The following is a 56699-nucleotide window of genomic DNA, read 5'->3' on the forward strand; positions in this document are numbered from 1 at the left end:
TGGGACCAGCTGGGTCAGCGCCTGCTGGTCCACCAGCTCTACGACCAGCAGGCCAACCTCCCCGCCGGCCAGGTCCCCCTCGTCATGCTCGACATGTGGGAGCACGCCTTCTACCTGCAGTACAAGAACGTGAAGCCCGACTACGTCAAGGCCTGGTGGAACGTCGTCAACTGGGCGGACGCGGCCGACCGCTTCGCCAAGGCCCGCGCCTGAGCACACCGGCTCACGTCACGTCCGACCCGAGGGCGGCCCGCACGTCGCGGGCGCCCTCGGCCGTTCTGCTGCACGCGAATCCCGGCGACTGACCGAGGGATGGGGCCGATCATGCTGCAGGCCGCGACCCCGGAAGCCCGTCCAGGATCCGCCCGGCCGAGGCGTGCTCGTCGCGGGCCCGGTCCAGACAGTCCGCCCGCACATCGGGATCGGCCTTCGTGCCGTGCACATATGCGGACAGCGCTGCGTAGGCGGCGTCGAGCATCGCCGACGCGGCGGCCAACTCCGGCGCCGCCTCCCCGTGCAGCATCACGCCCACCCGAGCCCGGGTGCGGCGCAGGTTCCAGATCGCCCACAACGCGCTGGTCGGCCGCACGCCCGAACCGGGGCGCCCGCTCGCCCGGAACGCCACCTCATCCACCAGCGGCACCGGGTCGTGCGGGCTGAGCGCCGCGAGCGTGCTCGCCGCGCGCATCGCGGCCGCGTCACCCGCGCCGGCGACTGCAGCCGCCAGCTGCAGATGGCGGACCAGGTCCGAGCTCGCCGGCTCGACGTCCACCAGGCCGGTCACCTCCAGCGCAGCGGCCGCCCGCTCCACCGCGCCGGCACCGACCCGCTGCCGTGGATCCCGCTCCGCCATAACGCATGGTATTGCAAATCTGTGGCAGGTGCCACACTGTTCCAATAGAAGCCCGGCCCCGCGGCCTGAGCTGAGGCGGGTAACCGTGGCAGGAGCCTCAGCAGTGCTCCAGGATTCCGGACATCAGTGTCGACGCGGTGAGGTGCTTGTAGCCGACGCTGGCGAAGTACACCAGCAGCTCGTGGTCGTCGCGGCTCAACATCCGTCCCTCGCCCCAGAGCCGGTGACGCACCGCAGTGCCCCCGATGGTCGTCGGGTGCGGCTGCTGGGCGGCTTTCGGCGCGTGGTCGTTGTCGCAGTTGCCGCAGGGTGGTGGGTAGGTCTCGCCGAAGTAGGCGAGCAGTTCCGCGCGCCGGCAGCGGGTGGTCTCCGCGTAGGTGCGGGCGGCGTCCAGGCGGCTCGCCAGCACTGCCTGGCGCCGCTTGTCCTCCACCACCAGCTGCTCGGTGAGGTCCGCCGGGCGGGGGAGGCCGCGCGCCGGCTCGACGACCCTGTTGCGGCCGGTTCCGCTCAGGGCGAGGAAGCCCAGCTCGGCCAGCTCGTTGACCACACGCTCCACGGAGCGCGCAGCGACCCCGGCCGCCTGCACCAGGTCCGGGAACGTGATGTGGCAGCCGGCGTTCTCGATGGCGTCGACCACCTGGTGCAGCGTCGCCCCGTCCAGGTGCGTGCGGGCGGCGAGGCTGCGCGGGATGCGGATGGTACGCGGGTCGTGCACCAGGACTGCGCTGGCCGCGTCTCCGTTCCGGCCCGCCCGGCCGATCTCCTGGTAGTAGTCGTCGATGCTCGCGGGCACGCCCGCGTGCACGACGGTACGGATGTCGGGCTTGTCGATGCCCAGGCCGAAAGCGCTGGTTGCCACCACGATGTCGAGGCGTCCGGAGAAGAAGTCGTCCTGCACCTCGGACCGCGTGCGGGCGGGCATGCCACCGTGGTAGGCGGCTGCCCGGAAGGTGTCACGACCGAGTCGTTCGGCGAGCGACTCGGCCCTGGCACGCGTGAGCACGTAGACGAGGGCAGGGGTCTCCTGCCCCATCAGCACGTCGACACAAGCGTCGTCGACCGCCTGCGCCTCCGGCTTGTCCGACCGGGTGTGCCGCATGGTCAGCGAGATGTTGGGGCGGTCGAAGTCGGCGACCACCACCTCCGGGTCCCGCATGCCCAGGCGGCGTGTGATGTCGGCCTGGACAGGCGGGGAAGCCGTAGCGGTCAGCGCGAGCACGGGCGGCCTGCCGAGCTCGGCCAGGGCGTCCACCAGCCGCAGGTACTCGGGACGGAACTCCTGGCCCCACTGGCTGACGAGATGCGCCTCGTCGACGGCGAACAACCCCACGGCGCGGGCTCCGGAGCGGATCGCATCCCAGGTCTCCGGATTCGCCAGCTGCTCGGGACCGACGAACAGGAAGTCGAGGTCGCCCCGCACTATCCGGTCCAGCGCGTCCTGCCGCTCGTGGGCGTGCTGCGTGGAGTTCAGCAGTGCTGCACCCACCGGCCGACCGCCGTGGCGACGCCTGGTGAGCGACCGGAGCTGGTCGCGCTGGAGCGCGATGAGCGGCGAGACGACGAGCGTCAGACCACCGATCGCGATCCCCGCGACCTGATAGATGGCACTCTTGCCGCTCCCCGTCGGCAAGACGGCCAGCGTGTCCCTCCCGCCGAGGACGGCGAGGACGGCCTGCTCCTGGCAGGGGCGCAGGGTGAAGCCGAGCAGCGTGCGTGACACCGCGGACACGGACCCCACCGGTTCGGCCGAGCCCACCGATCCTGGCGAGCCCGCCGATTCCTGAGATCCAGTCACACTGAGAAACATACTTTTGGCTGCCCCGCGCGTCGTCGTCGGACGGGCGTGACGTTGGATGCACGTCACGCCGGACGGCGAGCGACCCGGAGGAGGACCTGAGCCGTGCCGATCCGGTGTTGGGTGTCGTCATCGACGACGTCGAGCGCCGAGACCGCCTCCGAACGACGCCTCCCGAGCTCGCGTCGTCGGGCGACCCGAACATTCCGACGGACTGCTACGGGTACTCCCCCCTGGTAGACGGGCGATTGCTGAGATCAAACCGTCCAACCAGGAGCTTCGAGGTGCTGTCCTACCCGTCCGGGATGACCATGTCCGGCCGCGCGCTCGCTGTGCTGTCCGATGCGGGCGTTCTGGTCGGGCCACGACGGCGGCAGCTACCGGCCCGGGTACGGGCGGAGAAAGGAGTGCGGGCGGCGGTCCGAGTCCTGGGGTCGCTCGGCAACAGTTCGTGAGCGAACGACCTTCAGGCTGCGCTCGACGGGCCGCTCCTCGATCGCAATCGTCACGGCCGGAGAAGTCCCACCTGCACGAAGAGCGCCTGGAGATAGCGACGCATCTCGGTGGCATCCAGGGTGCCGGGCTGGGCGAGCCGGTACATCAGAGCGCCGACCATCATGTCCATGACGACGTCCAGGTCGGCGTGTTCAGGTAGCAAGCCGTCCGAACGCGCGCGGTCGAGCAGCGCTCGGATCGCGGCACGCCGCGGCCGGCCGTAGTGCTCCCAGTACGCGGCCATGATCGCTGGATGGCTGCTGCTCGTGCCGAGCACCCGGGCGACCATGGCGCGGAATCGCGGATCGACGACCCTCTCGGCGAGCACGGGGATGGCCGCCCGAACGAGCTCGACGAGCGAACCGTCCGCGGGCATCCGAGGGTCGGGATGGTCGTCGCGGGCCGACTCGATCGCCGCCGCGATGAGCTCCTCCTTGTTGCTCCATCGGCGGTAGACCGTCAGCTTGCCGACCCCGGCGCGCTTCGCGACCTGCTCGATGCTGGTGCCCTCCACGCCGCGCTCGATGAACAGGTCGAGCGCGGCGGCCAGGATGGCGGCATCCGCGTCGGGGTCGCGGGGACGGCCGCGGGGCCGCCCGGTCGGTGCCTCGGTCAACGGACCGTCCCTCGGCTCAGCGCCCCGTCGAGCCAACGGTGCAGGCCGGGCGCGAAGGCCGCTCCGCGCCACGCGAGGTGCGCGTCGGGCCGGACGAGCCAGACCTCGCCCGCCCGCGTCGGCACGCAGGTCAGCGTGGCGACCTCACCGACCCGGGCGCGCACGGCCCCGACCACGGCAGCCGGGACCGACCCGCCGATGAGCGCCCACCGGCCACCCAGCTCGGCGTGCAGGCGCGTGCCGCTGCCGTCGGGCCGGTTGCAGGGCAGGTCGGGCACCCGGTCACCCTGGCGCGGCCTGCGCCCGAACCGGGCGGTCGCGCCGGCGAGCGGGCCGCGGCGATAGCTGACCCACAGCTGGGAGGCCACCGCCGTGGCCCACCGCTGCACGGCCGGACGGCTGAGCAGCGGGGTGGCGACCCGTTCGCGCAGCAGCCGCACGACCGGCCCGGTACCGGTCTGGAATCGGGTGTTCGCGCTGGTGTTGCGCACGACACCGGCGGCGAGCGGGCGGCGCTCGGCCTGGTAGGTGTCGAGCAGGGCGTCGCTCGCCATCCCCCGCACGACGAGGGCGAGTTTCCAGCCGAGGTTCTCCGCGTCTCCGATGCCGGTGAGCATGCCCTGCCCCCCGATCGGACTGTGGACGTGCGCGGCGTCCCCGGCGAGCAGCACCCGACCCGACCGGTAGGAGTCGACGAGCCGGCGGTGGATCCGGAACAGCGACAGCCACGCGCCGTCGTGGATCACCGCCTCAGGATGCCCGGTGCGTTGCGGGACGAGCTTGCGCAACCGCTCCAGGATCTCCTGGTCGTCGAGCTCCCCCTCGGTCTCCCCCGGGAGGTAGACCAGCAGCCGCCACAGGTCGTCGCGGTCCTGTTCGTACATCGGCATCGCACCCACCAGCCCGTCGGGGTGCATCCAGCCGTGCGAGCCCGAGCGGTCCGGCACCCAGCTCATGTGCACGTCGCCGAGCAGGAACTGATCGGCGACCGGTGCGCCCGGAAACCCGATGCCGGTGAGGCGGCGCACCGTGCTGTGCGCCCCGTCGCAACCGACCACCCAGCCCGCCTGCACCGATTGCCGGCCCTCGACCGTCGCGGTGACGCCATCCGCCGCCGGACGCAACCCGCTCACGCGCGCCGCCCACTCGATCTCGACACCGAGGGCGGCGAGCCGGCTCCGCAGCCGATCTTCCACCGCGGCCTGCGAGACCAGCAGCGCCGGCCGTGACGTCCCGAGGCCGACGTCGCCGAAGCGCAGCCTGCTGACCGGCCTGCCCCCGACGTACGCGGTGATCGACAGCGCGGTGACCGCGTTCTCGGCCAGGTCGCCCAGCGCGCCCAGCCGGTCCAGGACCTCCACGCCCCGCGCGTGCAGGATGTTGGCCCGCGACGTCGTCGCCGGCCCGCTCGCCCCGTCCAGCACGCGCACCGAAACGCCGTGCGCCCGAAGCGCGCACGCCAGGCTCAGACCCGCAGGGCCTGCCCCCACCACCAGGACGTCAACCTCGGGCATCACGACCTCGATTTCTTTAACGGTACTGGACCGTTAACAAAGTACCCCTTCGAGGAACATTACAGTTGTGCTGCTTCTGATACGTTTGTATTGTCTCCTCGTGGACACGTCACCGACCGATCGACCACCAGAGGATCTGACCGCGCGGGCCCGTATCCGCGACGCCGCACTGCTCTTGTTCGCCGAGCACGGGCCGGCCGGTACCACGATCCGCGGTGTCGCCGACGCCGCCGGGGTGTCCACGGGATCGGTGCAGCACCACTTCGGCTCGAAGGCGGGGTTGCGGCAGGCATGTGACGACCACGCCATCGGGACACTGCTGGCGCACGCGAAGAACGCGATGTCGGGAACAGCGCTGCCGGCAGGGCAGCGGCCGGGGCAGCTGCCGGCGTTCCCGTCCACGATGTTCGCGGACAGCGAGCGCAGTACGAGGTATCTGGCCCGGGCGCTGGTGGACGGCTCACCCGCGGCGGCGGCCCTCTTCGACGCCGGCGCCGAGTTGGCCGAGACCTGGCTGTCCGCGATCTGGCCCGAGCGGCGCCCGGAGCCGTCGGAGCGCGTACGGGACGCGGCTGCGGTAATGGCGGCGATGCATCTGGGCACCGTCGTACTGCACGAGCACCTGTCCCGGCGGATGGGCACCGACGTGCTGGACCGGCAGCAGGCGCACCGCATCGGGGCGGGCATAGCCGACCTGTATGCGGCGATGGCGCGCTTTCTCGACTCCCCCGACGAGCCCGTGGCGGGCGCGGAGGACCGCGATGACGCGTGACGCGATCGCCATCCGGGGCCTGGTGAAGACGTTCGGGCGCCACCGCGCCCTGGACGGGCTGGATCTCGCCGTGCCGACCGGGACGGTGCACGGCTTCCTCGGCCCGAACGGGGCAGGCAAGTCCACGACGATCCGCATCGTGCTGGGCCTCGTACGCCCGGACGCGGGAACCGTCCGGCTCCTGGGCGGTGACCCGTGGGCCGACCCGACCAGGCTGCACCGCCGGCTGGCGTACGTCCCCGGCGACGTCACGCTCTGGCCGAACCTGACCGGCGGCGAGGTGATCGACGTGCTCACCCGGATGCGCGGTGGCGCCGACCCGCAACACCGCGCCGACCTGATCGAGAGGTTCGAGCTCGACCCGACGAAGAAGTCCCGCACCTACTCCACAGGCAACCGGCAGAAGGTCGCCCTCGTCGCCGCCCTGGCCGCCGACGTCGACCTCCTGATCCTCGACGAACCCACCTCCGGCCTCGACCCGCTGATGGAGGCGGTCTTCCAGGCCTGCATCACCGAGGCGGCCGACGCAGGTCGCACGGTGCTGCTGTCCAGCCACGTCCTCGCCGAGGTCGAGGCGCTCTGCGACCGGGTCACGATCGTCCGCCGCGGCCGGACGGTGGAGTCGGGATCACTCGCCGAGCTACGCCATCTGACGCGAACATCGGTCCAGGCCGAGCTCGCCGCCGGGCCCACCGGGCTGGCCGAGCTACCCGGCGTCCACGACCTGCAGGTCACCGGCACCCGCGTGCGATGTGAGGTCGACACCGACCGGCTCGACCCGGTGCTGGCGCGGCTCGCCGCCATCGGCACCCGCAGCCTGACCGCGTCGCCACCCACCCTCGAAGCGCTCTTCCTGCGCCACTACACCGACGACGCCAACAACGCCCCGGGGACTACCACCGTCGGCCCGCTGGGGGTTCGGTGAGCGGCGCCGCCGTCCGTGCAACCGATTCGCCACGGCCGGCCAGCGTGCTGGCGGGAACGGCAGGTCTCGTCCGGCTGGTCCTGCGCCACGACCGCGTCCCCATCGGCGTCTGGGTGCTGGTGGTGGCGGGCATCGTCATCGGCTCAATGGCGGCCACCGAATCCACCTACCCCACCGAGCAGGCCCGCCAGGATCGATACGACCAGATCCTCGCCGTGCCGATGTTCATGTTCTTCCAGAGCCGCGCCTACGACACCAGCGTCGGTGCACTCACCGCCCAGCAGGCATTCGGCGGCGCGACGATCGCCGCCGCCCTGGGCGCGGTACTGATCATGGTTCGCCATACCCGCGGCGAGGAACAAGCCGGCCGCCGTGAACTGCTCGGCTCCACGGTCGTCGGCCGGCACGCCTCGCTCACCGCGCCGCTCGTGGTGACGCTCGGCGCCGGGCTCGTGATCGCCGCCATCGCAGCGCTAGGCCTGGTCGGCGCCGGCCTACCGATCGCCGGATCGATCGCGCTGGGCCTGGTGGCCGGCGCCGCAGCCTGGGTCGCGGCCGGACTGGCCGCGGTCACCGCACAGCTGACACAGCAGCCCGTCGTTGCCGTCGCCGGCGCGTTCGGAGCCTTCGCCGGGCTGCACTACGTCCGCGGGATCGCGCACCTCGGTGGTGACGAGCTGGCCTGGCTGGCATGGCTCACGCCGAACGGATGGCTGGAGTTCCTCCGCCCGTTCGCCGGCAACAGCTGGCCGACCCTGCTGCCGGTCACCGCCCTCACGGCGGCGCTCATCTGGCTCGCCGGCACACTCTCGTCGCGCCGCGACCTCGGCGCCGCACTCCTCACCCCCCGGCCCGGCCCGGCGACCGCGACCCCCGGGCTGCGCGATCCGCTGCGACTGGCCTGGCGACAGCACCGCACCACCCTCCTGACCTGGGCGGCCGGGCTGTTCGGGATCGGCGCAGGCATCGGCTCCGTCGGATCACGAGCGATGACCGAGTACGCGCAGACCGAATGGGTCCGCGCATGGGCCTCCGCGATGCGCCTCGACGACCCCGCCGACGCATTCCTCGTCTACACCGTGTTCGTGTTCGTGTTCGCCACCACCGCACACGCGGTGACCGCGGTCCTGCGGCTACGGACCGAGGAGGTGTCCGGGCTGGCCGAGGCGATCCTCAGCACCACACAGAGCAGGAACCGGTGGATCGCCGGTCACCTGAGTGTCGCGCTGGCCGCACCGGTGCTGCTGCAGGCATCCCTGGGACTCGGGCTCGGCACCGGCAGGGGCGACCCATCCCACGCGCTGGGGATCACCCTCCCGCTGGTGCCCGCAATCTGGGTCGTCGTGGGCGTCACGGTCGCCGCGTTCGGGCTCACCCCACGGTGGGCACCGGCGGTCGGCTGGTTCACCGTGGTCGTCGGCATCGCAGGCGAGCTCGCGGTGAAGGCAGGGCTACCCGAGGCGCTGTACCGCGCAACCTCACCATTCGCCCACGTCAGCCCCTACTACCAACCCACCTCAGCCACATACCTGCTACTCACCCTTGTCGCCGGGGCGCTCGTGGCGATCGGCGCCGTCACGCTGAGGCGTCGCGACATCACGACGGTCTGACCCGACAGTTCTGACCCGACAGTGTCGTGCGGGTCTTCACGGTGGCATGGCTGACGGTAAGGGTGGTGCCGATGTCAGGAGATGTTCTCGAAGTGCCGTTGCGGTTGCGTGAACAGTTCGCCAGGACGGCGCGGTGTCCGGGTGAAGCGGGCCCCGCGTCGTACGACACGGCCATCCGATCCGCGTAACCGCGCCCGAGCAGTGCGAGTAGACGATCAATGCCAGCTGACGCCGATCACGTCGGGACGATCACCACCGCTGCATTCCCCGCAACACCAGCAGAAGCACCACGAACCCGCCGATCAGCAACAGGGCATTACCGATGTCGGCCATCACGAACCTCCTCGGGACGCCGACCACCCCGGCCGCGCCTCCCAGCAGGGTGAGAATAACCGTGAACCGCATGTCACAGGCCTTGACGCGGTCCTCATGCCGCTGCCGTGGCTCATTCCAGCCCTCTCATCCTGGCCGGTCGTTGTCCCGATCGCCGTCGCCCCGCGCCGCCGTCGAGTCGGTGGGCAGGCCGGCGAGCTCCTCGACGTCGAAGGCCTTGGCCACCGGAACGTCCGACATGCTGTGCACCACCATGGATACCGCGATCGTCAGTGCGACGAGTTCGAAGACCGTGCCGGCTTCCGGGATTCCGGACTGGACGACGAGCAGCCCGTAGACGACCGATGCGAAGCCTTTGGGGCCGAACCATGCGGCGGCGTAGCGCTCGCGCCTGGGCAGGTCGGTTCGCCAGAGCGACACGAGCACCGACGCGGGACGGACGACCAGCAGCGCCAACAGCGCCACCGCCCATTCGCCGAGGGTCAGGTCGAGGAGGAACATCGGCGTGAGCAACGCACCGAACACCAGTACGGCCGCGAACTTGGTCAGCTCGGACACCAGCTCACCGAACTGTTCGAACGAATGGGTGGCGCGGGGAGCGACCGTGGCCAGGGTGATCCCGGCGGAGAACGCGGCGAGGTAGGCGTTCGCGTGGGTGAGGTGGCACAGGCCGTACAGCATGATCGCCAGCGCGAGCGGGCCCAGGGGCTGCAGCTTGGCTTCCACGCCCAGCACCGGCAACCGCAGTAGCGCGGTGGCCACGAGCGGCAGCCCGATGCCGAACACCAACCCGAGCAGAAGCTCGATCGCGATGTCGCCCAGATGCGCCGGGGCGTCCGTGGCGAGCGCGAGGAAGACCAGGACGAACGGCAGCGCCAACCCGTCGTTGACCCCGGATTCGATGTTCAGCAGCTTGCGCAGCCGCAGCGGCACCTCGCTCCGGCTCACGATCGCGGAGGCGAACACCGGGTCGGTCGGCGCCAGGATCGCCCCGACCAGCAAGGAGGTGGTCCAGTCCAGGCCCACCAGGAAATGCGCCCCGACCGCGATGAGCACCAGCGTGAGCGGCATGCCCAGGCCGAGCGCGCGCCCGGACAATCGCCAACCGGTGCGCAGCTGGCGCATCGGCAGCCGCCCGCCGTCGACGAACAGGACCGTGAACAGGGCGAGATCGGCCAGAGCGCTGACGGCACCGCCTTGCGGGGTCACCTCGATCAGCCCGAGCGCCCCCGGGCCGACGAGCGCCCCCGCCAGGAGGAACACCAGCGCCGTGGACAACACCGATCGCGCCGCCAGGCCGGACAGCGCGATCGTCACGAAGAGGACCACGCCGAACGTCAGAACCAGAACCACAGCTGCTCCTCGTCGAAACGGGCCGGTCTGCCGCGTGCCGCCCTGGTCACAGGAACGAGATCAGCAGCAGGATTCCGAGCAGTAGCACCACCCATCGGACCATCCCGCTGGTCGACCAGGGCGAGCCCAGCCCACCATCTGCCCGCAACGGTCGCGTGACACGCGTTGCCACGACTTCCCAGCTCGCCTCGACATGTGGCCGCAACCGATCGCGCAGCTGCGTCATCCCCTGCTGTCCCCGCACCCAGACCACCGGAAGCAGGCGGCGGTAGACCACGTCCGCGTCGAGGTTCACCGACCGCAGCTCGGGTGGGTAGAGACCGGTGCGCATCAGGACCGTGAACGCCATCGCCGCCAGCGTGAGGAGCTGGACCTGGTTGATGACGTGCGACGCCGTGTAGGGCACGTAGTCGACCGGGAAGGGCAGCAACCCGTACATCAGCCCTGGTGCGACACCGATCGTGATCGATATCGCGGCCGCGAGAACCATCGCGATCCGCATGTTCAGCGGTGCCTCGCGAACCCGATGTCCGGCGTCGTGGGCGAAGAACGCGAAGAACGGGATCTTGATGCCGGCGTGGTGGAACACGCCCGCCGAGGCGAACAGCAACAGCAGCCAGACCACGGTGCGGTGCTCGTCCGCGACGGCCTCGAGGATCAGCGACTTCGTCACGAAGCCGGAGAACAGCGGGAAAGCGGAGATCGACGCAGCGCCGACCATGCAGAGCGCGGTGGTCTGCGGCATCGACTTGTAGAGCCCCCCGAGCTCCGTGGCCTTGACCGTGCCCACCCGGGTCAGCACGGCGCCCATGCTCATGAAGAGCAGACCCTTGAAGAAGATGTCCGCGAACGCGTGCGCCGCGGCTCCGTTGATGCCGAGCGCACCACCGATACCGACCCCCACCACCATGAACCCGAGCTGGTTGATCATGCTGTAGGAGAGGACCCGGCGCAGATCGTTCTCGATCACCGCGTAGAAGATCGGGAAACAGGCCATGACGACCCCGACCCACACGAGGATCTCCGTGCCCGGGTAGCCGCGGGCGAGTGCGTAGACCGCGAGCTTCGTGGTGAACCCGGACAGCACGACGGTGCCGACCGCGGTCGCCTCCGGGTAGGTGTCCTGGAGCCACGCGTGCAGGACCGGGAACGCGCACTTGATCCCGATGGCGATCAGGATGAGCATGCCGCCCGGGCCGGTGGCGCCGAGGTAGTCGAACCTGATGCCCGCGCCGCTCTGGATCTGCAGCGCGATCCCGGCGAGCATCAGCAGGCCCGAGACGACCTGCGCCGTGAGGTATCGGATCCCGGCCCGGTTGCCGCGTTCGGTGCGCCTGGCCCAGATCAGGAACACCGACGACAGGCCGGTGAGCTCCCAGAACACGAACAGCGTCACCAGGTCCCCGGCGAGCGACCCGCCGACGGCGGAGCCGGCATAGACGAGGATCGCGGTCTGCTGCGCCGGGTCCCGCAGATGCAGCCCGTAGATCACGCCCAGCAGCGCCGCGATGCAGAAGGCGGTCGCGAAGACGCGGGCGAGGGAGTCGACGCGGACGGGCTCCAGCGTCAGACCGAGCAACTCGAAGCTGCCCGCGACGCCGTCCGGCGCCGACCACAGGAGAACGAGGGCCGCGATGGGAAGGGCCAGCATCCAGGCGCTTCGGAGGTGGCCGCGCAACAGCCGTACCGGTATTGCGCCGAGGAGCAGCAGCAGCGCGGGACTAGTCACCATCCGGCGCTCGCTCCCGTGGCTCGTAGTAGTCCTCGGGGCGGCACAGCACCTTTCGCAGCTGTTTCGCGGCCAGGACCAGGGAGAAGCTGACCACGAAGCCGAACACCGGGTAGAAACCGAACCAGCTCTCGAACGAGAAGTGCGGGCTCTTGACGTACAGCAGGTCGGCGAGCAGCAGCAGCCCACACACCACGGAGAGGGCGACGACGATCCGCGTGACGTTGCGGGGTTCGTCCAGCCAGCGACGATCGCCGTTCATGGCAGCTCCAATGCACGGCTGACGGGACCGATGATCATGTCGGGGACGAGGAAGAGCGCGGCACAGGCAGCGGCGGTGAGTACCGGCGGCACGACCAGGGCCGGGGGCTCCTCGGCGTGGACCGGGCCCAGCGGTGGCGGACGGAGGAACGCGCGGACGGCGATCGGGATCAGGTACGCGAACGACAGGAGCGATCCGACCAGCAGCACCGCCGTCATCACGGGCTCTCCGGCATCGGCCGTGCCTTGCAGCAGGAGGAACTTGCTCCAGGTGCCGCCCAGCGGCGGCAGGCCGATGACCGACATCGAGGCGACGAGGAACGCGCCGAAGGTCCAGGGCATGGTTCGACCGAGCCCGTCGAGCTCGCTCACCCGGGTCTTGTGCGTCGCGGTGTAGATCGCGCCCGCGCAGAAGAACAGGGTGATCTTGCCGGCGGCGTGGGTGGCGAGGTGCAGCGCTCCGCCGGCCGCGGCGACCCGGTTGGCGAGCGTTGCGGCGAGAACGATGTAGGCGAGTTGGCTGATCGTCGAGTAGGCCAGCCGTGCCTTGAGGTTGTCCTTCGTGGCCGCGACGAGCGAGGCGAGCAGCAGCGTGACGGCGGCGACCCACATCATCGGTTCGCTCGCGCCGCTGACGTCGAGGGTGTCCAGCCCGAACGTGTAGATCGAGACCTTGAGCGCGGTGAACACTCCGGCCTTCACGACGGCCACGGCATGCAGCAACGCCGACACCGGGGTGGGCGCGACCATCGCCGACGGCAACCAGCGGTGGAACGGCATCAGCGCGGCCTTGCCGATGCCGAACATGAACAGCGCGAAGAGGACCCCGAGCACACCGTTGCCCGCAGCGCCGGCGAGCAGGCCACCCGCGACGAACTCGGTGCTGCCCGCAAGCAGCCAGGTCCACACGATGGCGGGCAGCAGCAGACAGATCGACGTCGCGAGCAGCAGACCCAGGTAGACGCGGCCGCCCCGCCTCGCTTCGGGGGTGCGGTCGTGCATGACGAGCGGCACGGTCGCCAGCGTCAGGATCTCGTAGCCGATGAACAGCGTGACGAGGTTCGCGGAGAAGGCGACCCACAGCGCCGCCGCGATGGACACCGCGAAGTAGACGAAGAAACTCGTCTGGCGCGCCACGCTGTTGCCCCGCAGGTAGCCGACCGCGAACACCGTGGTGACCGGCCAGAGGACTGCGGCGACGCTCGCGAACAGCAGGCCGACCGGCTCGAGCGCGAAGGCGAGCGTCAGGCCGGGCAACCAGGACCACAGCTCGACCCGCAGCCCGGCATTCGCCACCGGCCACAAGCTCACGACGGTCACCGCCGAGGCGATGCCAGCCGCCAGTGACGCCGTCTCCCGCAGGTTCGGACGGTGCCGCGCCACCAGGACACCGATGCCGCCGAGTAGCGGCAATGCCACCGCCAGCGGAAGCGCGAGGGGCTGCCAGGTCGTCACGGCGCCCCACCCAGCAACGCAGCGGCCGCTCCGTCGGCGAATGCAGCCGGAAGGACCGGGCTCGCGCCGAAGTACAGCGACATCAGGGTGAGCAGCCAGGTCATGGCGATCATCGATGGCGCCGCTCTGTCCAGCTGCGGGGCCTCGACGGGTTCGCGGAACCAGGCGATCTCGACGATCCGGCCGACGTAGACCACCGCCAGCAGGGAGCTGACCAGCACCGCGGCGAGGACGAACCACTGGCCCTGCTCCACGAGGGCCTGCACCAGCACCCATTTGCTGGCGAAGCCCGCCGTCGGTGGCAGGCCGACCAGGCCGAGGCCGGCCAGCACGATCGCGGTGAACGTCCAGGGCATCCGTCGGCCCAGCCCGGCCAGCGCATCGAGGTCGACCGAACCGCGGCGCATCAGGACCACACCGGCCGCGGCGAACAACGCGGCCTTCGTCACCCCGTGATTGATCATATGTAGGTAGCCGGCCGATACGCCATCGGACGTGGCGAGGCTGAACCCGGCGACGATGTACCCGACCTGAGCGACGCTCGACCAGCCCAGCAGGTACTTGAGATCCCGCTGGAAGCACGCCACCGCGGAGGCGACCAGCATCGCCGCACAGGCCACCACGAGCCCGATGACACCGACCGGAAGCATCCCGAACACGAGCGCCCCGCCGAACACCGTGAAGGTGAACCGCAGGAACGCGTACATCGCGACCTTGGTGCTGACGCCCGCGAGGAGGGTGCTCACGACGGACGGCGCCTCCCCGTAGGCGCCCGGAAGCCAGGAGTGCAGCGGGAAGACCGCCATCTTGACGGCCAGCCCGACGACGACGAACGCGACGGCGGCGGTCAGCGCCCGGTTTCCGTAGGCGTCCGGTAGGCGCTGCGCCAGATCGGCCATGTTGAGCGTGCCGGTGACGGCGTAGGCGAGGCCGATGCCGATCAGCAGGAACGTCGCTCCGATCGTGCCGATGATCAGGTACCGGAATGCCGCCAACAGGGCGCGCCGCCGCTTGCCCATCGCGATCAAGGCGTACGACGACAGGGACGTGATCTCGAGGAACACGAAGGCGTTGAAGGCGTCACCGGTCGCGGTGACACCGAGCATCCCGGCCAGGCAGAGGCACATGCAGGCGTAGAACAGCGGGATCCGGCCGGACTCGATCTCCCGCTCGACGCTCGCCCTCGCGTAGATCGCGACGATGAGCGCGACGGCCGAGACCAGCACCAGCACCGGCGCGTTCACCGGATCGATCACGTACTCGATCCCGGCAGGCGCCGGCCAACCGCCCAGCGCGTACCGCGGCACCTCGCCCCGGGAGACCCGCCACGTCAGCAGCACCGCACAGCTGAACGCCGCGGCAGCGGCCGCCAGGAACAGCAGCCACGCCACTCGACGCTGCCGCAGCAGAGCGCACAGCGGCGCGCACAGCAGCGGCACCAGGACCTGCAGGATCGGTAGTTGGCTCATGAGACGGCGTGCTCAGCCCTCTCGGCGGCCTTCGCCTCGTCCTCTTCGAGGGTCCCGTACTCGCGGAAGATCCGGACGGCGAGGGCCAGTCCGAGCGCGGTCGTCGCCACCCCGACGACGATGGCCGTGAGGATCAACACGGAGGGGAGCGGATGCGAGTACGTCTCCAACCCCTGGTCGACGATCGGCGCCGTTCCGCCCGCGACCTTGCCGAGGCTGATGTAGAGCAGGAACACCGACGCCTGGAAGACGTTGAGCCCGATCAGCTTCTTCACCAGGTGGCCGTGGCACAGCACGGTGTACAGCCCGCACATCATCAGGACGATGACCAGCCAGTAGATGTAGTGCGTCCCGATCATCTGGCCACCTCCCGGTCGGCGAAGGTGAAGAAGATCGCTGTCATGACCCCGGCGACGGTGATGCCGACGCCGAGCTCGACGAGCAGGATCCCCAGGTGCTGCCCTTCCTCGGGATGGCCCGGGTTCAGCGTGCCGTAGTCCAGGAACGCGCCACCGAGCAGCATGTTCGCCACACCGACACCCGCGTAGAGGAGCAGGCCGGAGGAGATCAGCACCTGCAGGAGCCGGCGCGGCATCACCCTGCGTGCGTTGTCGATCCCGAAGACGAGCCCGTAGAGCACGAACGCGGAGGCGAAGATGACCCCGGCCTGGAAGCCGCCGCCGGGCCCGTAGTCGCCGTGGAACTGGACGTAGAGCGCGAAGAGGAAGACGAACGGAAACAGGATCTTGCTGACGATGCGCAGGACCCGGTAGTCGGCGAGGAGCAGCTTCTCGCGCTCGAACCCGGGGTCGTGCCGTGGCACGTGCGAGAGGATCAGCAGGACGGCCGTGCCGGCGGTGAAGATGACGGCGAGCTCGCCCAGCGTGTCGTAGCCGCGGTAGCTCGCCAGCACCGAGGTCACGGTGTTCGGTACCCCGATGTCGTCCTGTGAGGCCTGCAGGTACGTCTCGGTGATCGGATGGCTCTGCACGGGCGTGTCGCTGCGGCCGAACGCCGGCAGGTCCTGGGTGGCGTAGATCAGCATGCCGCCCGCGAGGACGGACCCGATTCCGGCCGGCCAGAGGCGCCTCCTGGGGGTGACGGCCTCGCGGGAACGGGTCAGGGCGAGGACCGTGAGCATCAGCACCGTGCTGACCCCGGCGCCGACCGCCGCCTCGGTGAACGCGACGTCGACCGCGTCGAGCAACACGAACAGGCAGGCGATCACCAGGCTGAACAGGGCCGCCAGCATCACGGCGCCGTAGAGGCCGCGCAGCCGGGTGATCGAGACGGCTGTCGCGACGAGGATGGCGAACAGCACAAGGTTGATCAACTCGAACTCGGGGGTCACCGCCGCGGGTCACCCGCTCTCCAGACATGAACCCCGTCCCTGCGCGCCGCCTGCGCCAGCGCGTGCGTGGCCGTGGGACTCGTCAGCACCAGGAAGAGCAGGATCAGCAACAGCCGCACCCCGACGCCCCAGTCGGGCGCCCGCACGAGCAACCCGAGGCAGATCAGCGCCACACCGGCCGTGTCGGTGAGGCCCACGGCATGCGCTCGGGTGAAGAAGTCCGGCAACCGCAGCAGACCGACCCCACTGGACAGCGCGACCACCGTGCCGACCACAACCAGCACACCGCTCGTCAGGTCCACGACCCCGGATGCGGTCACCGAACATCCTCCTCGCTCTGCACCGCGTCCAGGGCCCGGTAGTGGCTCAGTTTCAGCACGGCGATGGTGCCCACGAAGTTGACCAGCGCATAGAAGAGGGCGATGTCGAGGAACTGGGGACGCCCCATCAGGAAACCGATCAGGGCCACGAAGATGACGGTCTTCGTCCCGAACATGTTGATCGCAAGAATGCGGTCGTAGAGGGTAGGCCCGAGGAACGCCCGGGCGAGCGCGAGGACCATGGTCGTGAGGACGCCGATCATGGCGGCGAAGAGCAGCGTCATCGCCCCTCCAGCTGCCGCACACGATCGAGCATCACGCCGGCCTGCAGCCCGTCGAGGTCCGACCGCCTGAGGGCGTGCACCTCGATACCCGCGTCATCGATCTGGAGCGAGAGCGTCCCGGGCGTGAGCGTGATCGAGTTCGCGTAGACGACCGTTCCGACCTCGGAGAGATCATCCACGGGCGTCACACCGACGACCGGGCGCGGAGCCAGGCGAGGTGACCACACCTGACGCAGGACAGCGAGCGACGACATCACGACCTGCCCGGCCAGCCACCCGGCATACCGCGGTGCACGCGGCGACATCCGTACGCGAACGCGGGTGCCGTCAGCGCGGTCCATCCGCCCGACGAGCACGACCACGACGAGGACGGACAACGCACCGAACACCAGCAGCAACACCGTGTAATGACCGGAAAGCAGCAACCAGAAGGCCACCAGCGGGAACGCGATACGCATCCCTGACGCGGCCGGCGTCACGTCGCGAACATCCGTTTCAGCAGGGACTCGAGCGTGACGACCCCGAGCAGGTTCACCGATTGATCGACAACGGCCACCAGCGGGCAGTACGAGCCGACCATCAAGGCGGCGATCTCTACAACGGTTGCGTCCGCGCTGACAACCGACGGCTCAAGCCCTCGATAAGGGAGGCACTGCCCTACCGTGCGGTAGCTGACTTCTTCCGGAAACACGTCCGCATGGGCTTCGTCGATCACCTGAGCGATGACCGCGCTGTCCTCGACATACGCGGGAACGACGAGCCGCAATACCTCGACACCGGGCAACACCGCCACCGGACACCCGGCGTCATCGACCACGATCAGGCCCGGCAGGCACTGGTCGGCCAGGATCCGGGCCGCGTCGAGGACAGGCAGGTCCATCTCCACGATCGGGACCTGACCGACGAGATCTCGCGCGCGCACGGGACACCTCCGTCACACCACCCCGAGGCCGCTCGACCTCGGGAGCCGACCAGGCTTCCCGGCACACCGCGTATCACTGTAGACGGCAGTGGTGCGCGTGCTGGACACGACTCGCGGCGCGACCCACCGGTGCGGGAGGCGGCGAACCCGATCGAGATGTGGCCACGGGTGGTCGGCGGGCGGATTGGACCGTACGATCAGGTCAGGGCGCGCCGGGAAGACTGGTCGGCACCAGTCGACGCACGTGCGAAAGGCCCCGGCGATGACCACATCGCACCACCCCGGCCCGATGATCACGACGCGCTGCCGCCGTGGGAGCGCGAGTTCCTTGCCGGCATCGAGCACGACCTGGCTGCGAGCGACCCCGACCTCGCCCGACGAGATGGGCCGTTCTCGGAGCTGTCACCACACTCGGCGTAGTCCCGTGGCTGCTACTCGCCGCCACCGAGAAGCGTCACCCGGCATGAGCCGGATCGGTCCGGACGACCGGGCCGGCGTCGAACGAAGGATGTGGAATCTGTGGTCACGACGCTTCTGATCGTGGTCATCGCCCTCGTCGTGTTGCTGGCGGGAAGCGGTGTCCGGATGGTGCAGCAGTACCAGCGGGGTGTGGTGCTGCGGTTCGGGCGGTTGCTGCCCGAGGTGCGGCAGCCGGGGCTGCGGTTGATGATCCCGGTGGCCGACCGGATGGTGAAGGTGCCGGTCCAGACGATCGTGCTGGACGTGCCGCCGCAAGGCGCGATCACCAGGGACAACGTGACCCTCAGCGTCGACGCCGTCGTCTACTTCCGGGTCACGGATCCGGTGAAGGCTGTGGTCAACGTGGAGAACTACCTGGGGGCGATCTCGCAGGTGGCGCGCACGTCGCTGCGTTCGGTGATCGGCCGCGCCGACCTGGACACGATGCTGTCGGACCGGGAGCAGGTCAACTCCGAGCTCCGGGCGGTGATCGACACCCCGACCGACGACTGGGGGATCACGATCGACCGGGTGGAGATCAAGGACATCGCGCTGCCCGAGACCATGCGCCGCGCCATGGCCCACCAGGCCGAGGCCGAGCGGGACCGCCGGGCGCGGGTCATCTCCGCCGACGGCGAGTTCCAGGCCTCGGCCCGGCTCGCCGACGCCGCCCGGGTCATGGCCGACACGCCCGGTGCGATGCAGCTGCGGTTGCTGCAGACCGTCAGCGACGTGACGTCGGAGCAGAACAGCACTCTCGTGATGCCACTGCCGGTGGAGCTCCTGCGCTTCTTCGAGAACGCCACCGGCAGCTCGAGCGGCGATCGGATCAACCCGGCGTCTGCCGCCGCAGCCATCCATCCGCCGCCTCCCGCCGGTTCCGCTGCACCCCGGCCAGAGCGCCCGCACACCGACGGAGACGACGGCAGGAGGCCTGCGGTCGCCACAGATCCGGAAGCAGGTCGCTCGTGAGAGCGTCCAGCTCACCGCGGGTCCGGGCCGCAGTGTCCGATCGAGACCGGACGGCGCCGTGCCGAGTGCGCCGGCCGGCGGAGGAGGCCGGCACCATGGCCCTGCACCGCAGCCGCACCGCTCCCCTGCGGGCCGATCACGTCGACGGTGAGGCCGCGTATCGGATCGCGGCGGTCCCGTCCGTGTCGATGTCGACGCCGCGTCGCACCAGCTTCAACGTGTAGATCGTCCGGTCCGAGACCAGGTGACTGACCCCGGCGGCGAGGGCGACCGCGGCCATCAGCGGCAGGATGATCGAGTACTGCTGCGTCAGTTCGAAGACGATCACGAGCGCGGCGATCGGGGCGTGGCTCGCTCCTGCGAACGCGGCGGCCATGCCGACCAGCCCGTACGCGCCCGGCGAGATCCCCAACGCCGGGAACAGCTCGGCCACGACCGTCCCGAACGCGGTGCCCGCCATCGCCCCGACGAACAGCGACGGCGCGAACACTCCACCGGAGCCGCCGATCCCGATGGTGAGGCTGGTGGCGACCATCTTCCCGACCATCAGCAGGAGCAACATCCACACCGCGTACCGCCCCGTGACACCAGCTTCGAGAACGGGATATCCCACGCCGTACATCTGCGGCAGCACAAGAAGCACGGCACCGAGCAGGAGCCCTCCCGCCGCGGGACGAAGCCACTCCGGCCACCGCCACAGCCAGTCGCACGCGTCCTCGACCACGTAGAGCACCCTCGCGAACGCCCAGCCGACGAGCCCCGCCGCAATGCCCAATCCGGCGTAGAGCAGGTACTCCACCGGGGAGTGCAGCGTGAACGGCGGCAACCGCAGGAAAGGCTCGTCACCCAGGAACGACCGCCCGATCACCGACGCCGTCACCGACGAGAGGACGACGACGCCGAACGCCTGAGCGCTGAACGCCCGCAGCACGATCTCCAGGGCGAAGAAGACGCCGGCGATCGGGGCGTTGAACGTTGCCGCGATTCCTCCGGCCGCGCCGCAGGCCACGAGCATCCGCAGGCGCTGCGGTGGGACCCGCAGCAGTTGTCCGAGCGCCGACCCGAGCGCCGAGCCGATCTGGACGATCGGCCCTTCCCGCCCGACCGAACCGCCTGAGCCGATGCACAGTGCCGAGGCCAGCGACTTCACGACCGCCACCCTCGGCGGGATCCGCCCGTCGTTGCGGGCCACCGCGTACATCACTTCGGGGACACCGTGCCCACGCGCCTCGCGAGCGAACCGGTACACGAGCGGCCCGTACAGCAGGCCGCCGAGGACGGGCGCTACGAGCAGGAACCACGGGCCCAGCGACGGGACCCACGGATGCGGCGGCATGCCGGCATCGCTGTAGTCGGCCGTCCCGCTGAACAGCAGGGTGAACCAGAGGATCAGATACCGGAACGCGACGGCGCCCACACCGGCACCCACACCGACCAGCACCGCGCACACCACGAGACCCGCAGGCCGTGAGCGCATCAGGTCCCGCACCGCCCGGAGCACCCGACCCGAGCCGAATCCATCGATCACCGCGGCGACCAAGTTCGTTGCATGGGAACACCTTTGCATCAGGCAATGATCATCCGACACCCTGAATGGGGCATCTCACCCGCGTGAGAGGCTCAACTCGTGGACCCGGACCGCGCAGGGCCCGAGCTGGGCGACGGCGAGCTCGTCGACGCCGTCATGCGGGCCAGCCGGGTCCTGGTCGCGGTCGCGGCGCGGTCGCTCGCCGCAGCGGGAGACGTCAGCCTGCCGCAGTACCGGGTGCTCGTCCTGCTCGCCGGACGGGGCCCGCTGCGCGCCGTCGACCTGGCCGCCGCCCTCGCGATCAACCCCTCGTCGGCGACCCGGCTGATCGACCGGCTGGTGCGGGCCGGTCTCGTGCGCAGGCACCGGATGCCGTCCGACCGCCGCTCCTACCGGATCGGCCTGTCGCAACCGGGCCGTGCGCTCGTCGCCGAGGTGACCCGCCGCCGGCGCCAGGAGTTCGAGCAGCTGCTCGCCGCCGTCCCCGCCGACCGCCACCGGCTCGTCGTCGCCGCGCTGCAGGCCGTCGCGGACGCCGCGGGCGAGTCGCCGGAGCGCGACCTCGCCGTCGGGCTCGGGATGGAGGGCTGACGGCGCGTTCGACCTGGCCACCCCGACGGCCCCGCTCGCCGATGAGGAGCGGTCCGCCCTCGGTGCGTGCCCGGCCGCGGACGCGCACTACGGCGGGCACGGTCGGCAGCCCGCCGAGCAGCCACGCCCGCACGGCGTGGACCGGTCACGGCATCGGTGGTCATCGGCCCGGCCGGAACCGGCCGAGCTGCAGGCTGTGGGAGACGACGAACACCGACGACAGGGCCATCGCCGCGCCCGCCACCAGCGGGCCGAGCAGGCCGGTCATCGCGAGCGGCAGGGCCGCGACGTTGTAGCAGAACGCCCACGCCACGTTGGCCCGGATGGTGGTGTCGGTGCGCCGTGCGAGCCGGACTGCGTCGGCCACCACGGAGAGGTCGTCGCGGCCGAGCACGATGTCGGCCGCCTCGATCGCGGCGTCGCTGCCGCGGCCGAGCGCCATGCCCAGATCCGCGCAGGCCAGGGCCGCGGCGTCGTTGACGCCGTCGCCGACCACCGCGACCTTTCGCCCGTCGGCCTGCAGCGCGCGCACCACCTCCGCCTTGTCCTCCGGAAGCACCTCGGCACGGACGTCGTCGATCCCGACCTCGGCCGCGACGGCGGCTGCGGTCGTCGCGTTGTCGCCGGTGAGCAGCACTGGATGCAGGCCGAGCCCACGGAGCTCGGCGACCGCCGCCGCGCTGGTGGGCCGCACCCGGTCGGCCACGGCGAGCAGGCCGCGCGCCGTCCCGTCCCAGCCGACGACGACCACGGTCCTGCCGCGGGACTCCCACTCGCGCCGCCGCTCCGTGACCTCGGCGGGCACCGTCCAGCCCTGGTTGCGCACCAGCTGCTCACGGCCGACGACGACGGTGCGGCCGTCGACCTCGGCGTACGCACCGAGCCCCGGGACGGCGTGGAACCCCGGGACGGCACCCGTCCCGCTCGAGCCCGTCGCGAGCCCGGACGTGACGGCAGCGGACGTGACGGCGGCGGCGATCGGATGTTCCGAACCGCACTCGACGGCCGCCCCGCACGCCAGCACCCGGTCGGCGTCGACGCCCGGCGCCGCCCCCACCTCGACGAGGCTCATCACGCCGGTGGTGAGCGTCCCGGTCTTGTCGAACACCACGGTGTCGACGCGCCGGGCGGACTCGAGCGCCTCCGGCCCCTTGAGGAATACACCCAGCTGGGCGCCCCGGCCGGTCCCGACGAGGATCGCGGTCGGGGTGGCCAGCCCGAGCGCGCAGGGACAGGCCACGACCAGCACCGCGATCGCGGCCGTCACCGCGGACTCCGCCGGGCGGCCGAGCACCACCCACCCCACCACGGTCACCACGGCGAGCAGCAGCACGATCGGCACGAAGACCGCCGCGACGCGATCGGCGAACCGCTGCGCGGCCGCCTTGCCCTCCTGCGCGCGCTGGACGAGCCGGCTCAGTCGCGCCAGCTGCGTGTCGGCCCCGACGCGGGTGGCCCGCAACACGATGTGGCCTCCGCGGTTCACGGTGCCCCCGACCACGGCGTCCCCGACCGTCACCTCCCGGGGCACCGGCTCGCCGGTCATCATCGCCGTGTCCAGCGCGGAAGCGCCCTCCACCACCACAGCGTCGGTCGCGACCGTCTCGCCCGGCCGGGCCACGAACCGGTCGCCGACCATCAGGTCGGCGACCGGGATCCGGGCCCGCCCGCCGTCCCGGACCACCTCGACGTCCTTGGCGCCCATCGCCAGCAGAGCCCGCATCGCCGCGGACGCCGAGCGTTTCGCCCGCGCCTCGAAGTAGCGCCCCGCCAGCAGGAACGTCGTCACGCCCGCCGCGACGTCCAGGTACAGCGCGTGGTCCCCACCGGACAGCGCCGCGAAGCTGCGCCCCAGACCTGGCTCGACCGGACCGCCCCGGACCATCACCCACAGCGACCAGCCCGTCGCCGCGAGGACGCCCATCGAGACCAACGTGTCCATCGTGGACGTGCCCCGCAGCAGCCCGCGCGCCGCGGCGCGGTGGAACGGCAGCGCGCACCACCCGACGACCGGTGCGGCGAGGACGAGGCACACCCACTGCCATCCCGGGAAGCGCAACTCCGGGAACAGGGACAGGGCCAGCGACAGGTCGCACAGGGGCACCGCGAGCACGGCCGCGACCCCCAGCCGCCGGCGCAGGTCGACGACGCGGTCCCGCCCGTCCCGCCGGCCCGGCACGGCGACGTCGTCCACCCGCCGGGCCGTGTACCCGGCCCGCTCGACCTCATCGATCAGCAGCCGCGGGTCGAGGCCGGCGGCGGCGTGCACCCGGGCCCGCTCGGTCGCGTAGTTGACCGTCGCGCTGACGCCGTCGAGCTCGTTCAGCTTCCGCTCCACCCGGCTCGCGCACGCCGCGCAGGTCATCCCGCCGAGGACGATCTCGAACGTACGCCCGTCCCGCTCGTCCGACCGCCGCACCGCCGTGTGCCCGAGCGTGCTCATCGACCGTCCCTCCGGTGCAGCTCCGCGAGGGCCGCGTTGTAGCGCCGCAGGGCATCGTCGTCGGCGTCGACGTCGGCTGCCGCGCCAGACTCGTCGTCCACACCGAGCAACGCCCGGCGGCGCACCCCGTCGAGCCAGTCCCCGAACCCGTCCTGCGCCCGGGACGTCGTGCCCCACGCCATACCCACTGCAATGATCACCAGCACCATCAGCACGTCGCCGCCGAACCACATCACGGCCCCCGCGGTCTCCTGGTCGGCGAGCACCGCAGGGCCCCACCCGGGACGCGAGGCGCCGTAGGCCGGCGCGAGCGCGAACGGGGTGAGCATCAGCACGACACCGGTCATCGTGTCGACCCCCATGCTCAGGGCCAGCAACGCGATCCGCAGCAGCGACGGCAGGCGCCACGGCCCGAGCTCCCCACCGGCGAGCGGGAGGAACAGCAGCCACCCGCTCGCCACGTAGCCGACCAGCTCGAGAGCGCGCACCTCCGGCCGGACCATCGACACCTGCTGGAACCCCGTGAGGTGGGTCAGGACGACGACAGCGGCGTACTGGCCGATGCCGATGACGGGGTGGGTGAGCAGCCGAAACTGCCGCGACCCCGCAAGCCGCTCCACCGGCCGGCTCACCGTCGCGAGCAACCGCAGCGGTGCGGCGCAGAGCAAGGCCACCGGCACGACCATGATCAACATGAGGTGCTGGACCATGTGGACCCAGAACAGCACGTCCGAGTAGCCGCCGACCGGCCCGTCGACGGCGACCAGGGCGACGGCCACGAGAACGAACCAGGCCGCGGACCGGCACCGGGGCCACCGCGCACCCCGCCACCGCAGGCGGAACACGCCGATCAGGTAGCCGAGCGTCATCAGGACGAGCAGCGCGTCCAGCACGGCATGCGGACGCCAGGTGGCCAGAACCTGGCCCCAGCCGGAGGGCTCCCCCACCGCATCGCCTCCTCATCGGGCACGGCCAACGGTTGCCGGTGACTAGTGGTCGCTTCGCCGGCACCGCGAGTTCCCCGGGAGCGGAGATCGGGTAGCCACGCACCCGGTCGCCCCCCCGAGCCGGGCAACCTCGCACGACCAATGGTTAGACTAGTGGTCGAACTGCCGGTTCAGACTCTGGAGGTCGCCTCGTGAAGGTGCTCATCGTCGGCGCAGGAATCGCCGGTCCCACGCTGGCCTACTGGCTGCTGCGCACCGGACACCAGCCCACGCTCGTCGAACGCGCTCCCGAGCCACGGCGCGGGGGATACCTGGTGGACTTCTGGGGCGCCGGCTTCGACGTCGCCGAGCGGATGGGCATCGTGCCCCAACTCGAGCGCAGCGGGTACCGGCTCACGGGAGCGCGAAGTGTCGGGACCGATGGGCGGCGCATCGGCTCGTTGGATCCCTCCACGTTCATCGGGTCGACCGACCGGTACGTCAGCATCGCGCGCTCCGATCTGGCGGCGGCGATCCGCTCGACGCTCGACGGGCAGGTCGAGACCGTCTTCGGCGACACCGTGGAAGCTCTCGACGACGACGGTGAACGCGTTCGCGCCACCTTCCGCAGCGGCGGCGAACGCGATTTCGACCTCGTCGTGGGGGCCGACGGTCTGCACTCACAGGTCCGCGCGCTCGCCTTCGGCGCCCAGGAACGGTTCGAGAACTACCTCGGCATCGTCGTCGCCGCCTTCGAGGTGGCCGGCTACCGCCCGCGCGACGAGCTCACGGCCGTGATGCACGCCGGCGTCGGCTTCCAGCTGATCCGGGTGGCCCTACGCGACGACGTCACGCTGTTCCTGGCCACCCTGCGCCACGACGGCGGCACACCGGCGGACGACCCGGCCGCGCAGCAGGCGCTGCTCCGCTCCCGGCTCGCGGACACCGGCTGGGAGGCCCCGGCGATCCTCGACGCGATGCCGTCGGCCACGACGTTCTACTTCGACCGCGTGAGCCAGATCCGCATGCCGTCCTGGACGCGTGGCCGGGTGGCCCTCGTCGGCGACGCCGCTGCGTGCCCCTCGCTGCTGGCCGGTCAGGGCTCCGCCCTCGCCATGGCGGAGGCATACGTGCTGGCGGCCGAGCTGGCCCGCTCGAACGGCGACCACGTCACGGCCTTCACCCGCTACGGCGAGCGCCTCGCGCCGTTCCTCCGCTCCAAGCAGGACGCGGCCGTCGGGCTCGGGCTGGCGTTCGCCCCGCGAGGTAGGCTCCAGCTCCTCGTACGGAACACGGTGATGAGGCTCATGGGACTGCCGCACGTCGGGAACCTCGTCATGGGCAGGAGCCTGCGCGACGCCGTCGAACTCCCGGCCCTGCCGGCCAACTGACGCTGCGTCCGATCACATGGTCCGGCCCCGCTTCGCACGGCTCCCACCGGAGCAACAGCAGGTGATCCTGCACGCCGCCCTCGACGAGTTCTCCGCCCACGGCTTCCACGACGCCTCCCTCAACCGGGTGATCGACGCGGCCGGGATCTCCAAGGGCTCGATGTACTACTACTTCGACAGCAAGGAAGACCTGTACGCCCACGTCGCGCGCGTCGAGTTCGAGCGCTTCTTCACCGACCTCGGACCGCTGGTCGTCCCGCCGGAGACCGATCCGGACACCTTCTGGTCAACGCTGGAGCGCTACTACCTCGACGCGATCACCCGGCTGGGCGGCTCCCCCCAGCTGACCACCCTCATCCGAGGCTGGCTCGCGGCGCTGGGCAACCCCACCCTGCAACAGGCACAGCACGAGCTCGAACGCGCCGTCCTACCCTGGGTCGAGCGGGCCGTCACCACCGGCCAGAGCATCGGCGCGGTCCGCACCGACCTCCCCGCCGACCTCCTGATCGCCGTCCTACTCGGCATGGGCCAGGCGATGGACACCTGGCTCATCGCGCAACAGCCCGGCGAGACGGACCTGCCGCGTCTCGTCAGCATCCTCGTCGGGATGATCCGCCGGACGCTGGAGCCGTGAGCAGCCGCCTCCGCCTGCAACCGGCCACGTAGCGACGACGAGCACGGTCAGGCGCGCAGCCACGTCCACGCATCGGTCAACTCGCCACGTTCGAAGGTCTTGATCTCGCCGGCGATGACCAGGTTGGCCAGCCTGGCGCACCACTTCTCCCAGATGGGTGCCCCGACGATCGCGACCTTCTCGAAGTGCCGACGGTGGCGCAGGTCGAGGCGGGTGTTGAACCAGGCGGCACGCGCGTCCCAGCCCTGGAAGGTCTCCTCGATCAGGAACAACACCCGGATTCGAGCGGTGGTCTCCAACGCCGACTCCAGCCGCGGGACGAGGACGCCCCGGTAGTCGTCCTCGGTGAGCACGCCACGTGCGCGGACAGCGATCACATCGCGTTCACTCCCGGCCATTATCTCGAGCATCGTCACATTCCCTCGCGCCGCACGACAGGCCCGGCGGGCCCGACGTCCAGGCTAGGTCCGTACCCATGTACCGGATTCAAGCGCGAGACGACATCTCGCAGGCCACGCCCTGCGCCCAGTTGCCCGGTGCGTCAGCCGGCAGTGGCGCGGCCGTGTCGATGCCTCCGGCACCGCGCTGGACCGGTGAGACCGTCAACCCCCACGGGATGGCTCGTGGTTCGTCCGGCCCGCGGAGGTCCTCACCCCCGCGGCCGGCGATTCGACCGCTGCTTCAACCGGCTCGAGCAGTTCCGCGGCCCGGCCACCCGCTACGCGAAACGCGCCGCCTACCTCCGCGCCAAGATCATCATCGCCTCGGTCGTGTCCTGGCTGCGCACGGACTTACCGGACACAGCCTAGTTGCCCTGAGCTAACGTTGTCGCAGTGACCTCTGCCAACTCGTCCACTTCGGTGCGGAGGTCGCTCACCGGGCGGCTCGACTCGGGGCCGGTGCTCGCCATCGCGTCCGGCTCGTTCGCGGCCAGCTGCGCGATGAACTTCTGGTTCCCGTTCCTTCCGCTCTACATGCGCGAGCTCGGCGCGACGAGCGACGCGAACGCCCTGTTCTGGGTCAGCATCGCGATGACGGGACAAGGGATCGCGCGGCTGGTCGCGGGGCCGGTCTGGGGCGTGCTGTCGGACCGGCACGGCCGGAAACTCATGTACATCCGGGCCCTGTTCTTCGCGACGGTGACCACGCTGATCATGGTCGCGGCGACCCAGCCCTGGCACATCGCGGTCGCCCTGACCTGCCAGGGCCTGTTCTCCGGATTCATCCCGGCCGCGGTGGCGCTGACCAGCGTGACCGTGCCCGAATCGAAGCTGAGCAAGGGCCTCGGGACCGTCACCGCCGCCCAGTACCTGGGGAACACGGTCGGCCCGTCGATCGGGGCCATCCTGGCCGTCGGGTTCGGGATGTGGGGGGCCATCCTGGCCTCGGCGCTGCTGCCCGCGCTCGGGGCCGCGCTGGTGTGGTTCATCGTCCCCCGCGACAGCATCGCGCCGGCACCGAAGGCCGCGACGGCGGCCCAGGACCAGCAGACGAGCTACCGGAGCCTGATCACGGTCCAGTTCGCCGTCGCGATCCTGATCTGCTTCGTCGTCTACGCCACCGGGTCGATGGTGCGGCTGATGGCGCCGCTCTCGCTGGCCGGCTTCACCGGCGAGGCGGCCACCGGCGCCGTCGGGGTGGCGTTCACCGTCGCCGGGGTGGCCAGCGTCCTGGGTGTGGTCGCGGTCCGACGGTTGTCCAAGCCCGGCTGGTTCAGGTGGCTGATCGCCGGCGGCATGGCGGTGTCGGCGCTCGTGCACGTGCTGCTCGCAGTGTCCCCCGACGTCGCCGCCTACGTGGCGTTCTTCGCGCTGACCTCGCTCCTGCAGGCGGCGTTGCTCCCAGCGAGCAACACGCTGATCGCCACGAGCGTCTCGCGCGACCAGCGCGGCACGGCGTTCGGCATCGCCGCCAGCGCCCAGGCGATCTCGTTCATGGTCGGCCCGGCGGCCGCAGCCGCCTTCGCCGCGGTCTCGCTCACCCTCGGCTACCTCATCCTGGCCGCACTGTTCGTCGTCGTCGCGGTGTTCACCCTGCTGACGCTCCGCGACAACCACACCGAATAGCTGCACGAAACGACTGGCGCGAGCAGCGACGCCATTCGATTGTTGATCGCGATCTGCTCGAGCGGGGCCTCCAGCGCCACCTCGACGATGTTCGCGCCGGTGGCCTCGTCACCGTCCAGCCCGAGGCCTTCGAACAGCAAGCGTTTGGACACCCGCACTGGGCAGGTGTGCTGCATCACCGCTGGGTAGCTAAACGCTCACACCCCGGAATTGGCCACGGCGCTGCTGCTCGCGCGTGCTGTAGGCCACCCTCCGGACGGTGGCGTCGTCCTCGAGACCGGAGCCGACGGCGCCGGCGACCAGACCGAGCACGGAGGCCATCAGGGCGATCCTGAGGAACTCGACCGGCCCGGCCGGGCGGCCCAACGTCGCGGTGACGTGGTCCGGGGGGAGCAACGTCGCGGCCGCGGCGAGGTTGAGCACGACGAGCGTGACGTAGAACAGCAGCACACCGCATACGACGGTGAGGACGGTCCCCGTGTTCGCCAGCCGGACGAGGCGCCGGGCCCGCGGCTGCCGGTCCCACAGGTCGTGCCCCACGACCAGCCACACCACGAAGATGGCGAGCGCACCGGCCGTCGCCGCGACCAGCCGCCATGGCTGCATCGCAACTGCGAGCGCCCACACGTTCGAGTAGATGATGCCGAACACGCTGCCCGTGGCCGCGGCGGCAAGCGCCGTCGAGAGCCCGAGCGTCAGTTGCCACGGCTGGTTCGTGCGGACTATCCCGGCGAGCAGGCGCGCGTGGCCCCGGCCGGGACGCATCACGAGTTCGCCGTCGATGTCGTCGGTGCTGGGTATCGCGCGCTGGGCGTAAGGGCCGGGCACGGGGACGGTCGCGTTGCCGACCAGCTCCGCGACGACGGCGACGACGATGTCCCGGGTACGGGTACGCAGGCGCAGGCCACCGAGGGCCGGCAACGAGACCAGCGCGACGCGGTCGGATGTGCTGATGTCGGCGACCACGACACCCGACCCGGACAGCAGCGGGATGTCGGTCAAGCACACGGCGACGTCCCAGCGTGAGCCCTGCACCCGCCGACGGGCTTTGTCGATCACCCGCTCTGCGTCCGGGGCGACCTCGAACGGCTCCTGCGTGCTGTGCACCGTCCATTCCACAGAACCGTCGACCTCCCGCCCGAGGTGCTCGGGCAGGAGGTCGACGAGGTCGCGAGCAATGGCGGAGGGCAGGCCCGGATCGGCGAGCAGACCGACGATGCACCGGTTCATCCTGCCGGCAGTGGGAGTCGGCCCGTCGTGGTCGGCTCCTCTCCTGGTGGCCTCGTTCATCGCTCTTTCGGTGCTTCCCGATCGGCGAGGTCAGAACCACGCCTTTCGGCCGCCGACCGGCCGGCCGACCCTGCCGAGAATCAAGAAGACGACGCCGACGACCAGCACGATCCCGCCCACCGTATAGAGCAGGCCAATGCCGGTGAGGTAGCCGACGACAAGGAGAATCAGTCCGAGAATTATCATGCAGGTACCCCTTCAGTTCCAGTAATCGGTTGAGTGGTTCGCGGCCGCGTGTCTGTCAGACCGAGAGCAGCCGGTCGAAGAAGCTGCGATAGCGGCGCAGCGCAACTCGAAGGTCCTCGGTGGAGGACTCGTCGGCAGCCAGACCCTGCTCGATGTCGTGGCGCTGGTTGCGGAACAGCTCCTGCAGTTCTTCGAGCAGTTCGCTCACGAGTTGGTCGGCCGCGGCGACGGCCTGCCGGGGCTCGTCGACGAAACCACCCTTCACCTCGTCCCAGCGCGCGCTGTACGCCGCGGACCGCGGTCCGGGGACGAGGGCCTCGCGGGTGCCGCTGTCGGGTTCGTGTCGCCCGCCACTCGGCGTGGCGGTACCGGTTGCGTGGGTGTCGGTTGCGTGCGAATCGGCCGCACTGTTCCTGCGCGCAGCGTCGGTGCGGGTGCGGGCTTCGGCGGGATCGCCGACCCGCTGCCCGGTGCCCGCGCGGCTCTGCTCCGGGTAGCCGGTGGAGGCGCGAGTCGGGTTGAGATCGGCGTGTCGGTCAGAGGTTGTCACGGCGTTCGCTCCTCGCTGGGCCGGTTCGTGTCGGCTCGGTGGCCGGTGTCTCTTCCATTCGTCCCCGGCGCGTTCGTCCTTGGCGCGTTCGTCACGGGCCCCACTCCCTGCCGCGTCGTGCGCGAGCCGAGCAGGGCCTCGATCAGCGAGCGGTATGACGTGAGGGCGCGGCGCTGCTGTTCGGTGCTCACTGCGCCGCCGGACGAGGCATCGCGAACGGCGCGTGCCTCACGGTAATGGCGCACGACGTCGGGATGGTCGACAGAGATGTCCTCGGCCCGCCGGTCGAAGTCGTCCACCGGGTACCCGCGAACGCGCATGATCTCGATGACAAGTCCGTCGGCGTCCTCCAACGCCCGCACCGGAACGTCGACGAAACCACGTTGGACGGAGTTCCAGGACTCCTGGAATCGATCGTGTTCCTCGGGGCGGAGGTCGCGGATCTCCAGAGTGCTGTGCCGACGCTGACGTTCCCTCAGGTCGGTCTCCGCCGCCTTGCGGTCGCCCGTCTCGGAGACGCTTCGCTCGTACTCCGGTCCGAACTGTTCCTCCAGGCGTTCGGAGCGCTTGCGTCGCGCGAAGGGGATGCCGATAGCGAGGCCCGCGACGAGCAGTACCACGACTACTATGATCAGAATGAGAACGGCGGTGTTCACCGCTGTGCCTCCCTACAGGTCATGAACCACTCGTGCGAGTGACCCATGATCGGGGTCTACCCGATCCGTCGAAGGCACCAAACCTCGAGGAAAGTACCGGATTCGAGTTTAGTGTGCAGCTCCTCGGGAATAGTGGGCCTTTTCCCGCCGGTGAGGGCGGCCGGCGAGTTGACGTGCGCAGGCCGTCAGCGGGTATGCCACGGACGAGCACGACGAGGGAGGCGCGATGGCGACCACCGAACGACGCCCGCCTGCGCCTGTTCCAGCGGATCCGGCCGCGGCCGTTCAGCCGGCCGGGGACGGGCGAGCCCGGCCCGACCCACCGGACGACAGCCGAGCGTTCGTCCCCAGAAGCTTGCTGATCGGTGCGGCCCTGGGCTGGCGGCTGCTCGTCGTCGTCGCCGCGCTGGCCGTGATCGGCGTAGTGGTGGCCTACCTGGCGGCGATCGTCGTCCCCGTCGCGATCGCCCTGCTCCTCGCCGCCCTGCTGGCACCAGCCGTCACCTGGCTCACCCGGCACCACGTTCCCCGGGCCCTGGCGACCGCGCTGGTGATGATCGGCGGACTGGCCGGACTCGGCGGCGTGCTCACGTTCGTGATCATCACCTTCATCCGCGGCCTTCCCGATCTGGGTAACCAGCTCTCCTCCAGCATCGACGCCATCGTCAGCTGGCTGACCACGGGCCCGCTGCAGCTCAGCGACCAGCAGCTGCGCAGCGTCCAGGACGAAATGCTGACGACGCTGAGCGCCAACCAATCGTCCATCACCGCCGGGGCGCTCACCACCGCCGCGACGATCGGGGGGATCCTCACCGAGCTACTGCTCGTGGTGTTCACCCTCATCTTCTTCCTGCACGGCGGGCGAGGCATCTGGCAGTTCCTCCTGCACGCGGCGCCGGCCGAAGCCCGCACCCGGGTGGACGTGGCCGGACGGCGCGGCCTGGCCGCACTCGTGAGCTACATCCGGGCGACCGCGGTCGTCGCGGTCGTCGACGCCGTCGCCATCGGGATCGGGCTGGCCGCGCTCCGCGTCCCGCTCGCCGTCCCGCTGGCCGCGCTGGTCTTCCTCGGCGCATTCGTGCCGATCATCGGCGCCGTGGTCACCGGCGGCGTCGCGGTACTCGTCGCACTCGTCGCGCAAGGCCCTGTATCCGCTCTGATCGTGCTGGCCATCATCGTCGGGATCATGCAGCTCGAGGGCCACGTCCTGCAGCCCTTGCTGCTCGGCCGGGCCGTGAAGCTCCACCCCCTCGCCGTGATCCTCGCCATCGCCGCAGGGCTGCTCACCGCCGGCATCGCCGGAGCACTGCTCGCCGTGCCGCTCCTCGCAGTCCTGAACTCCGGGATCCGCTCACTCCTCAGCGACGCCGACCGGGACACCCGGCCCCAGGACGTACACACGAGCGAGCCCGAGGCCACCGGCCCCGACGAACCCGACATGGACCGGCAACCGACGCTCAACCCGGCGTCCGGCGGTTCGCCCTGACATGCACCGCACGTCGGCTCGGCCGGTTCAGGGCGACGGATCCGGAACCAGGCGCAATGCCACCGGGTTCCGAGACGTCCGGTCGCTGGTGGAATTCATGGTCCGGCGGCGGGTCAGGATCTCGTCGAGCGCCTCGATATCTGCCTGATCGGCCGGATCGGTCGGATCGAGACGGAGCAGCACCGCCAGGTCGTCGAACTCGAAAGCGCTGAGATTCTTCACGACCGGCTCGTTCCGGCCGGCGTCCGGCGGCTCCGGGAACGTCGGACGAGGCGATCATGGCGCCGCCACAACCGACCCTTCAGCTTGCCGACCGCGTCGTCGAACACCGCGGGCAGATCCACTCCGACGGCTTCGGCGCGCACGGCCGGGCCCCTGCCACGGCCTGTGATCACGACCCGCTGGGCCGACTTCGCCCGGCGCGGGTTCGGCTCGTGGTTCAGCTCGACGTCATAACGGACGACGTTGCGGTCCAGGTGATCGAGTCTGTCGAGTTTCGCGGTGACCAACGATCGGTAGTGGTCGGGCCGGGCGATGTGGTGGCCTGTGACGACGATTTCGATTGCCGCGTCCATTTCGGCCTTCCTGAGGTTGTCGAGCTCGAGTTCATCCGGCCGATGTGTTCGAACGTCCTCGACAACCTGACCCTACTCCTGTTTCCGCCCGTCGCAGCCGGAGTTCTCCGCCGCCGCCGGCCAGATCGTCGGCGCCGAGGGACAGGTTCCGTCGCTCGGATCTCGGATGATCCGCTCGCCCGCCCGGGGGTCCGAGGCCAACCACCCGAGTGAGACATCGGCCGCGATCTCGCCGATCCAGGGGTGATCCCGCGCGAGATGGGTAGGGGTCGTCCATGCAGCAGAAGCGCCGGATCGAGGACTACGACGAGTCGGGCCTCCGGATCCACGAGCCGGAGGACTGGGCGGCCGGGGTGCCCGGCGTCGCGGTCGCGTTGAAGCGGTCGCTGGAGCGCATGGGCCCGACCCGCACCGCACAGACGCTGCTCCGGCTCAACCAGGCCGAGGGCTTCGACTGCATGAGCTGCGCATGGCCCGATCCCGATCCTGGGCACCGGGCCAGTGCGGAGTTCTGCGAGAACGGCGCCAAGGCCGTGGCCGAGGAGGCCACCACCGTCCGCGCGACGCCGGAGTTCTTCGCCCGCCACAGCATCGCCGACCTCGACGCGCACTCGGAGATGTGGTTGGGCCAGCAGGGCCGGATCACGCACCCGATGGTCCGCTGGCCCGGTGGCACGCACTACGAGCCGATCGCGTGGGACGACGCGTTCGCCCTGGTCGGACACGAGCTGGGTGCCCTCGACAGCCCGGACGAGGCCACCTTCTACACCTCGGGCCGGGCGTCGAACGAGGCCGCGTTCGCCTACCAGCTCTTCGTGCGCGCGTTCGGCACCAACAACCTGCCGGACTGCTCGAACATGTGCCACGAGTCGACGTCGATCGCGCTGCAGGAGTCGATCGGCATCGGCAAGGCCAGCGTGGTGATGAGCGACCTGGAGACCGCCGAGCTGATCGTCATCGCCGGTCAGAACCCCGGCACCAACCACCCGCGGATGCTCACCCACCTGGAGACGGCCAAGCGCAGAGGCGCGAAGATCCTCACGATCAACCCGTTGCGCGAGGCCGGGCTCACCCGGTTCAAGAACCCGCAGCGGCCGCGGGGCGTCATCGGGCGCGGCACGCCGCTGTCGGACCTCCACCTGCCGGTCAAGGTCAACGGCGATCTCGCGCTGTTCCAGGCGATCGGCTCGCTCCTGGTCGAATGGGGCGCGCTCGACCACGACTTCATCGCGCGGCACACCACCGGGTTCGACGCTTGGAAGGAGCACGTCACCGCGATCGACTGGGCCGACGTGGAGGCGTCGACGGGGCTGAGCAGGCACCAGATCACGCGGGCCGCGCAGATGCTGAAGGACTCGGGTGGGACCGTGTTCTCCTGGGCGATGGGGATCACGCAGCACCGCAACGGTGTTGCGACGATCAAGGAGATCACCAACCTCGCGCTCGCCCAGGGCAACATCGGCAGGCCCGGCGCCGGGCTCTTCCCCGTCCGTGGGCACTCCAACGTCCAGGGCGACCGCACGATGGGGATCTGGGAGCGCGTGCCGGACGCCTTCCTGGACTCGCTCCAGCGGGAGTTCGGGTTCGACCCGCCGCGCGAGCACGGCATCGACACCGTCGACTCGGTGCGGGCGATGCGCGACGGTGTGGTGAAGGTCTTCGTCGGGCTGGGTGGCAACTTCGCGCAGGCCGCGCCGGACACCGACGTCACCGCGACGGCGCTGCGCGGCACCCGGTTGACCGTGCAGATCTCCACCAAGATCAACCGAAGCCACCTGGTCTGCGGGGAGACCGCCCTGATCCTGCCGACACTCGGGCGCACCGAGAAGGACGTGCAGGCCACGGGGCCGCAATGGATCTCGGTCGAGGACTCGACGTGCTCGGTGCACTCCTCGCGCGGCCCGCTGCCCCCGGCGAGCCCGCACCTGCGCTCGGAGGTCGCGATCGTGACCGGGATCGCGGAGGCCACGATCGGTCACCGGCACGGCATCGACTGGACGGGGATGCGGGACGACTACCGCCGCATCCGCGAGCACATCTCCCGGGTGGTGCCCGGATGCGAGAGCTACGAGGTCAACGTCCGGCGTCCGGGCGGCTTCCTGCTGCCACACCCGCCGCGGGACTCGCGGACGTTCCCGACGGAGTCCGGGCGCGCGGAGTTCGTCGTCTCCCCGGTCGAGGTCCTGCAGGTGCCCGAGGGCCATCTGCTCCTGCAGACGCTGCGCAGCCACGACCAGTTCAACACCACGATCTACGGGCTGTCGGACCGCTACCGCGGCGTCGAGGGCGGGCGGCGGGTGGTGTTCGTGCATCGCGACGACATCGCCGCGCTGGGCCTCGACGACGGCGAGCACGTCGACATCACGACGTCGTGGGACGACGACGTCGAGCGGTGCGCACGCGAGTTCCGGATCGTCGCCTACGACATCCCCCGCGGAACCGCCGCGGCCTACTACCCGGAGACCAACCCGCTGGTGCCGCTGGACCACACGGCCGAGGGCAGCCACCAGCCGGCGTCCAAGTCGGTGATCGTGGGGCTCACCCGGGCGGCCCCACCGGCAGAGGGCCAGAACGGAACCCAGCGCAGGGTGGGAGCGGACGAGAAGCACAGCCCCCAGCCCGAGCACCTCTCCTGACCTCTGCTCTGCGGAGACCTACTGCGCTCGAGCGGGTGCCGGACCTGCCCCAAGCCGCTACTCCTCGACATTGCCCCAGACCCCGGTGACCACGTCCGCGACGTCCACCGGAGGACCTTGACATGTCGGTACTTCAGATTGGCATCCGGCGAGAGGGACGAAGAGGGCCGGCTGCGCCTCGCGTCCAGGACGCCCAGCCCACTCGAGTCGACCCTGCTGCGTCGTGCTTCTGCACGACGACGTCCATCACGGTGGCGCTGCGATCGGGGGTGGCAGCGCCGTGCACAGGTGCACGGTCGTGCCGGTCGAGCCGAGCTCGAGGTACACCTCGTTCACGAGTAGCCGGATCAGCTCCAGGCCCCGGCCGCGGAAGGTCTCGGTGGCCGGAGCGTCGAGCCAGACGCCCCGGTCGGCGATGGTGATGTGGATCGCCTCGTGAGAGCGGCGAGCTGTCAGCTCGACGGGTCCCGTGCCGATCCCGGTAGTGACGTAGGCATGGTCGACGGTGTTGGCCAGAGCTTCGTATACGACCAGGACGAGGTCGTCGAACAGATCGCCCGCAGCGACGTCCACGGCGAGCCAGCCCGCGAACTCGCGGCGAGCCCAGGTGGCGGAACTCGCAGCGGCGGTTGCGCTGATCTGCAGCGGCGCCCGAGCATCCAGGATCTGATCATGGATCCAGCCCGGTGGTGGATGCGGGACCGGCGGATTCCAGCCCGGCCGGGCACTCGGCTCGCCGAATCCGTCCGGGTTGTCATCCATCGAGTTACCAGGTACCCGGCCTGCACGACCCCAACCCGTTCCCGCCTTCGGGGAGGTCGCTCAGGTGTCGCGGTAGGTCTGGTCGATGCGGATGGCAGCCACGGCGGCAGCGACGCTGCGGATCCGGACGCAGAGCTGCTCGGGCCACAGCATGCTCGCGACGCGGTCCAAATGGGGGCGCATGCCGCTGACGGCGCAGCAGATCCCGCTGCTCTGTGCATCGTGGGCGGTCGCGGCGAGCAGGGCGAATCCCCGGACGCAGCAGAAGCTGACCGCGGCCAGGTCGATCACGAGATCGGCTGGTCGCTGGGCCACCGCCTCCACGAGGGCTGCGCGGACCGTGGGGATGGTGAGCAGGTCGATCTCCCCGGCCAGTCGCAGCACCACGATGTTCCCGGCCGGGCCGGACTCGACGGCCGGTTCGCATTCGAACGGCATCGCGCTGTCGCGGGATCGGAGGTCGACGACGTGAGGTGATGCGAGGTTCTCGGGTTCGTCGCGGATCGGCGGCGTGCGGGCCACGGACACAGCAGGCCCCTTCCGGTTGACAGGACGAAACCGTCACCGGGGGCTGGGGCAACGCCGTCGAGCGTACGCGGCGGATCAGCGACCGCTCAACCCCGCGTCGTGGGTTCAGGCCGATCCGAGGCGGAGGAGGACAGGACGTTCAGATCCAGCCTGCTGTCGACGACGCGGCGAGCCACCTCGGCCAGGCGCCAGCTGTTGCTGCGCGAGTAGCGGCGCAGCCGGTCGAACGCCGCGTCCATCGACAACCCGAGGCTCTGGGCGATGACGCCCTTGGCCTGCTCGATGATGATACGGCTGTTCAGGGCGGACTGAAGTTGTTCGTTGAGGACTTCGCCGCGGCGGATGGCGCGCTCTTGCAGGATGCCGATGGTGGCGACGTCGGCCAGTGCCTGGCCCAGTGCGAGATCGGCCTCGGGCAGCGGGCCAGGGGTGTGGTGGAACAGGTTCAGCGCGCCGATGGACTGGCCGCGCAACCGCAGCGGGATGGCGTGTACCGAGGCGAACGCACCGGCCTGCGCGACGGCCGCGGCGAACCGGGGCCACCGGTCCGCCACCTGTGTCAGATCGGCAATCCGGACCAGGGAGGCGGTCTGGTAGGCCTGCAGGCAGGGGCCCTCATCGGACTGCAGCTGCAGCAGCTCCATGGTCTGGGCGTCCTCGCTCGAGGCGGCGACCGGACGTAGCTGCTGGCGGGCGTCGGCGAGCATGATCCCGGCGGCATCGGCAGCCAGCAGCGAGACGCAGTGCGCCACGAGCTGATCGAGCAGGTCGATCATGTCGTAGTCGTCGACCAAGGTGTCCGCGAGGGCGACGAACGCCGCGCTGACCCGCTGTTCACGGTCGGGTTGGCTCACAACAGGTCCCTCCGGATCGGGTGACGGCATCGGCATCGGTCTAGGTCATCTCCTCGGTGAACACCAGGCGCCGGTCCACGACGTCGCGGGCGACGTCGATGAGTAGCCGCTGGTGCACGAACGCATGCGCTCGCAGGCGGGCAAGAGCGTCGGTGGCACTGATCCCGAGCTGGGCCAGGACCATCCCGGTGGCCTGGTGGATCTCCGCCCGGTGCCCCAGCGCATGGTCCAACCACCCGCCGGCACTGTCACGATGGCCGTTGCTGCCGGGGGCGGCGGGACCGTGCGGCTGGGGGTCGGTGCGCTGCCCGAGCAACATCACCGCCGCGGTGTCGGCGGCGGCGACCGCGTCGCGCCACTGGTCCGCACCGAGCTCCCCCGGGGTGGACCGGTGGAGGTCGAGGACCCCGAGGTTGACCGTGCCCCACTGCAGAGGCAACGCGAACAGCGCACCCACCGGGGTTTGCTGAGCGACTTCGGCGGCGAAGATCGGCCATCGTGCGGTCTCGGTGTCGTGGTGCAGATCCGGCACCAACACCGGGTTCCCCGTGGTCGCGGCCTCCATACACGGGCCCTCGTTGAGTGTGAACTGCAGGTCCTCCAGCAGCTCGGCGGTGGCGTCGGTGGCCCACAACGTCTCGCGGGACACACTGGCGGTCAGCAGCGAGAGCGCCGCCCCGTCGACGTCGAGTCCGTCCACACACGCCTCGCAGATCCGCTGTGCCAGCCCGCGACCGTCGGTGCCGTCCCGGGCAATGGTCAACAACGCACGGGTCACCGCGCCGAGCTCAGTCGCCACGACCGCTACCCGGCAACTGGAGGCGCCACAGCTGCCACGAAAGCCGTTGGCCAGCAAGTTTCGCCATGATCGAACGCCTGTCGGGTCGTGGGTAGCCCGCCGCGGGCTCGACGGGGACCTGGTCGGCACCGGCGATGGGAACACCGTACCCGCCCGAGTCGGATTCGCACGATGGCCGTGTCCCGTGGGTCGGCACCAGTCACAGACCCCGAACGGGCATGACCTCGCGCGCCTTCGACATCACGGCCAAGGACCTCGGCGAGAACTCCCAGCCCGGCCAGGACTTCTACGGCAGAACCACCGCACCTGCATCTGACGACGACACGGGGTCGAGGTTACGGTCCGGTGTGGCCTCTTTCGACCGGATCGTCGTGATCTTCAATCCGCAGAGCACGGGGGAAGCTCCACGCCTGGCCGAGGAGCTGCGAGCGGACCTGGCGGACCGGCTACCGAGCACGGCGGTGAGCCTCAGCCCGACCGAACACGCCGGGCACGCCCGCGAACTCGCCAGAGAGGCGGCCGGGACCGGCCATCCGCTGATCATCTCGGTCAGCGGCGACGGCGGGTACAACGAAGTGGTCGACGGAGCGATGCAGGCGGGCAACAAGAACGCGGCCTGCGCGGTGATGGCTGCGGGCAACGCGAACGACCACCGGCGGACCACGCGCGAGCGCCCACTGGCCGATGCCGTGGTGGCCGGTGAGGTGCGCCGAATCGACCTGCTGCGCCTGACGGTGGGGAACGCACCGGACGCACGGTCACGGTTCGCCCACTCCTACATCGGGATCGGCTTGACCCCGGTTGTCGCGATCGACCTCGAGAAGGGCGGCAAAGGCTCGATCCGGGAAATCGCATCGGTGGTGCGGACCTTCGCCCGCTTCCGCCCGTTCGTGATCGAACTGGAGGACGGAAGTCGACGTCGTTTCGACAGCCTGCTGTTCGCCAACATCATGCACATGGCCAAGCACGCCACCCTCAGCGAGGCCGGACGGCCCGACGACGGGCGGTTCGAGGTGATCACCCTGCCGCACACCACGAAGTGGCAGACCCTGGGGGTGGCGATCAAGGCCGCGACCCAAGGGTTGGGTCCGCAGCCGACCGCCGAACACTACGGATTCACCACGCTCAAGCCGACCCCGCTCCAACTCGACGGGGAAGTGCTCGCGCTCGACGCCGGCACCCGGGTGCAGATCGACATCGCGCCCGGGGCGCTGGTGACCGTCGGCTGATCCGGCCGTTCGTTCTCGGCTTGTCCAGTGTGCAGCGGTCCTCGGTCACATCCGGCGGTACCGCGCCTGGAGCATCGCGAACACGCCGAATTCCGCAAATCCGATTGCCTCTCCGGTGAGCATGAATCTCCCGAACGGCTGCGCCTGAATCTGTTGCAATGCGCCGTCGAGTCCCTGCCCCTGCTGCCGGTCGCCCCAGATGGCCTGGTCATCGGGTGCCGCCTTCGTTGTCGTGGCGTTCGTCCAGGACCTTGTCGGGGACTTGCAGCAGTCGGAAGAGGGTGACCAGCGTGAGCCCCCCGATCATGTTGCCGATAACAGCAAGTACGAACAGTCCCAGCCAGTCGAGGTAGCCGAACGGAGCGCCGACATGCAGGGCCGCGAAGCAGACCAACGAGGCCACGATCGCGTGGTTAACCTGGCCCGCGCCGAGCAGGAACCCCATCACGGTCGCCGGCACGAGCCGCACTCCGTCGGACCGGGTGGAATGTTGAAGATGCGTCATGACCGTGATCAGCATGCCCCCGATCAGCGCCAACGCGAACGCCCGCCAGGTGAAGCCGAGCTCGATGTAGAACGTGGCCGCGTCGATGGCGGTCTGGTGCAGCGCGGGGAATCCGAGCATCACGATCGCGGTGACGGCCCAGCCGCCGGCGAGGTTCGTGACTATCGTCATCACCCACAGCCGGACCAATGAAAGCACCGGCGAACGCTTCCCGACGACGGCGGCGACAGGCACGAGGAAGTCCTCGGTGAACAGCTCGCTGCGGGCCAAGGTCAGCGCGATGAACCCGATCGAGAAGGCCAGCCCGCCGAGTAGCTTGCTGCCGGTCTCGTGCTCGACGAGCAACAACGCGAGCACGCCGATCCCGACGTCGAGGCCGCCGAGGAAACCGGTCGACAACAGCCCCGACCACGACCGGCCCAACCGCTGTTCGCCCTCGTCCACCAGCCGGTCGAAGGTTCGCTCCGAGTCCTGCTGCGCCACATCCGGATCAGCCGCATCATCGCCCTTCATGGACCGAAGCCACCGGGCTCAGCGCCCACGTCCGCGCGTGCTGGACGTACCCGGGGCCGACGGGTGGATGCCGCGCCGGCCCCGGAGCTCGGAGGAGCGGGTCCGACCGCGCCTGGACCACGGTGCAGAACTGGCCGCGGCCGACGTCCGCGCGCTCGGACGCCGAGAACGCGCCCCGCATGCCACCGGGCTCGGGCCGGACCGCGTTCGCGTTGGACGACCACGCCGCTGTCCCAGTTGCCGCTTGTCGGGGCCGCGAATCCGCGGATGCCTGCCACGTGCGTCACCCACCCCGTCCTGGGATTCTCCGAAGGGGCCGCCGGGGTCCGGAGCGACCGTGAACCATCAGGGTCGCAGCCAGGACGGCCGACGTCCAACGCGGCAAGGGGGCACCGGCAACCTGCCGAGGGCAGCTGGCGACGTGCAGGGATTCAACATCCACGCCTGCATACCGGAACCCTCAGTAACGGCTGTGCCTGCCGCGCTGCAACCGGGGGATCACGGCGTGCGGCACCGGGGCCACAGCGGATCACGGGGACACGGGCGGAGCCCGGATCGTCGCGTGTGGCGACGCGGCCGCGCACGGCAGGGGCCCGCCTCCAGACGGAGGCGGGCCCCTGAGCCGAGTGGCGGGTCAGACGACGCGGACCCCGGTGGCCTGCGGGCCCTTCGCGCCCTGGCCGATCGTGAACTCCACGCGCTGCCCCTCGTCGAGGCTGCGGAAGCCGCCTGCGTCGATCTCGGAGTAGTGCACGAAGACGTCAGCGCCTCCGCCCTCCTGGCTGATGAAGCCGAAGCCCTTCTCGCCGTTGAACCACTTCACGGTTCCCTGTGCCATGGATCTGCTCCTCGCAGGTCTGGTGGTACCCGCATCGTGCGGGGACCGGCCGGCCACGATGGCCGCGGCGACGTCCTGATGACGCCGGCGCGATGATCACCGACTGTTCCTGCGGGCGTGCGAAACACGATCACGAAACTGAACGACCTGACACCTACAACTCCCGACCGCCTCGATCTGTTCCCGAGCTGCCAGTGATGTCATCCGACGTGCGGGGCGCGTCGGATTTCGCAATCTCGTGACGTCGCCCGTTCGAGCTGGCGTCGCAGGCCACCGAGAACCACGTTCAGGCCCTCCTCGAGCTCCTGGAGCCCGTCGTACGCCACCAGCTCGGCGGCGAGGGAACGGAGGCGGGGGAACTCCTTGGCCGGCAACCGGTGCAGGCCGAGCCGGAGCAGGTCATCCGTCTCCTCCGGGTCGTACACCCGCTCCTGCAGCTCGTTGAGCACATGTCCCTGGAGGAAGCCCATGTAGAAGCGGTATGCGTGCAGCGCGCCACTTTCGTCGAACCCGGCACCGACGAGCAACTCGAGCAGAGCCTCCAGCGGGCGCAGGGTCCCGAGCGGGCGCAGCGCCAGCGGCGTGGCCAGGGGCCGGGTCACCAGCAAGGGGACCACGTGCGGGTGCACGAGAGCGATCTTCCGGTACTCGTGCGCCGTGCGATGCAGCACCTGCTCCCAGTTCCCTGACTCCCCCGCCGGGACCAGGAGCTCGCCGAGCACGAGCTCCACGACGCCGTCGAGGAGCTCCTCCTTGCTCCCGGCGAACCGGTACAGGCGCATCGGGTCACGCCCCACCGCCTTGCCCATTCGGCGCATCGACAGCGCCTCGACCCCGTCCGCGTCGATGAGCCGCAACGCAGTGGCAAGCACATCCTCGCGGCGCAGGACCGATCGGCGGCGGACCGCTGCGTCGGCGTCGCTCGTCATCCAATCCCCGCTCACGTTGAGAACTCAGACGCTACAGCGTAGCGTCTACACCGTAGCGCTACGGCGCGCAGCCGTGTCGCATTCTGCCTGTTGGAGGGGCCGAGCCGTCCTCGAGCCGCCGGGGTCCACGTTCCCTGACTGCCCGCCACTCGTCATCGAGCCCGAGGAGAACACGCGCGCGTGACGACCCCGACCAGCCCGGAACGCCGCCGGAGCAGCGGCGGCCCGAAGCCCGTGCTCGACGGGCAACGCAGCGTGCGACGCAGACAGATCGACATGTCCGCCCACGACCCGGCAGCACCGGCGGCCGACCGATGACCGGTGAGGAGCTCGTCGAGGCGTTCGCCTCGCTCGACCGCGCACGACTCACCAGGGCGAGCGAACCCGAGCGCGAGCGGCAACTCGCCGCCCGGCAAGTCCTGCTCGACTACGTCGACGCACTCTGGCAAGACGTGGACCGATCCGGCGAACGCCCTGACATCGGCGCGAAGTACCAGGCGCTCGCCACCATGCGCGCACTCACCCGGTCGCTGTCCTCGGTCGCGTTCGACGCCGCCTACAACCGCTGGTCGCCGTGAGCCGAACGGGAAACGCGACGCGGACCACCGACGACGGCGGCCCGCACGATGCCGACGAACACCGCGCAGCATCCGTCGACCCCGTCCGCGCCTACCTGCAACTCATCGGCAGAACCGCACTGCTGTCCGCCGTCGAGGAGATCGAGCTCGCCCAACGCATCGAGGTCGGCCTCTTCGCCGCGGAACGACTCAGCCGACCCGACAAGGACTTCCCAGCCACCGCTGCGACCACCCGGGACCTGCACTGGCTCGCCCGCGACGGCGTGCGGGCAAAAGCCCACCTGATCGAAGCCAACCTGCGGCTCGTCACGTCCGTGGCCAGGCGCTACTCCGGCCGCGGCATGCCCTTCCTCGACCTCGTCCAGGAAGGCAACATCGGCCTCATCCGTGCGGTCGAGAAGTTCGACTACACCAAGGGCTACAAGTTCTCCACCTACGCCACCTGGTGGATCCGACAGGCGATCAGCCGCAGCATGGCCGACCAAGCCCGCATCATCCGCATCCCCGTGCACGTGGGCGAGCTCCTCAGCCGGCTGTATCTCCGGCGGCGCGATCTGCTCGTGCAGCTCGGACGCGACCCCACGGTCGACGAGCTGGCCGCAGACATGTCGATCAGCACGGAAAAGGTCCGCGAGATCCAGCAGTACACCCGCGAACCGATCTCCCTCGACCTCACCCTCGGCCCCGAGAACGACGCCAGCCTCGGCGATCTCATCCAGGACGCCGGCGCGGTCGCCGCCGACGAGGCCGCGGCCGCAGCCATCCTCCGCAACGACATCCGCGCGGTACTGGCCACCCTGACCGCACGGGAGGCCGACATCCTGCGCATGCGGTTCGGGTTCACCGGCGGCCGGCCACACACCCTGAACGAGATCAGCCGCGTCCACGGGGTCACCCGCGAACGGATCCGGCAGATCGAAGCCAGGACCATGACCAAACTCCGACACCCCTCCCGAACAGGAAGCCTCCGCGAATACCTCAGCTGACCGGCGATGACGCCGGCGATCATTCGAGATGGCCTCGCGGTCCGGTTCTCGGCTGCTCGCCGAGCCCAGCCGTCCGCACCGATTCCCATCCGACGACGTTCGACCCGCCGGCGCCACGCCGTCCCGACGGCGTGGCACGCCGCGGCGCCCAACACTTCCCGTCGACGTCAGGAGTACTCGTGCCCACGACCCTCCCCCGCTCCCCCGTACCGGCACCCCGCCCGCCCGCCGACGCGCCGCGACCCGCGACGATCGGGATCCTCAGCACCTATCCGCCGACGCAGTGCGGGTTGGCGACGTTCAGCGCCGCCCTCGCCGAGCAGCTGAACCGCCGGCCCGGTACCGCCGGCGTCGTCCGGATCGTCGACCGGGACGAGTCGCACCCCGGGGCCGAGGTGACGGCGCACGTGGTGAACGGATCCCCGAGCAGCGCCCTCGCCGCGGTGCAGCGGCTCAACGGGTTCGAGGCCGTCGTGGTCCAGCACGAGTACGGGATCTACGGTGGCGTCGACGGCTGCGATGTGGTCGACATCGTGGCGGGCCTGACGGTGCCGACGATCATCGTCCTGCACACCGTGCTCCAGGAGCCCACCTCGCGCCAGCGCCGCATCCTGCGTTGGCTCGTCGAGTCGGCCGACGTCGTCGTGACCATGACCGAGACCGCACGGGAGCGACTGGTGGCGAGCTACGGCGCCGACCCCGACTCGGTCGTCGTGATCCCGCACGGTGCCATCGACCACGGCCCGGTCGATACCGAGGCCGCCCGGGCGGAACGGCTCGCGGCCGATCGGCCCCTCGTCCTCACCTGGGGACTGCTGGGGCCGGGGAAGGGCATCGAGTGGGCGATCGACTCGATGCCTGGCCTGGAGGACCTCCGGCCGCGGTACCTGGTCATCGGCAGGACGCATCCCAAGGTGGTCGAGCGTGACGGCGAGGAGTACCGCCAGAGCCTGGTGTTGCGTGCGCACACCCGGGGCGTGGCCGACGTCGTCGAGCTCGACGACCGGTACCTCGAGGTCGGCGAGCTCGCCGATCTCGTGCAGCGGGCCGATGTCGTCCTGCTGCCGTACGACTCCCACGAGCAGGTGACCTCCGGGGTGCTCATCGAAGCGGTGGCCGCGGGCCGCCCCGTCGTGTCCACCAGGTTCCCGCACGCCGTCGAGTTGTTGGGCGACGGGACCGGGCTCGTGGTGTCGCAGCGCGACCCCGTCGCGTTGGAGGCGGCGCTGCGCCGCGCGCTCCAGGAGCCGGGACTCGCCGACGAGATGGCAGAGCGCGCCGCCCGGAAGGCCCCGGACCTGCTGTGGGGCGCTGTCGCCGCCCGTTACCGGCAGATCGCGGAATCCCTCGTCGCCGCACCGGTGCCCACCTCATGAGCGAGCTCACCATTCAACGCAGCAGCGCCGCGAACGCGGCCGACGAGCGCCAGCGAGGAGGGCTCGTGAGCGAGCTTGCGAGCTCACCATTCAACGCAGCAGCGCCGCGAACGCGGCCGACGAGCGCCAGCGAGGAGGGCTCGTGAGCACGTCGATCGGTGCGGCCGCCCGGTACAGCCACATCCCGTCCCCGCCCTTCACGCACCTGAGGCGGCTCACCGACGCCGGTGGTCTCTACGAGCACGCCGACCACACCACGCCGCGGCGTGAGCACGGCTACTGCGTCGACGACGTGGCGCGGGCGCTGGTGGTCGTGTGCCGCGAGAGCGGGCCCGAGCACGACGACCTCCGGGAGCACTACCTGGCCTTCGTGCTCGCCGCCCAGGACGACGACGGCAGGTTCCGCAACCGCCGGGGCACCGATCTGCGTTTCCGGGGCGCACCTTGTGTCGAGGACTGCTGGGGCCGAGCGCTCTGGGGGCTCGGCACGGCGGCCGGGGACCCGCGCGCGCTCGCGGCGTTCGACCGAGGTGCGCGGTGGCGTTCGCCGTCGCCGCGCACGATGGCGTTCGCGGCGCTCGGCGCCGCGGAGGTGCTCGCCTTCCGGCCGGGGCACGTCGGGGCGCTGGATCTGCTCGCCGCCGCCGCCGGCACGATCGGGAGGCCGGTCCGGAGGGCGGAGTGGCCATGGCCGGAACCACGCCTGGCCTATGCCAACGCTGCGCTGCCCGAGGCGCTGTTGGTGGCGGGTGCCGCGCTGGACGTGTCCGCGATGACCACCGACGGCCTGTTGCTGCTCGCCTGGCTGATCGACGTGCAGACCCGCCACGGGCACCTCTCGCTGGTTCCCGCGGCCGGTCGGGGGCCGTCCGACCGCGGGCCGGGTTACGACCAGCAGCCGATCGAGGCGGCCGCGCTCGCCGATGCGTGCGCGCGGGCGTACCGCCTCACCGGAGAGATCCGCTGGCTCGATGGGATCTCCCGTGCCGCCGACTGGTTCCTCGGCGCCAACGACACCGCAAGACCCTTGTACGACCCCGTGAGCGGGGGCGGCTGCGACGGACTCGAGCGCCACGGGCGCAACGAGAACCAGGGCGCGGAGTCCACGCTGGCGCTGGTGTCGACGCTGCAGCACGCTCGCGCGCTCCTCACATCGGACGGTGTCGCATGAGCGGAGCCGGGATCGTGACGCGTCTCGACACCGCCCTGACCGCGGACCCGGCACGCGTGCTGGCGCGCCTGTTCGTCCCCGGCCACGAGCTCGTGGGGGCGACCGAGTCCCGGGCCACCGGCGTGCTGGCGCGGATCTGCGCGCTGCCCGAGGAGGAGGTCCGCTCGACCCTGCGCAACGTCCTCGCCCGCTACCCGGGACGGCACCGCGACCTGCGCAGCACGCTCGCCGCTCACTACGAGGAGATCGCCCATCGGGTGCCCGACGGCAACGCGTTGACCGAGGAGCGCCGCACGCTGATCGGCGCGTGGTTCACCCACGAGTACTCGATCGAGGCCGCCGCGCTGTTCAACCCGTCGATCGTGCCGCACCCCGACCAGTCCGGCCTCCCCACCGGTCACCTCCGGTTCGTCATGAGCCTGCGCGCGGTCGGCGAGGGCCACGTGTCATCGGTGGAGTTTCGCACCGGGGTGCTCGGCGCCGGCAACGAGCTGTCCCTCGACGACCCGGGGCCGCACGTCGAAACCGGCCGTTCCAGCGAGGCCGTGCTCGACAGGGCTCTGTTCGCCGCGATGCTCGCCGAGGACGGCTCCGACGCGGAGAGCGCGTCGTTCCTGATCGGCAGCGTCCCGGCCCGGTTCGGCGAGCCGGAGCTGGAGCGGGCCATCGAGGCCCTGGCGAGGCAGCAGGTCACCCGACACGGCGCGGCCCGCACCACGGAGCGGGCCCGCCGCATCGCCCGGTGCAGCTACGAGGTCGTGTTCTCCCCACGCTCGACGATCGCCGAACGGGTGCTGTGGCCGCACGGCCCGTCGGAGGCAGGCGGAATGGAGGACGCGCGCTTCGTCCGTGTCGTCTCCGACGACGGCACCGCGACCTACCGAGCCACGTACACCGCGTTCGACGGAGACCGCATCGCGCCCCAGCTCATCGAGACCCCCGACTTCCGTCGCTTCCGGATGTCGCAGCTCTCCGGGCCGGCGGCGAAGAACAAGGGGATGGCCCTGTTCCCGCGCACGGTCGGTGGGCGGCACGTCGCCCTCTCCCGCTGGGACCGGGAGAACAACGCGATCGCGACCTCCCCCGACGGGTTCTCGTGGGGGGAACCGCGAACGCTGCAGGCCCCGACGCGCACGTGGGAACTCACGCAGACCGGCAACTGCGGCTCACCGGTCGAGACCGACCGGGGATGGCTGGTCCTGACCCACGGCGTCGGGCCGATGCGCGAGTACGCCATCGGTGCCCTGCTCCTCGACCTGGAGGAGCCGAGCCGGGTGATCGGCGCACTGCGCGAGCCGCTCATCAGCCCGCGGGACGACGAACGCGACGGCTACGTGCCCAACGTCGTGTACTCCTGCGGCGCCCTCCTGCACGGCGACCGGCTCCTGCTGCCGTACGGGGCCAGCGACGCCTCCGTGCGCTTCGCCATCGTCGACGTGCCGCTCCTGCTCGATCAGCTGGCCGCCGACGGGCCACCGCCCGCGACCCGACACGGCCGGTGAGCGGGCGCACGCTCGTCAGCGGCGGCGATGCGAAGTCGGGGGACCGTCACACAGCCGGCTGCCCCGCTCGCTCCACCCGGGCCTCGGCGCTGTACAACCGGAACATCTCGGCCGCGTCCGGGCCGTCGTAGACCGGCCGCCCGTTCGCGTCAGCGACGTGGTTCAGCCCGCCGGACGGCTGGTTCCGCCACGGTAGCGGATGCGTGGACCCAGGAAACGGGATCTGCCCGACGTCATGCGGCTTCTTCCGGAGGGACGATCTCATGTTGGTGGTCCTCTCTACGGCGGACAGGGTAGCTCGATGTCGTCGACGCGGCGATCATTCAGCTCCCGAAAATGGGTGCAACGACGAGTTCGCCCTGTCCGCCGCTGCCAGCGTACCGCAGAACTGCGCGGACGGGTACCACCGTCGGTGATTTATCGTACCTTCTCCGGGATGTGGTCGATTGCGTACAGCACGTGCACTGCGAGCTCCGCTGCGTCCTTCTCGCTGAGCTTGGAATTTTGCGTCAAGGAATGAGCGACGAGACGAATGCGCTGCTCGTAGAGCGAGATGTAGGTCTTGGTGGCGGTTTCCATGATTGACTCTTCCATCAGACGAGGACGGTCGACACGTGCGAGTCGCCCGTGGGCAGGTGGGTGGCGCTGTACTGATCAAGAGCCGTACTGATCAGGAGTTCGGTGTGCTGACCAGCCTGTTCCCGCTGGAGCCCATCGCCGCGGGTCCGCCGTCGAGATCCCCACCGCTGCTGCGCCACCTCGTCCACGCCGCCGGAATCGGCGGTGCGGGTCAGCAGGAGCGCGTCGATGCCGTCGGTGTTGGCTCGACGACCCGCCGCCATCAGCACCCCGTGCGCCGCGTGCGCTGTGGTTTCGGGCGCTACGACCAGCAGAGTGACACGGTGGCCGGCGCTGAGTACGTCGATCGTCGCTGGATGCTGCGAGCGGTAGCCGGCGAGCCGGACGAGCTGGCCGTCGACCGTGATCCTGCGCGGAACCGGCCCCCAGTCCTCGAGGTGGTAGCTCACCCTCTCGACCGCCCCCAGCCGGACCGCGAGCACGGCCAACAGCGCCGGCAGCTCGGCCGGAAGGTCGCGCGAGCGGGGCCACCACCCGCCGTCCACGAACCCCGACACAGGTCCGCGCGGCTTCAACCGCAGCCGGAGTTGCTCATGGTCTGAAAGGGCGCTGTGAGACTCGCTTCGGGTGGTGGATGCCGACATCATGTCGGTGCTCCGTCCTCGGACGCGGACGCCCGACATGGACTTTCGCCGAAGACGACATGGACCCGAAATGCCCGTGTACTGGCTGAATCCGACAAGTCGAATACTACACCCGTTCGCACCGGAAGTCGCCGATTCTCTCCGCGTCCCAGGTCTGCTCAGCGACGTCGCTCGCGCTCCTCACGGTAGATGAACTCGACGAACTCACTCGCATGGCTACAGGGCGAGCCGTCCCAGCCCACACGGCTGGGATCGATACCGTCCACGCGCTGGAGCCCGTCCTCGTCCTCGACCACCACCCACGCCGCCACCGGGTTGTACGTCATCTCGTCCCCCTCGCGGTACACCGCGTAGTAGCCCGCGGCAGGAACGATTCGAGTGATCTTGTCACCAGGTCGCATCGCGGCCCCTCCTTCACTCGCCGGCATCGCATTTCGGGACGCCGGGGGTCAGCAGCACGGTCCACCGCGACCGGAGCGCCGGCCGTCACCTGTGCGTCTCGGCCACCTCCCTCATCGTGTGCTGCCCCACCTCCGGTTGAGGATCCGGGCCGCTACACCGTAGTGTCTACACTGTAGCGCTAGATCGTAGCGGACAGACGGACAGAGGTAGTGCTACAGCTGCCCGATCCCGGGTATCCCTGCGTCGAGTCCTTGCGATGGCGCCAGGAGGCGTGGGCAGCGAAGGAGTCTCCGTGCACCCGCGGGCATCGTCCCCGGGCGGGGCCCTCCCGAACGCCCTCCACGCCGCCGCCAGACCGGCCGCAGCACGACGACTGCCGCACATCCGATATTCAGAGGAGAAACCGAGCATGACCACGTTGACCACCCCGTCCACCGCACGTGGTGGCCCGCCGTCAACCCGTGATCCCCAGCGCGGCGGCCCCAAACCCGTCCTCGACGGGCGGCGCCCGCCCGCTGAGAGCGCACTGGTCTACATCTTCACTCTGTTCCCGATGCTGGCCCTGGTCGCGGCCGTCCCGCTCGCATGGGGATGGGGCCTCAGCTGGCTCGACATCGGACTCGCCGTCGCCTTCTACCTGCTCTCCGGCTTCGGCGTCACCGCCGGGTTCCACCGCCACTTCACCCACCGGGCGTTCAAGGCGAACCGGGGCCTGCGCAACGGCCTCGCGATCGCCGGCAGCATGGCCCTGCAGGGCGATGTCATCACCTGGGTCGCAGACCACCGCCGCCACCACGCCTTCTCCGACAAGGAGGGCGACCCGCACTCGCCGTGGCTGTTCGGCACCACCCCGGCCGCGCTGGCCAAGGGCTTCTTCCACTCCCACCTCGGCTGGCTGTTCGCCAAGGACCGCACCAACGCCGCCCGCTTCACCCCCGACCTGCTCGCCGACCGCGACATCGCCCGGATCAGCCGGCTGTTCCCGGTCTGGACTGTGCTCAGCCTCCTCGCACCCGCCCTGCTCGGCGGCCTGATCACCATGTCGTTCTGGGGTGCCATCACCGCGTTCTTCTGGGCCGGGCTGGTCCGCGTGGCCGTGCTTCACCACGTCACCTGGTCGATCAACTCGATCTGCCACATGATCGGCGACCGCCCCTTCACCGCACAGGGCAAGGCGACCAACTTCTGGCCGCTGGCGATCCTGTCCATGGGCGAGTCCTGGCACAACCTGCACCACGCCGACCCCACCTGCGCGCGCCACGGCGTGCAGCCCGGACAGATCGACATGTCCGCGCGTGTCATCTGGGCGTTCGAGAAGCTCGGATGGGCGCACAACGTCCGCTGGCCCACCGCCACCCGCATGGCCCGGCTCAACGTCAACCCGGCAGCCTGACCCCCGCGCGCGGCCGATCCGCGGATCCGTCGCCGGAGGGTCGAGATTCGCCGCAGCTGCTTCCGGCGATCGAGCGATGTGTAGCGGATGGTCCGCCGCCCCGGCTGCTGGTGGTGGACCTGACCCCCGTGACCTTCCTCCGTCCCTGCGGTCAGCGGTGACCGGGGAACTGGAAGCGACAGACGGGGTCGGTCGAGACTCGCGCAGTACGTCGGCCAGGGCCTGGGAGTGCGCGATCTGCGCGTCACGCTGTCCTGCCGATCATCCTCATGCCCGTCCGCCGTGGCGGGCATACCGACGTCGGAGCCGCGCCGCGAGCCCGACGGCATGAGATGGCCCCACCGACGGGTTGTTCGCTACCCTGCGTCGGTGAGTCGTCCGGATGCGCTCGGTCCGGATCCTGTCCAGCTCGCGCTGTACACGCAACGCGATCAGCAGCCGTGGGTCGTGGGCGCCCTGGACAACGCCCCCGCTGCCATCGCCGTCGTCGACGGCCCGGAGCACAGGTGGCTCTACGCCAACCAGACGTTCCGCGTGGCGACCGGGAACCGGCCCCTGATCGGCTCGACCTTCCTCGAGTCGCTGCCGGACCTGGCGGACGCGGTCACGTTTCGCGGGCAGTTGGACCACGTCCTGCGAACCGGCCTGCCGAACCACGCAACGGATGCACGAGTTGATCTCGACCGGAACGGCGACGGACTCACCGAGGAGAGCTACTTCAACCTCTCGTACTCGCCGGTGAGCGGCCCGGACGGACGGCCACGCGGCGTGCTCATCGTCGCCGTCGAAACGACGAGTGAGGTGCTCGCGCGGAGAACAGACGAGCGCCGGGCCGCTCGGGAACAGGTGCTGCTGAGGATCCTGACGGCCTCGACGACCGTCCTTGCCGCGGAGTCGAAGCTGAGCGCACTGGCCGACGCGGTCGTCCCCGTTCTCGCAGACGCCTGCACCGTCCACGTCCTCGATCACCCGGTATCGGCCGGTCGGCCGCCGAAACTGCCGCTCGTCACCCACTGCACGGTGGTCACCACTCGAGAGGAAGCACGGACAACCCCCCTGCCCGCCGGGAAGCTCACGCTTTGGCGGGGTGACGATCCGGTCACCGATGCGGTTGCGGCCGGGCGCCCGGTCATCCGCCCGTCTCTGACCCACCGCGTCCCGCACTGGGCGCACGAAGCCGGAACGGTCGACCTGATCCAGGCGTTGGATCTGCACAGCGAGGCGGCCGTCCCGGTCATGGACGAAGGACTCGTGCGCGCCGTGATCTTGTTCGCCGCCGCTACCAGCCGCCCTCCCTACGGGATCGACGACCTCGAGTTGTTCAGGCTGATCGCGGAGCAGGCAGCCGTCACGTTCCGCCAGGGAATGCGGTACGAGCACGTCCGCGACAGCTCGTTGACGCTCCAACGCGCGTTGATGACCGAGCCGCCGGCGCAGCTGGGCGACGTGCAGATCCGGGTGCGCTACGAGCCCGCCGCGATCGACGCCGCAGTGGGCGGGGACTGGTACGACGCCTTCCCACTCCCCAGCGGCGACATCGCGTTCGTCGTCGGGGACGTCGCCGGCCACGACATCGACGCAGCTTCTGTCATGGGCCAGCTGCGCAGCATGCTGCGCGGGTTCGCCTACCACCTCGATGCAGCGCCGTCGACCGTCCTGGACGCGCTCAACCACGTCCTGATCGGGATGAGGCTCGCAAGCCTGACCACCGGCATCTACGCGAGACTCACCCCCGCCGGTGGAGGCCGGACCCACAACGTCATGTGGTCCAATGCCGGACACCCACCGCCTCTCCTGGTCCATCCGGACGGGCACGTCGACGTCCTCCGTGGGGCCCACGGTGCAGCACTCGGGGTCGTGATCGACGTGCCACGCACCGACGCCCGGATCGAGCTCCCGAACGGGGCAACGCTGCTCCTCTACACCGACGGCCTGATCGAGCGGCGTGGAGAGGCGCTCGACGACGGCCTGGCGCGGCTGGTGCGCCGCGCCTCGACGATGGCCGCGCGGTCACTGGACGAGATGTGCGACGACCTCCTGACGGACGCTCCGGACGACGACGACATCGCAATGGTCGCCTTGCGCAGTGCCGGGTAGCTAGCACGCCCACCTTGGATGACCGGCCACGAAGATCCAATAGGAATCAACCGTCTGGTCCTGCAACGGTAGATCGTGATCATGTAGCTGGTCGACGGCGGTAGCGGCTGGTTCGGGCGCTGTGTTGGTGTCGGGTCGTCGGCCCGGCTGCGCGACAGGTAGAGCTCCAGGTCGATCAACGCGTACCAGCTCATGCCCGTCGATGCGCGATCTTGGCTGGGAAGATCGCGAGTATCGGTTGTCCACGGCTGTCGCCGCAGCCATGGCCAACCGATACCGCGGATCATGAACGTGACCGGCACCCGGCGGTCCCGCCAGCCGCTTCGGACGTTGGAGGGTCGTCTCCGTGACCGGGTTGTTGGCGGGTTCGGCCGGCGGCATGGTGCTCGCCCCGGGGTCACCGGGGCGACCCCGGGAGACGGTAGTGACGCCAAACTCCCGAAGGCAGCCGGCGCGGACCCCACACCACCAGCAACTCTGCGCCGGACACCATCACGAACCCCGGCCTCAGCAAGCTAGGCGAGCGACCCGACGGTCACCTTCCACTCGCGCAGCGTGCGGTCCTTCGTGACGTCGTGCTGCGTGTAGGGGTCCTGCTCGACGAGCCGCTGCGCGCCGGCTTCGTCGTCGGCCTGCAGGACGATGACGCCGCCGCTCAGGTCCGCCAGGGGGCCGGCGGCCACGACGGCGCCATCGGCGCTCAGCCGCTCCAGGTGTGCGACGTGGTCGGCGCGGCGCTCGCTGCGTTGCGGTGTGTCGTTGTAGGCGTAGGTGAGAACGAACAGGGGCACGTTTCCTCCTGGGGGAACGGGATGGGGCGGGGACTGTTCATGCGGACAGCCCGTAGACGCGGCGGGTGTTGTCGGCGAAGATCCACCGCTGTTCCTCGGGAGACCTCGAGGACAGCGCGTCGCGCCACGCGTCGACGAGGGGAGGCATCGCGGTCCAGAGCTTCTCCACCGGGAAGTTGCTGCCGAACATCGCCCGCCGCGGGCCGAACAGGGCGAGCACCTGCTCCGCGACGAACCCGACGAGGCCCGGGTCGACTCGATGCACGAAGGTGCCCTGCCCGGTCAGCTTGACGACCACGTTGGGCTGCGCGGCGAGCGACCGCATGCCGCTCGTCCAGCGGGCGACCTCGTCGTCGTCGCCGGCGTCGACGAGCATGCCCGCGTGCACCAGCACGAACGTCGTGTCGGGGCACGCGGCGACGAGCTCGGCCGCGGCCGGCATCTGGTCGGCGAAGACCTGCAGCTCGAAGAGCAGGCCGAGCTCGGCGAGCCGGCCGACGTTGCGCACGAGCACCGGGTCGAGCAGGGCGTCGGGCGCGGAGGCGAAGCGGAACTCCTCCCGCGGGTGCCAGTGCAGCTGCAGCCGGGTGCCCCGGACCAGCGGGGAGATGGCCGCCTGCGTATCCAGCACGGACATCGCGTCCGGGCTGAACAGGTCCGCCGAGCCGACCACGGCCGACGGCCAGCCCGACTCCCGGTGGACCTCGGCGAGCCACCGGACCTCGTCCACGGCCCGGTCCATCGGCCAGTTGGTCTGCACGTAGACCGACTCGACGATGCCGGCGCTCTTCGCGTCCTGCACGTACTCGTCGATCAGGTAGTCGCGTCGGATGGGCTCGTGCGGACCGAAGATCCGTGGCACGTTCCCCTCGGCGAGCCACGGCAGGTCCCGCGGCCGCCAGACGTGGTGGTGGCAGTCCACGACGGGGCCGTCGTAGCGTCCGTGCCGGCTCATCGATCCGCCTTCCGGTCGGCGAGCTCGTCCAGGCCCCGCAGGACGCGCTCGGGGGTGAACGGCATCGTGGTCAGCCGGACGCCCACGGCATCGAAGATGGCGTTGGCGACGGCCGGGATCGGGGCGTTCGCGGTCATCTCACCGATGCCCTTGGCGCCGAAGGGGCCGTCGGCTGCCGGCCGCTCCAGCAGCACGCTCGTCTGCGCCGGGGTGTCCGCGGGGCCCGGCATCAGGTACTGGCTGTAGTCGATCGGCCCGTGTTCGCGGGAATGCGGGTAGTACGGCTCGGTCGACTCGAACAACGCGTGCGAGACGCCCATCCAGGCGCCGCCCTCCACCTGCTGGTTCACCAGCGCCGGGTTCAGCGCGCGGCCGATCTCGTAGGTGTTGTGCAGGGTCAGCACCTCGACGACGCCGGTCTCGTCGTCGACCTCCACCTCGGCCACGGTGCACGCGTGCGCCTGGCAGGAGTCGGGATCCATTGCTCCGGTCTCGGGATCCGGGTAGCTGCGTTCCTTGAGGAACATCCCGCGGCCCGAGATGCTCCTCCCCTGCGTGAAGTGCGCCGCGCCGGCGATCTCGCTGATGTGGAGCCGCCGGGATGCCACCCCTCGGACGGTGACGTAGCCGGTGCCGTCGGTCTCGAGGTCGGCCACGTCCACCTCCATCTCGTCGGCGGCGACCTGGAGCATGATCTCGCGGGCCTCGCGGGCCGCCATGATCACCGCGTTGCCCACGCGGTGGGTGCCGCGGCTGGCGAAGGTGCCCATGCAGTGCGGCCCGGTGTCGGTGTCCGCGGTGTCGATGATCACCGACTCG

At 70.3% G+C, this 56699-nt stretch carries 59 protein-coding genes and 1 pseudogene (1 of these 60 running past the window's edge); 20 read left to right on the plus strand and 40 right to left on the minus strand.

What is annotated here, in order from left to right; all coding sequences use genetic code 11:
• On the plus strand, positions 1-213 hold a 213-nt coding region (locus ACU436_RS38970), incomplete at its 5' end, for a Fe-Mn family superoxide dismutase (protein WP_459032154.1).
• A 109-nt stretch (positions 214-322) separates the two neighbouring features.
• Here ACU436_RS38970 and ACU436_RS38975 read toward each other — a convergent pair.
• The 4 genes from ACU436_RS38975 to ACU436_RS38990 form a co-directional block, all read right to left on the minus strand.
• Positions 323-853 (minus strand): hypothetical protein, encoded by a 531-nt coding sequence (locus ACU436_RS38975; RefSeq protein WP_459032155.1) that lies wholly within the window; start codon positions 851-853, stop codon positions 323-325.
• A gap of 97 nt (positions 854-950) precedes the next feature.
• On the minus strand, positions 951-2585 hold the full coding sequence (locus tag ACU436_RS38980; protein WP_459032156.1) for a RecQ family ATP-dependent DNA helicase: 1635 nt from the start codon (positions 2583-2585) through the stop codon (positions 951-953).
• 571 nt (positions 2586-3156) lie between these two features.
• Positions 3157-3762, minus strand: a complete 606-nt coding sequence (locus ACU436_RS38985; protein WP_459032157.1) for a TetR/AcrR family transcriptional regulator — start codon at positions 3760-3762, stop codon at positions 3157-3159.
• Positions 3759-5276 carry an FAD-dependent monooxygenase gene (locus ACU436_RS38990; RefSeq protein WP_459032158.1) on the minus strand — a complete coding sequence of 506 codons (1518 nt, stop codon included), beginning with the start codon at positions 5274-5276 and terminating at the stop codon, positions 3759-3761. The genes ACU436_RS38985 and ACU436_RS38990 overlap by 4 nt, the downstream gene beginning before the upstream one ends.
• Positions 5277-5376: 100 nt before the next feature.
• On the opposite strand from ACU436_RS38990, the gene ACU436_RS38995 reads away from it, so the two are divergent.
• The 3 genes from ACU436_RS38995 to ACU436_RS39005 are packed head-to-tail and all read left to right on the plus strand — an operon-like array spanning position 5377 to position 8583.
• The gene (locus ACU436_RS38995; protein WP_459032159.1) at positions 5377-6048 is read left to right on the plus strand and encodes a TetR/AcrR family transcriptional regulator; all 672 of its coding nucleotides are present in this window, start codon (positions 5377-5379) and stop codon (positions 6046-6048) included.
• Complete coding sequence (locus tag ACU436_RS39000) at positions 6038-6973, plus strand: ABC transporter ATP-binding protein (protein ID WP_459032160.1); 936 nt, start codon at positions 6038-6040, stop codon at positions 6971-6973. The genes ACU436_RS38995 and ACU436_RS39000 overlap by 11 nt, the downstream gene beginning before the upstream one ends.
• 44 nt (positions 6974-7017) lie before the next feature.
• Positions 7018-8583, plus strand: a complete 1566-nt coding sequence (locus tag ACU436_RS39005) for an ABC transporter permease (protein ID WP_459032161.1) — start codon at positions 7018-7020, stop codon at positions 8581-8583.
• Positions 8584-8832: 249 nt separating this feature from the next.
• Here ACU436_RS39005 and ACU436_RS39010 read toward each other — a convergent pair whose 3' ends face one another.
• The 12 genes from ACU436_RS39010 to ACU436_RS39065 are packed head-to-tail and all read right to left on the minus strand — an operon-like array spanning position 8833 to position 18060.
• Positions 8833-8988 (minus strand): hypothetical protein, encoded by a 156-nt coding sequence (locus ACU436_RS39010; RefSeq protein WP_459032162.1) that lies wholly within the window; start codon positions 8986-8988, stop codon positions 8833-8835.
• 54 nt (positions 8989-9042) lie between these two features.
• On the minus strand, positions 9043-10269 hold the full coding sequence (locus tag ACU436_RS39015; protein WP_459032163.1) for a cation:proton antiporter: 1227 nt from the start codon (positions 10267-10269) through the stop codon (positions 9043-9045).
• Positions 10270-10315: 46 nt separating this feature from the next.
• Positions 10316-12001 (minus strand): Na(+)/H(+) antiporter subunit D, encoded by a 1686-nt coding sequence (locus ACU436_RS39020; RefSeq protein ID WP_459032164.1) that lies wholly within the window; start codon positions 11999-12001, stop codon positions 10316-10318.
• On the minus strand, positions 11991-12260 hold the full coding sequence (locus ACU436_RS39025) for a hypothetical protein (RefSeq protein ID WP_459032165.1): 270 nt from the start codon (positions 12258-12260) through the stop codon (positions 11991-11993). Before ACU436_RS39025 ends, ACU436_RS39020 begins: the two co-directional genes overlap by 11 nt.
• Complete coding sequence (locus ACU436_RS39030; protein ID WP_459032167.1) at positions 12257-13714, minus strand: proton-conducting transporter transmembrane domain-containing protein; 1458 nt, start codon at positions 13712-13714, stop codon at positions 12257-12259. Before ACU436_RS39030 ends, ACU436_RS39025 begins: the two co-directional genes overlap by 4 nt.
• Positions 13711-15183: a monovalent cation/H+ antiporter subunit D family protein gene (locus ACU436_RS39035; RefSeq protein ID WP_459032168.1), complete on the minus strand. Its 1473-nt coding sequence runs from the start codon at positions 15181-15183 to the stop codon at positions 13711-13713. The genes ACU436_RS39030 and ACU436_RS39035 overlap by 4 nt, the downstream gene beginning before the upstream one ends.
• Positions 15180-15542 (minus strand): cation:proton antiporter subunit C, encoded by a 363-nt coding sequence (locus ACU436_RS39040; RefSeq protein WP_459032169.1) that lies wholly within the window; start codon positions 15540-15542, stop codon positions 15180-15182. The genes ACU436_RS39035 and ACU436_RS39040 overlap by 4 nt, the downstream gene beginning before the upstream one ends.
• Positions 15539-16534: a DUF4040 domain-containing protein gene (locus ACU436_RS39045; RefSeq protein WP_459032170.1), complete on the minus strand. Its 996-nt coding sequence runs from the start codon at positions 16532-16534 to the stop codon at positions 15539-15541. The genes ACU436_RS39040 and ACU436_RS39045 overlap by 4 nt, the downstream gene beginning before the upstream one ends.
• Positions 16531-16854 (minus strand): monovalent cation/H(+) antiporter subunit G, encoded by a 324-nt coding sequence (mnhG, locus tag ACU436_RS39050; RefSeq protein ID WP_459032171.1) that lies wholly within the window; start codon positions 16852-16854, stop codon positions 16531-16533. Before mnhG ends, ACU436_RS39045 begins: the two co-directional genes overlap by 4 nt.
• A complete protein-coding gene (locus ACU436_RS39055) occupies positions 16851-17138 on the minus strand; it encodes a monovalent cation/H+ antiporter complex subunit F (RefSeq protein WP_459032172.1) in 288 nt (95 codons plus the stop codon). Before ACU436_RS39055 ends, mnhG begins: the two co-directional genes overlap by 4 nt.
• On the minus strand, positions 17135-17617 hold the full coding sequence (locus ACU436_RS39060) for a Na+/H+ antiporter subunit E (protein ID WP_459032173.1): 483 nt from the start codon (positions 17615-17617) through the stop codon (positions 17135-17137). The genes ACU436_RS39055 and ACU436_RS39060 overlap by 4 nt, the downstream gene beginning before the upstream one ends.
• Positions 17614-18060 carry a CBS domain-containing protein gene (locus ACU436_RS39065; RefSeq protein ID WP_459032174.1) on the minus strand — a complete coding sequence of 149 codons (447 nt, stop codon included), beginning with the start codon at positions 18058-18060 and terminating at the stop codon, positions 17614-17616. Before ACU436_RS39065 ends, ACU436_RS39060 begins: the two co-directional genes overlap by 4 nt.
• A 519-nt stretch (positions 18061-18579) precedes the next feature.
• Between ACU436_RS39065 and ACU436_RS39070 the strand changes: the two genes are divergently transcribed.
• A complete protein-coding gene (locus ACU436_RS39070; protein WP_459032176.1) occupies positions 18580-19491 on the plus strand; it encodes a slipin family protein in 912 nt (303 codons plus the stop codon).
• 136 nt (positions 19492-19627) lie between these two features.
• Here the strand turns inward: ACU436_RS39070 and ACU436_RS39075 are convergent, their stop codons facing one another.
• Positions 19628-20968, minus strand: a complete 1341-nt coding sequence (locus ACU436_RS39075; RefSeq protein ID WP_459032177.1) for a chloride channel protein — start codon at positions 20966-20968, stop codon at positions 19628-19630.
• Between the two features lie 150 nt (positions 20969-21118).
• Here ACU436_RS39075 and ACU436_RS39080 point away from each other — a divergent pair, with 150 nt between their 5' ends.
• Entirely contained in the window at positions 21119-21610 is a 492-nt protein-coding gene (locus ACU436_RS39080; protein ID WP_459032178.1) for a MarR family winged helix-turn-helix transcriptional regulator, read from the plus strand.
• A gap of 160 nt (positions 21611-21770) precedes the next feature.
• Here ACU436_RS39080 and ACU436_RS39085 read toward each other — a convergent pair whose 3' ends face one another.
• Both ACU436_RS39085 and ACU436_RS39090 read right to left on the minus strand, forming a co-directional pair.
• The gene (locus tag ACU436_RS39085) at positions 21771-24053 is read right to left on the minus strand and encodes a heavy metal translocating P-type ATPase (RefSeq protein WP_459032179.1); all 2283 of its coding nucleotides are present in this window, start codon (positions 24051-24053) and stop codon (positions 21771-21773) included.
• Complete coding sequence (locus ACU436_RS39090) at positions 24050-25000, minus strand: cytochrome c oxidase assembly protein (protein ID WP_459032181.1); 951 nt, start codon at positions 24998-25000, stop codon at positions 24050-24052. Before ACU436_RS39090 ends, ACU436_RS39085 begins: the two co-directional genes overlap by 4 nt.
• 191 nt (positions 25001-25191) lie before the next feature.
• Here ACU436_RS39090 and ACU436_RS39095 point away from each other — a divergent pair, with 191 nt between their 5' ends.
• Together ACU436_RS39095 and ACU436_RS39100 are read left to right on the plus strand one after the other, a co-directional pair.
• Complete coding sequence (locus tag ACU436_RS39095) at positions 25192-26370, plus strand: FAD-binding domain (protein WP_459032182.1); 1179 nt, start codon at positions 25192-25194, stop codon at positions 26368-26370.
• A 16-nt stretch (positions 26371-26386) separates the two neighbouring features.
• A complete protein-coding gene (locus tag ACU436_RS39100) occupies positions 26387-27004 on the plus strand; it encodes a TetR/AcrR family transcriptional regulator (RefSeq protein ID WP_459032183.1) in 618 nt (205 codons plus the stop codon).
• A gap of 47 nt (positions 27005-27051) precedes the next feature.
• Here ACU436_RS39100 and ACU436_RS39105 read toward each other — a convergent pair whose 3' ends face one another.
• Complete coding sequence (locus tag ACU436_RS39105) at positions 27052-27381, minus strand: SpoIIAA family protein (protein WP_459032184.1); 330 nt, start codon at positions 27379-27381, stop codon at positions 27052-27054.
• A 456-nt stretch (positions 27382-27837) separates the two neighbouring features.
• On the opposite strand from ACU436_RS39105, the gene ACU436_RS39110 reads away from it, so the two are divergent.
• Positions 27838-29070 carry an MFS transporter gene (locus ACU436_RS39110; protein WP_459032185.1) on the plus strand — a complete coding sequence of 411 codons (1233 nt, stop codon included), beginning with the start codon at positions 27838-27840 and terminating at the stop codon, positions 29068-29070.
• Between the two features lie 189 nt (positions 29071-29259).
• Here ACU436_RS39110 and ACU436_RS39115 read toward each other — a convergent pair whose 3' ends face one another.
• From ACU436_RS39115 to ACU436_RS39130, 4 genes are all read right to left on the minus strand, one after another.
• Positions 29260-30300 carry a hypothetical protein gene (locus ACU436_RS39115; RefSeq protein ID WP_459032186.1) on the minus strand — a complete coding sequence of 347 codons (1041 nt, stop codon included), beginning with the start codon at positions 30298-30300 and terminating at the stop codon, positions 29260-29262.
• Positions 30301-30390: 90 nt separating this feature from the next.
• Positions 30391-30546 carry a hypothetical protein gene (locus ACU436_RS39120; RefSeq protein WP_459032187.1) on the minus strand — a complete coding sequence of 52 codons (156 nt, stop codon included), beginning with the start codon at positions 30544-30546 and terminating at the stop codon, positions 30391-30393.
• A 55-nt stretch (positions 30547-30601) separates the two neighbouring features.
• Positions 30602-31096: a hypothetical protein gene (locus ACU436_RS39125; protein ID WP_459032188.1), complete on the minus strand. Its 495-nt coding sequence runs from the start codon at positions 31094-31096 to the stop codon at positions 30602-30604.
• The gene (locus ACU436_RS39130; RefSeq protein WP_459032189.1) at positions 31093-31752 is read right to left on the minus strand and encodes a hypothetical protein; all 660 of its coding nucleotides are present in this window, start codon (positions 31750-31752) and stop codon (positions 31093-31095) included. The genes ACU436_RS39125 and ACU436_RS39130 overlap by 4 nt, the downstream gene beginning before the upstream one ends.
• Positions 31753-32113: 361 nt before the next feature.
• Here ACU436_RS39130 and ACU436_RS39135 point away from each other — a divergent pair, with 361 nt between their 5' ends.
• Entirely contained in the window at positions 32114-33238 is a 1125-nt protein-coding gene (locus ACU436_RS39135) for an AI-2E family transporter (RefSeq protein WP_459032285.1), read from the plus strand.
• A 27-nt stretch (positions 33239-33265) separates the two neighbouring features.
• Here the strand turns inward: ACU436_RS39135 and ACU436_RS39140 are convergent, their stop codons facing one another.
• Both ACU436_RS39140 and hpf read right to left on the minus strand, forming a co-directional pair.
• Complete coding sequence (locus ACU436_RS39140) at positions 33266-33460, minus strand: hypothetical protein (RefSeq protein ID WP_459032190.1); 195 nt, start codon at positions 33458-33460, stop codon at positions 33266-33268.
• Complete coding sequence (gene hpf / locus ACU436_RS39145) at positions 33457-33813, minus strand: ribosome hibernation-promoting factor, HPF/YfiA family (RefSeq protein WP_459032191.1); 357 nt, start codon at positions 33811-33813, stop codon at positions 33457-33459. Before hpf ends, ACU436_RS39140 begins: the two co-directional genes overlap by 4 nt.
• Positions 33814-34088: 275 nt before the next feature.
• Between hpf and ACU436_RS39150 the strand changes: the two genes are divergently transcribed.
• Entirely contained in the window at positions 34089-36449 is a 2361-nt protein-coding gene (locus tag ACU436_RS39150; protein WP_459032192.1) for an FdhF/YdeP family oxidoreductase, read from the plus strand.
• A 246-nt stretch (positions 36450-36695) separates the two neighbouring features.
• Here ACU436_RS39150 and ACU436_RS39155 read toward each other — a convergent pair whose 3' ends face one another.
• From ACU436_RS39155 to ACU436_RS39170, 4 genes are all read right to left on the minus strand, one after another.
• Complete coding sequence (locus ACU436_RS39155) at positions 36696-37211, minus strand: ATP-binding protein (protein WP_459032193.1); 516 nt, start codon at positions 37209-37211, stop codon at positions 36696-36698.
• A 60-nt stretch (positions 37212-37271) separates the two neighbouring features.
• Positions 37272-37739, minus strand: coding sequence for an STAS domain-containing protein (locus ACU436_RS39160; protein WP_459032194.1), 468 nt, complete (start codon positions 37737-37739; stop codon positions 37272-37274).
• Between the two features lie 86 nt (positions 37740-37825).
• Complete coding sequence (locus tag ACU436_RS39165; protein ID WP_459032195.1) at positions 37826-38593, minus strand: ANTAR domain-containing protein; 768 nt, start codon at positions 38591-38593, stop codon at positions 37826-37828.
• 40 nt (positions 38594-38633) lie between these two features.
• Positions 38634-39392, minus strand: coding sequence for a GAF and ANTAR domain-containing protein (locus tag ACU436_RS39170; protein WP_459032196.1), 759 nt, complete (start codon positions 39390-39392; stop codon positions 38634-38636).
• A gap of 218 nt (positions 39393-39610) precedes the next feature.
• On the opposite strand from ACU436_RS39170, the gene ACU436_RS39175 reads away from it, so the two are divergent.
• Complete coding sequence (locus ACU436_RS39175) at positions 39611-40621, plus strand: diacylglycerol/lipid kinase family protein (RefSeq protein ID WP_459032197.1); 1011 nt, start codon at positions 39611-39613, stop codon at positions 40619-40621.
• Positions 40622-40666: 45 nt separating this feature from the next.
• On the opposite strand, the gene ACU436_RS39180 is transcribed toward ACU436_RS39175, so the two are convergent.
• The 4 genes from ACU436_RS39180 to ACU436_RS39195 all read right to left on the minus strand — a co-directional run bounded on the left by ACU436_RS39180 (position 40667) and on the right by ACU436_RS39195 (position 43406).
• Positions 40667-40822 carry a DUF1206 domain-containing protein gene (locus ACU436_RS39180; RefSeq protein ID WP_459032286.1) on the minus strand — a complete coding sequence of 52 codons (156 nt, stop codon included), beginning with the start codon at positions 40820-40822 and terminating at the stop codon, positions 40667-40669.
• Positions 40823-40829: 7 nt separating this feature from the next.
• The gene (locus tag ACU436_RS39185) at positions 40830-41639 is read right to left on the minus strand and encodes a formate/nitrite transporter family protein (protein ID WP_459032198.1); all 810 of its coding nucleotides are present in this window, start codon (positions 41637-41639) and stop codon (positions 40830-40832) included.
• Between the two features lie 634 nt (positions 41640-42273).
• Complete coding sequence (locus tag ACU436_RS39190) at positions 42274-42477, minus strand: cold-shock protein (RefSeq protein WP_459032199.1); 204 nt, start codon at positions 42475-42477, stop codon at positions 42274-42276.
• A gap of 200 nt (positions 42478-42677) precedes the next feature.
• Complete coding sequence (locus ACU436_RS39195; RefSeq protein WP_459032200.1) at positions 42678-43406, minus strand: TetR/AcrR family transcriptional regulator; 729 nt, start codon at positions 43404-43406, stop codon at positions 42678-42680.
• A 180-nt stretch (positions 43407-43586) separates the two neighbouring features.
• Between ACU436_RS39195 and ACU436_RS39200 the strand changes: the two genes are divergently transcribed.
• The 6 genes and pseudogenes from ACU436_RS39200 (at position 43587) to ACU436_RS39225 (ending at position 49019) form a co-directional block, all read left to right on the plus strand.
• Entirely contained in the window at positions 43587-43724 is a 138-nt protein-coding gene (locus ACU436_RS39200) for a hypothetical protein (RefSeq protein ID WP_459032201.1), read from the plus strand.
• Positions 43721-43984, plus strand: coding sequence for a hypothetical protein (locus tag ACU436_RS39205; protein ID WP_459032203.1), 264 nt, complete (start codon positions 43721-43723; stop codon positions 43982-43984). The genes ACU436_RS39200 and ACU436_RS39205 overlap by 4 nt, the downstream gene beginning before the upstream one ends.
• Positions 43985-44037: 53 nt before the next feature.
• Positions 44038-44970, plus strand: a pseudogene (locus ACU436_RS39210) (RNA polymerase sigma factor); the annotation flags it as partial.
• Between the two features lie 179 nt (positions 44971-45149).
• On the plus strand, positions 45150-46346 hold the full coding sequence (locus ACU436_RS39215; protein ID WP_459032204.1) for a glycosyltransferase: 1197 nt from the start codon (positions 45150-45152) through the stop codon (positions 46344-46346).
• A gap of 142 nt (positions 46347-46488) precedes the next feature.
• A complete protein-coding gene (locus ACU436_RS39220) occupies positions 46489-47517 on the plus strand; it encodes a hypothetical protein (protein WP_459032205.1) in 1029 nt (342 codons plus the stop codon).
• A gap of 14 nt (positions 47518-47531) precedes the next feature.
• Positions 47532-49019, plus strand: a complete 1488-nt coding sequence (locus ACU436_RS39225) for a glycoside hydrolase family 130 protein (RefSeq protein ID WP_459032206.1) — start codon at positions 47532-47534, stop codon at positions 49017-49019.
• Positions 49020-49436: 417 nt separating this feature from the next.
• Here ACU436_RS39225 and ACU436_RS39230 read toward each other — a convergent pair whose 3' ends face one another.
• From ACU436_RS39230 to ACU436_RS39240, 3 genes are all read right to left on the minus strand, one after another.
• Complete coding sequence (locus tag ACU436_RS39230; protein ID WP_459032207.1) at positions 49437-49598, minus strand: DUF6307 family protein; 162 nt, start codon at positions 49596-49598, stop codon at positions 49437-49439.
• A gap of 14 nt (positions 49599-49612) precedes the next feature.
• Complete coding sequence (locus ACU436_RS39235; RefSeq protein WP_459032208.1) at positions 49613-50245, minus strand: DUF5994 family protein; 633 nt, start codon at positions 50243-50245, stop codon at positions 49613-49615.
• 155 nt (positions 50246-50400) lie between these two features.
• Positions 50401-50643, minus strand: a complete 243-nt coding sequence (locus ACU436_RS39240) for a hypothetical protein (RefSeq protein ID WP_459032209.1) — start codon at positions 50641-50643, stop codon at positions 50401-50403.
• Between the two features lie 410 nt (positions 50644-51053).
• Between ACU436_RS39240 and ACU436_RS39245 the strand changes: the two genes are divergently transcribed.
• Both ACU436_RS39245 and ACU436_RS39250 read left to right on the plus strand, forming a co-directional pair.
• Complete coding sequence (locus tag ACU436_RS39245) at positions 51054-52037, plus strand: acyl-CoA desaturase (protein ID WP_459032210.1); 984 nt, start codon at positions 51054-51056, stop codon at positions 52035-52037.
• Between the two features lie 369 nt (positions 52038-52406).
• The gene (locus tag ACU436_RS39250; protein ID WP_459032211.1) at positions 52407-54134 is read left to right on the plus strand and encodes a SpoIIE family protein phosphatase; all 1728 of its coding nucleotides are present in this window, start codon (positions 52407-52409) and stop codon (positions 54132-54134) included.
• Between the two features lie 515 nt (positions 54135-54649).
• On the opposite strand, the gene ACU436_RS39255 is transcribed toward ACU436_RS39250, so the two are convergent.
• The 3 genes in view from ACU436_RS39255 to ACU436_RS39265 are tightly spaced (at most 37 nt apart) and all read right to left on the minus strand, a layout consistent with a single transcriptional unit that may run on beyond the window.
• Positions 54650-54925, minus strand: a complete 276-nt coding sequence (locus tag ACU436_RS39255) for a YciI family protein (RefSeq protein ID WP_459032212.1) — start codon at positions 54923-54925, stop codon at positions 54650-54652.
• A 37-nt stretch (positions 54926-54962) separates the two neighbouring features.
• Positions 54963-55880, minus strand: a complete 918-nt coding sequence (locus ACU436_RS39260; RefSeq protein WP_459032213.1) for an amidohydrolase family protein — start codon at positions 55878-55880, stop codon at positions 54963-54965.
• Positions 55877-56699, minus strand: partial view of a xanthine dehydrogenase family protein molybdopterin-binding subunit gene (locus ACU436_RS39265; protein WP_459032214.1) — the 3' portion only. It continues 197 nt past the right edge of the window; the window shows 823 of its 1020 coding nt (coding positions 198-1020); its start codon lies beyond the right edge, outside the window; its stop codon occupies positions 55877-55879. The genes ACU436_RS39260 and ACU436_RS39265 overlap by 4 nt, the downstream gene beginning before the upstream one ends.

The sequence above is a fragment of the Pseudonocardia wallangbongensis genome (assembly GCF_054486945.1).

Excerpts from the sequence above, each read along its gene's own strand:
- ACU436_RS39240 (WP_459032209.1), bottom strand. The coding sequence starts at position 50,643 with ATGCGACCTGGTGACAAGATCACTCGAATCGTTCCTGCCGCGGGCTAC.
- ACU436_RS39245 (WP_459032210.1), top strand. The coding sequence starts at position 51,054 with ATGACCACGTTGACCACCCCGTCCACCGCACGTGGTGGCCCGCCGTCA.
- ACU436_RS39120 (WP_459032187.1), bottom strand. The coding sequence starts at position 30,546 with ATGATAATTCTCGGACTGATTCTCCTTGTCGTCGGCTACCTCACCGGC.
- ACU436_RS39155 (WP_459032193.1), bottom strand. The coding sequence starts at position 37,211 with ATGGATGACAACCCGGACGGATTCGGCGAGCCGAGTGCCCGGCCGGGC.
- ACU436_RS39115 (WP_459032186.1), bottom strand. The coding sequence starts at position 30,300 with ATGAACCGGTGCATCGTCGGTCTGCTCGCCGATCCGGGCCTGCCCTCC.
- ACU436_RS39010 (WP_459032162.1), bottom strand. The coding sequence starts at position 8,988 with ATGCGGTTCACGGTTATTCTCACCCTGCTGGGAGGCGCGGCCGGGGTG.
- ACU436_RS39205 (WP_459032203.1), top strand. The coding sequence starts at position 43,721 with ATGACCGGTGAGGAGCTCGTCGAGGCGTTCGCCTCGCTCGACCGCGCA.
- ACU436_RS38975 (WP_459032155.1), bottom strand. The coding sequence starts at position 853 with ATGGCGGAGCGGGATCCACGGCAGCGGGTCGGTGCCGGCGCGGTGGAG.
- ACU436_RS39040 (WP_459032169.1), bottom strand. The coding sequence starts at position 15,542 with ATGATCGGGACGCACTACATCTACTGGCTGGTCATCGTCCTGATGATG.
- ACU436_RS38990 (WP_459032158.1), bottom strand. The coding sequence starts at position 5,276 with ATGCCCGAGGTTGACGTCCTGGTGGTGGGGGCAGGCCCTGCGGGTCTG.
- ACU436_RS39100 (WP_459032183.1), top strand. The coding sequence starts at position 26,387 with ATGGTCCGGCCCCGCTTCGCACGGCTCCCACCGGAGCAACAGCAGGTG.
- ACU436_RS39075 (WP_459032177.1), bottom strand. The coding sequence starts at position 20,968 with ATGCGCTCACGGCCTGCGGGTCTCGTGGTGTGCGCGGTGCTGGTCGGT.
- ACU436_RS39190 (WP_459032199.1), bottom strand. The coding sequence starts at position 42,477 with ATGGCACAGGGAACCGTGAAGTGGTTCAACGGCGAGAAGGGCTTCGGC.
- ACU436_RS39150 (WP_459032192.1), top strand. The coding sequence starts at position 34,089 with ATGCAGCAGAAGCGCCGGATCGAGGACTACGACGAGTCGGGCCTCCGG.
- ACU436_RS39195 (WP_459032200.1), bottom strand. The coding sequence starts at position 43,406 with ATGACGAGCGACGCCGACGCAGCGGTCCGCCGCCGATCGGTCCTGCGC.
- ACU436_RS39175 (WP_459032197.1), top strand. The coding sequence starts at position 39,611 with ATGACCTCGCGCGCCTTCGACATCACGGCCAAGGACCTCGGCGAGAAC.
- ACU436_RS39085 (WP_459032179.1), bottom strand. The coding sequence starts at position 24,053 with ATGAGCACGCTCGGGCACACGGCGGTGCGGCGGTCGGACGAGCGGGAC.
- ACU436_RS39260 (WP_459032213.1), bottom strand. The coding sequence starts at position 55,880 with ATGAGCCGGCACGGACGCTACGACGGCCCCGTCGTGGACTGCCACCAC.
- ACU436_RS39235 (WP_459032208.1), bottom strand. The coding sequence starts at position 50,245 with ATGATGTCGGCATCCACCACCCGAAGCGAGTCTCACAGCGCCCTTTCA.
- ACU436_RS39025 (WP_459032165.1), bottom strand. The coding sequence starts at position 12,260 with ATGAACGGCGATCGTCGCTGGCTGGACGAACCCCGCAACGTCACGCGG.
- ACU436_RS39035 (WP_459032168.1), bottom strand. The coding sequence starts at position 15,183 with ATGAGCCAACTACCGATCCTGCAGGTCCTGGTGCCGCTGCTGTGCGCG.
- ACU436_RS39020 (WP_459032164.1), bottom strand. The coding sequence starts at position 12,001 with ATGGTGACTAGTCCCGCGCTGCTGCTGCTCCTCGGCGCAATACCGGTA.
- ACU436_RS39000 (WP_459032160.1), top strand. The coding sequence starts at position 6,038 with ATGACGCGTGACGCGATCGCCATCCGGGGCCTGGTGAAGACGTTCGGG.
- hpf (WP_459032191.1), bottom strand. The coding sequence starts at position 33,813 with ATGGACGCGGCAATCGAAATCGTCGTCACAGGCCACCACATCGCCCGG.
- ACU436_RS39230 (WP_459032207.1), bottom strand. The coding sequence starts at position 49,598 with ATGGAAACCGCCACCAAGACCTACATCTCGCTCTACGAGCAGCGCATT.
- ACU436_RS39055 (WP_459032172.1), bottom strand. The coding sequence starts at position 17,138 with ATGACGCTGCTCTTCGCCGCCATGATCGGCGTCCTCACGACCATGGTC.
- ACU436_RS39185 (WP_459032198.1), bottom strand. The coding sequence starts at position 41,639 with ATGAAGGGCGATGATGCGGCTGATCCGGATGTGGCGCAGCAGGACTCG.